The organism is Coriobacteriaceae bacterium (genome assembly GCA_025992705.1).
Lineage (GTDB): Bacteria > Actinomycetota > Coriobacteriia > Coriobacteriales > QAMH01 > QAMH01.
The window spans coordinates 2,012,844-2,068,887 of the sequence record DAJPGJ010000001.1; the positions used below are offsets into that span (position 1 = coordinate 2,012,844).

Below are 56,044 nucleotides of genomic sequence, written 5' to 3' on the forward strand. Positions count from 1 at the left end.
GCATACTTGGCGGGGCTTACCAATGGGTTCTGGAATGGCACCGAGGAGTTGCGCGCCATGCGCATGACGGACAGCGTCTTTGACCCGCAGATGCGGCCGGCCTACGCCAACGAGCTCCTCCGTGGCTGGCGCGAAGCGGTGAGGAGAACGTGCTGAGGAGGAGATTTCTCGACTACGGGGCTTCGCCCCTCCGCTCGAAATGACAGGGAGGGGTTCCGGCCCCTCGCTCGAGATGACAGGGGCAAAACAAAAGGGGCCGCGGCGTTATGCCACGGCCCCTCGCTTCGGGGAGGAAGCTAATACCTGCTACTTGTTCGCAGCAACAATACCATCCATGTAAGCATCGATGATGTCGTTAACCTTCTTGGTGCTGAACTGCCATCCACCATGGGATGCACCGACAATCGCGTAACGCTCGGAATCGGCACCCAGCTCCTTGGAGCGCTTGTAGAGCTCCATCGTGGAGATGGGCGAAACGAGCGTGTCAACGGTGCCATGGAAGCTCAGGATGGACGGATCATCCGCATCAAGATAGGTAAACGGGCTGAACTTGGCCGTCTTGTCGAGGTTGCTGAACACCGATCCGCCGGGGTTCTGACCGAAGGCCGTGCCGTTGATGAGCATGGCCTCGGTATTGGCCTCGGACTGGTGATCGCCAATCAGGCCCGTACCGGCTCCGATGAGCGTGAGGTCGGACACACCGTACATATCGACGACGCCCTGAACCGCGGAGCTATACTCGAGGTTGTCGCCAACATCGAACTGGATGTTGTCGTCAAACTTCGTGGTATTGCCCAAAACGCCCAGCATGGAGGCCATATAGCCACCTGCAGAGGTACCGGTTGCAATGATGCAATTCGGGTCGATGTTGTACGTATCCGCATGGGCACGCAGCCACCTGATACCAGCTTTGGCATCCTGGAGGGGACCAGGATTGGTCGTCGCAGGGATGACACGAATCTCAGCAACAGCAACGACGTAGCCACGCTCGGCATAACGCAGATACCTCATCGCATCTGCATTCGAGGAGCTGAAGCCACCACATGCAGCGATGTAGAGCACCGGACGGGGGCCGTCATCCCTGCCCTTGGAGGGCTGAAGGATGGTCATGCGCAGGTTCTTGTAGACACCCTTCTCGCTAATTGCCTTGTAGCCGATCTCAGTGGTCTCGTTAATAGTCCAATGATTGGGATCGGTAGCGATATTCTCGCCGCCAGCCGTAGCGTCCGCAAGCGTCGGAAGATCCTCGGCCTTGTAAGCCTCGGTGCCCTTGGCCAAATCAACAGTCGGCACGGCAGTGGTAACAGCCGTCGTACCATAGGTGTTCAGGAAGTTAACGGCACGCTCAATCGTGGCACCCTGCTCGAACTGCTTGCCGCCATGACCAGCGCCCTCCACGACATAGCGCTCGGTATGAACACCAGCATCGTTAAGACGATTCTGGAGCATCTTGGTGGCAACCGGCGACACGAGCGTGTCCGCAGTGCCATGGAACATGAGGAACGGAACTGTGTTCGCGTTGATGTAGCTGAAGGGACTCGCGGCGGCAACCTTGTCGTTCATCGAAGGATCAAACACGCCGGGCTTCGCCGCGCCAGCACCCGCGCCATTGAGCAGAAGCGCCTCGGTGGTGGCGGCAGACTTATGGCTGTCCTGCAGTTCCTGAGCCAGGCCCGCGCCGATGATGGTAAGGTCAGAGACACCATAGAAATCGATGACGGCATTGACTGCAGAAGACTCGTCGAGATTCGCACCCACATCGAGCGCAACATCTTGCATCTGGCCAGTCCGGCTATTGGGATACTGAATCTTATCCAGATTGCTCGTAACGCCAACCATCGTGGACCAATAGCCACCTGAAGAGTTACCGGCAACGGCAACCTTGGTCGAATCGAACTTGTACTTGTTCGGCTCGGTCTTGGAGCTGGCCTTCAGGAAGCGAATACCCGCCTTGATGTCCTGGAGCGGACCGGGGAAGGTCACGCTCGGACCAACGCGATGCTGCACAGACGCAACCACGTAGCCAGACTTGGCGAGCGTGAGACGCGTCTCGAAATTGCTCGCGGGATTGGAACTGGTGAAGCCACCGCCGTTGATCCACACGAGGAGCGGAGTCTCACCGTTCTTTGCCGTGGACGGCGTCAGCAGTTCGATCTTGAGGTCGACAGGGGCACCGTACTGGCTCGTGTGGAGATACGGAATGATCTCCTGGCTGACAGTCACATCCTTGTTCTCGTCAACTGCCCTATCGAGCTCGATCACGTTGTAGCTATTGGCATCCTCGAGCGAAACCAAACCGGGAGTGTCCTCGCCGATGGCTGCCTTCGAAGGATCTACCACGCCCGTATTGAACGGATCCACCGGCACGACGGGTGCCTCAGCACCGCTCACGCCATACCAACCGATACCCTCATCGTTCCAGCCGATGCTCACAAGGCGGGAATGCTCATCGAGGCTCGTGGTGTAGTTGTGGGATCCGGCATTATTCGTTGCTGCATTGGGATCTACGTTGGGGTTGAACTGCCTGTAAAGGGGCACACGCTCCTGGTCGTCGGAATAGAAGCTGGTGCCCTCATCCTTCCAGCCAAGCTGCACGAGAGCGTCGCGCTCGCCGGCATCCTTGGTGTAGTGATGATCGGTGCCCGAATATACCCTGTACACGGGTGTCTCGGAAGTGACCGGCGCATGCCAGCCGATGCCCTCGTAATTCCAGCCGGCAGCGACGGTGGCGTCCTTCTCCACATCGCTGGCGGTATAGAAGTGCTCGCCGGAGTTGGGGTTGTACAGACGATACATCGCCTGCGTCTCGGTGTCGGCGGCACCGTTGTCCGCGATGGCGACGCTAGCCGGCACGGTGACCAGCGTGAGCATTGACGCCGCCATGACGCAGGCCATGGTCTTTCTCGCGAAACCAAAGTGCTTTGGTTTACCCATTATGTCTCCCTCCCATGAAAAGTATTGACGTACGCACGATTTCTCCCTCCCCAAGGTGACAGCCGAAAGTCCATGCAGGCTCACGGCAGGCCGCGTACACGATGCACGCGACTTTCACGACACGGTATGAAGTGGGCGAATGATTGTCTCCCCACGAAAGGTGGGTAATGGGATGGAAGGTTGGATAAGGTGAGCTAGACCTGCTTCTTTGTCTCTTTGACTATCTCGATGAGCTCGTCTTTTCGGTGAATGCCCATCTTGCGGTAGATGCTCTTGCTGTATCCCTTGACAGTACTAACAGCTACCGTCAGCTCTTCCGCGACGTGCTTGGCGGTGTAGCCTCGCGCCATGAGAGAAGCCGTTTCACGCTCGCGCTCCGTCAAGTCATAGCGAACTGCAATCATATCCATGGCGTACTCATGACGCTCGTCAGAGGAAAGCTCGTATTTTGGCTGCACCGTTACGTCGTCATCTAACGCACTCTCGTTTTGGTCAAGCTTGTTCATGAAGAGTCTGCGATTAACGACAATCATCACAAAGAGCACAACGCACATACCTAAAGATATGACGAGTCCTGCCGCGGCGCCCACGGGAGCCAGGAAATCAGCAGGAGTAAGCTGGAGATAGGCAAGGATAGCCGGAATTATCGAAGAGGTAATACCCGCAGTTCCGCCAAACATCACAAGGAAAACCGCTGCACAAGAGATGAACGAGTGCTTGCCATCTATACCCCAGAGACTTATAAGCGCCATGGAGTACACAAGCAGCGCCGAGTACAACGCCGTGACAAACATCGAAAATGATTGTGGCGGAACGAGGGAGAACAAAACTACAAACACGATGAATCCAACAAGACCGATAGAACCTATGACCAAAGTACATCCCGAGGTCGTCTTCGAACGCCATGCGATGCAGAGAAACGCTAAGCCAACGCCAAGGGATACCAGGTACGAATAGATTGTCCTAGGATTCGGCGCATAGTTCACTCCCCCATGAGCCCAACGACTGCGCAGAAAGGCTCCACAAAGCAGTTCAGCAAAGATCAAGATCATGGTGCATATCTGAACTATGCGCAGATAATCACTCCGAAGAAGCGGTTCTGACCCGCGTTCAGGCTGGCAAGCAGGCACGTTTCTCAGCAGATACAGGCAAATCAATGCGAGTAGCGGATACGACAAGCTAAGCATCGATGCCCATCCGCGCGGAAACACATCAAACAGGCCAAATACATGACTCACCACAAAGGCACCCGTTATCATGGTGGTGATCTTGTCTTTGGATAATCTCACGAGCACGCGAAACCATCCAACCACAAGAGCCGCGAAGCCAATGCAAAGGACAACGATACTCACGACATAAAACGCGTCAGCCGTTATGCCAAGTGACCTTCCCGCACTGTTGGCAACGACACCCACAACGGCAAGAATACCGCCGACAGCATAAGTAACGAGCCTATCCTCCAATCGCTCGCCCTCGCGCAAGGCTTTGGTCCTCTGCAACGACACGAGCGCCAATATGCATCCAATTAAAATGAGTACAGCATCATATACAACACGCAGCCCTGAAAAATTCGAAGTGATTCCCATGGTCAGAGATCCGAAAAAGGGAGCCCTGAACATCGCGCAAAGCGAAGCCAGCCCAACAAGGCATATGACCGTCTTTTTTGGGCTATGTTTCAAAAAGTGTGTCCGGCGGGACATCACTGACGGTACCTCGTCGGCATGTGAAACTCGTTCCAGTCGATGGCCTTCCCATACCTCTCCGGGCTTCCATCCGAATGCCGGCCCTCGCCCGAGACGGTTGCGAAAAGCCCGTCGACGTCTTCGTCCCTCGGCATGCGGCGCAGGATCTCCGCCGGGCTCTCGGGCTCTTCGGTGTGCATGTAGCACCACCACATGAGGGCTATGTTTCAAAAAGTGTGTCCGGCGGGACATCACTGACGGTACCTCGTCGGCATGTGAAACTCGTTCCAGTCGATGGCCTTCCCATACCTCTCCGGGCTTCCATCCGAATGCCGGCCCTCGCCCGAGACGGTTGCGAAAAGCCCGTCGACGTCTTCGTCCCTCGGCATGCGGCGCAGGATCTCCGCCGGGCTCTCGGGCTCTTCGGTGTGCATGTAGCACCACCACATGACGGCCTTCACGCGGTGCAGCAGCGGCAATCCCCGATGCAGCCTGAGCATCTCCCTCAGTTGCGCGTTCAGGCTCTCGATCGGGTTGTTGGTGGAATCCCAGCGCCCGCCGCGCTCCCTTTGCATCTCGATGAATGTGAAAAGCGTCCCTTCCTTCACCAGGCGGTTGAGGCTTCCCCTGGCCCGCCGCAGCCTCTCGTGCGTGTAGACCCTCCTGCCGTCTTTCACCGTGAACTCCTTCAGGAACTCGCTCCAATCGGAGCACCACTGCGCGTAGTCGACGAGCCACTCCCTCATCGCGTCCTCGTCTTTGGCCCTCGTCAGGCGGTTCGCGATGCCCAGGAGCTCGCGGCCGCACTCGAGCTTGGGACTCTTGGTCGTGTAGCGCTTGACCTGGCGCGCGGCATGCACGACGCAGCGCTGTATCCTGGTGCCGGGCCATACGGTGCGCGCCGCCTTCGCGAGCCCGGTGGATCCGTCCGACACCACCAGCATCGGAGCGGGTATCCTCATCATCAGCGCCGCCCAGGAGCTCGAGCACTCCCTTTGCGCCAGGTGCCATGCGATCACGTGCTCCTTGGAGCGCGCGACGAGCACGACGGCGTCGTGGGAAAACCAGATGCCGTCGAGAAAGACCGTGTCGAAGACCTCGCCGGTGAAAGGGGCGATGGGCCAAAGCTCCCAGAACCCGGCGCACTTTCGCCAGAAGGTCGACCTGCTGTATCCGAGATCGGCGATCGACCTCTTGGAGAGGATCCAGGCAAGGAAGGCCCGGAGCAGCTTGGCGGCGTTGTCAATCCTTCTCGTCTTGGAGGCACCGCACGACTTGCACCGCCAGCGCTTGGTCCCTGCCTTCGTGTATCCGTTCCCCTTCATCTCGCTTCCGCAAACGTCGCATCTCGGGCTACTCAAGGCGTCATCCTGTCCACTAGGCAACTTTTCCCTTCGGAAAGCTTGCCTGAACAGGCACGTCAAGAGGAAAGCGGACACACTTTTTGAAACACCTTCGAGTTGGGCGATTCCAACTCAAGGACCTGATTTGCTTGTGTTCAACTGGGGTAACGGGTCTTATTCGGACACACTTTTTGAAACATAGCCCTCTTTTTTGTTTCCCCCGACAAATGTCAATCCTCGCGGCTTATACGCAAACTGATGGATTTGCGCCTTCCCTACGCGAGAACCCTCCCCAGCGCAAATATTACTCCAATCAAGGGCAAAGTCCATGCACGGCGATGATAGACGAAACCCAACGAAGCCGCCTCGTACGAGAGATGCTAATCCCTGTGAAGCGCCTCAGATGGATCAACGTTGCGGAGAAGACCAGGGTTTTCGAAGAGGGTCGGAGACACTTTTGCCTCCGGTCCTAATAAAGCGCTATCGGATCCAACCCTTACGGCAGCAAATCGTACTTCGCATCGCTGACCGGCTCGAGCCATTCGTTCGAGCAGCCCTCGCCCGGTGCCTCGAAGGCCACATGCGAAAACCAACTGTCCTTTGCCGCGCCATGCCAATGCTTGACGCCCGCAGGGATGAACACGACATCCCCCGGATGCAACTCCCGGGCATCCTCGTCCCAGAACTGGCACCAGCCACGGCCGTCCGTGCACAGCAGGATCTGGCCGCCACCCTTATCCGCATGGTGGATATGCCAGTTGTTGCGGCAGCCCGGCTCGAAGGTCACGTTGGCGAGGAAGATCGTTTGCTCGGGGTCCGTCAGCGGGTTGAGAAACGACTCACCAATGAAGTACTGGGCAAACGCATCGTTGGGATTGCCAAGGCCGAACAGGGGATCGGCCGCATTGCCTGCTTTAGTCATCGTAGACCTCCTTCGCCATGCGAAACGCCGCCCAGGCGTTGGGCCAGCCGGCATAGAACGCGAGCTGCGTCAGAATGGCCGCCATCTCCTCCTTCGTGACGCCGTTTGCCTTGGCGCTGGCGAGGTGATACTGGAACGACGTGTCGACGAGCCCCTTGCTCACGAGACAGGTCACGGTGATGATGGAGCGCGTCTTGAGGTCGAGCTCGTCCTCGCGCGACCAGACCTCGCCAAAGAGCACGTCGTCGTTGAGCTCGGCGAACTGCGGGGCAAAATCCCCCAACTGGTCTCTTCCTGCCGTCTGCTTTACCGTCATGATCCTTCCTTTCAACCTCTGGGCTTTTCCTAAGCATAATATGCACAACATGCAATAGCGCGATAAAGAATTCTATTTCATATCTTGATTGTCCGTAGGTGTACCCACGAAGTACAATTCACATCATGCAAATTGCTATGCATGATACGCAAGGTGACCTACATGGATATCGACCAGCTCAGACAACTCGAGGCATTCGCACATCATGGCACCATGTCGGCAGCCGCCAATGCATGTGGCCTTTCGCAATCGGCCTTCAGCCGATCGATCCAGCGGCTCGAGACAGAGCTCGGCGCCCAGCTTTTCGACCGGCAGAAGAACAGCGTCCACCTCAACGAAACGGGACGGGCAGCCGTCGCGCACGCCAGGAGCGTGCTGCGCGAGGTGCAGCTGCTCCAAGATGCCGTCGACGAGGCGCAGCGCCGTGCCCGCACCCTGCGCGTCGGTACCTGCGCACCCGCTCCCCTGTGGAACCTGACGGCACGCATCGTCGAGCGATTCCCCTCCGACGTGTTCAACTCGGAAATGCTGGGCGAGGAGGAAATCGAGCGCCGCGTCCTAGATGGCAGCATCGACTTCGGCATATCGCAGAAGCCCTTCCTGCTGCCCGTGATAGCGAACGCACGGCTCATGACCGAGACGCTCTCGATCGCCGTCGCGGCCGACCATCCGCTCGCTACGCGCAAGAGCGTCACCTTCGATGACATCGACGGCGTTGACTTTCTCCTGCTCGAGGACATTGGCATCTGGCATGACATGCACAGGCGTCTCATGCCGCATTCGCACTTCGTGATCCAGAAGGACCGCGAGGTCTTCACGCGCCTTGCCGAAGCCGGGACAATGCCGGTCTTCGTGACCGACATCCCCATGCAACGGGGCCTGCTACCCGACCGCGTGCGCATCCCCATCGACCATCCCGCCGCCACCAAGACGTTCTACCTGCTCGTGCGCAAGGACACCGCGCCGCGCGTGCGCGAGATATTCGACTGGATCGCGAACACGTAACGTCATTCGACAAGTTGCTTCCTTACATCCACGGAAGTTCTTACGCGCGCATGACATGCTGGCTATAATCACGTCCATGAATCACGACGTGAGCGACATCAGAAAGCGAACGCGCCAGGGCATAGCAGCTGGCATCGGTTGCTACCTACTCTGGGGCCTGTTTCCCCTGTATTGGAAGCTGCTCGACCATGTCGATCCGCTCGAGGTCACGGCACAGCGCGTCATCTGGTGCTTTGCGCTCACCGCCGTCATCTGTCTCATCGCGCGATGGAACTTCACCTCGCTGCTCAAGAACAAGCGCGCGCTGCGCTTCCTCATCCCAGCCGCCATCATCATCACGTCCAACTGGGGCATCTATGTCGTGGCGGTTCACATGAACCATATCGTAGAGGCGTCGCTCGGCTACTACATCAACCCGCTCGTCTCCATCTTGCTGGGACTCATCGTGTTCAAGGAACGCCTTTCACCGCTGCAATGGGTCGCTGTTGCACTTTGCTGCGTCGGCATTCTCTACTTCACGATCAGTTACGGGAGCTTTCCCTGGTTGGCCATCATGCTCGCCGTGACCTTTGGCGTCTACGGCGCCATCAAAAAGAAGGGCGGATACCCGGCTGTGGAGGCCATTGCCGTGGAAAGCGCCGTCATGACGCCCATCGCCATCGTCTTTGCCGTCGTGCTCGCGCTCGTGACGGGAAGTCACGGATTCCTCGGCGACATGACGAGCGTCTCGGGTTGGAACACGACGGGACTTCTCATCTTTGGCGGCGCGGTTACCGCGGTTCCGCTCATCTTGTTCGCGACAGCGGCCAACTCCATTCCCCTGACCGCCTTGGGCTTCATGCAGTACGTGAGTCCCACCATCGCCCTGCTGTGTGGCGTGTTCGTAAACGGCGAGGCTTTTACCACTGCCCACGGCATCTGCTTCGCGTGCATCTGGTGCGGGCTCGCGCTCGTCGCCATCGACATGATCTGGACGGCACGCAAGACGCCGGAAGGCGCGCTCACACCCCTGGAAGCCGAAGAAGCGGCCGAAATCGTGGAGTAGGCGTCGGGTGTATCGCCCCTACTTCTTCCCGGAGTTGTTATAGCGGTCGATCAGGCCCTGCATGGAGTCCATCTCCGCCTGAAGCTCGCCGTTCGATGTTTGGAGCTCGGTTAGCTGTGCTTGCTGCTCGTCAATTGCCGCCTTGGCAGCACCGTACTCGCTCGCGACTCCACCAAAGAGGATGAAGCGAACGATGATGACGACAGCCAGAACGACGGCGATGACGGCGGCCGCGAGGAGAGCTCGTGGATCAACCGGCTTGATGCGCCGGGCCTTGTCGTAGTTCTGCTGGCTCACGGAGCTGCCCCGCTGCTGGCCGGGCTGGCTCACATAACGGTCTCTGCTGTATTGCGTCGCCTGATTAACGCTGCGCTGCCCGGCACGTGGAACGGAATGCTGAGCGGGACGCGCATCTCGCTGACGCATATCCCGCTGGCGATTGTCGTGCGGTTCATATGCGCGATCGACACGAGCACCACTGCGGTTGCGCCTTTCGCCGCGCTGCTCTTCGTGCACAGCCGGGCGTCGGCTGGAGCGGCGATTGCCACTGCGAGAGGTATCGTAATCGACATCCTGTCTGCTGCGTTGACGCGAGCGAGAGGAATCCTCGGGACGCTGACGTTTCGGGCGGCTTTGCGGCCTGCCCTCGGAGTATCTTTCGTCTCGTTGCGCCGAGGCATGACGCGCGTAGCGTTCGGACGTACGCGAGTAGCGGCTCGATCCAGTGCCCGTACGACGCTCGGAGCGTCCCTCGGGGACATCACGACGGGAGCGTCTGCTGCGCTCGTAATCGTCATCGTATTGTCCACGCGAATACGTCATTCGGTAATCACCACCTGGTAAAAACCGGGGGCATCGTAATCGAGCGTCTTGAATTCGTAACCCAATGCGCGCAGGCCGTCGATAATCTCGGGAAGCGCTTCTGTGGTGGTGTTCTTGCCGGGGTTATCGTGCATGAGCACGCAGATGGGAGAATCCGTCTTTGCGAAATACTCCGCTTCGTTGAGTACGTTACTCACGATGCGATCTTTGGGCGTCGAGCCGTTCACGAACTGCGAGGGCTCACTGTCACCGGCAAGGACATTCCAATCGAAGTACTGATAGCCGCGCTCGAGCATCGCGCGGGGAAGCGCCTTGCCGATTTCGGGATTGTAATAGCCGATGGTGAGACTGCCACCGGCAAAACGCGTGATCTTGATTTCGTGGCCAACGGCAGCCTCGAGCTTGGCCTTGGCCTTGTCGAAGTCGCTCGTAAAGTAATTGTCGACGCCGCCCTTATAATAGCTGTACGAGTCGTCCTGGTCCCAGTCATGGATGCCCACGACCGATCCTTGTTCCTCGATCTTCTTGCACAAGTCGAGGTTGAGGTACGTGTAGAGCTCGTCGTTTGCCAGACAGAACCAGGTTGCGACGGCCCCTTTCTGCTTGAGAATCTCGAGATTCTTGGGAGTGAGGGCATCGCACGGGCCATCGTCGAAGGTAAGGTAGGCGACCTTTCCGCCCTTATCACCGAAAAGCGAGAGGCGTCCCTGGGCATTGCGCCAGGCGATGTACGTGTCCTCTTCTTGCTTCTTGAGCTGTTCGTTTTGTTGGGTCGCGGTGGCAACGCTCGCCTTTGCCTGCTCGAGCTCCTCGCCCGACTTGGCATAACTCGACTCGACATGCGAAATGTAGAACTGCTGGGCGATTGCTCCAATGAAGAGAACGACACACGCGATGATGAGTATGCGGAATATGTTATTGCTCGTTTGCATGGGGGTCATTATCGCATAAAGCCGGGGCATACCCCTTCCCGCTCGCGGGAAATGCGCTATAATCCTTACCCGCGCGCCGTTGCGCGCCATATTCTAGTGGGGATGTAGCTCAGCTGGGAGAGCATCACGTTCGCAACGTGGGGGCCGAGGGTTCGAATCCCTTCATCTCCACCACTCAAACCATCAGCCCGCATGAGCGGGCTTTTTTCGTTAACCCACGTTCGATTGGCAGCGACGGTTCTTGTCGCTGCCAATCAATCACCGAAGAGCTTGCTCTGGGAGATGAGCCCCTGGGGCTTCTCCACGGCCCAGTCCAGATGCTTCTTTGCCTCCGGAGAACCGGGAGCGGCAGCAAAGGCGAGACAACTCTCGTTGATCGACCTGAGCAATTCCTCGAGCGATATTGAATCGTGCCCTCCAAGATAAGCTTTGAACGCCTGGTAGAGCTCGCTACGCTTGGATGCTCGAATACCCGGGGCGTGTTTCTCGGCCCAGGCATGGAGTGCCGCATCAAGATACACGTCCTGCTCGGCGCCAAATTGATGAAACGCCTCGTCAATGGGCGCCCAATACATGTCGAACAACCTTCTTTGCTCGGTCGCGCCGTACTTTGCCATGATGACGTTGCGGAGCAAGTCGATTGTCGAAAGCGGCCTGCCCTTCGCATTGAGGCTCTCGAACACTTGCTGCGGTGCGTCATCTTCTTCGAGCTCGACCGCGACCACGCGCAAGCTGTCGAGACCCTTTATGACGGCATCGACGTCGGCGGATGGCTCCTCGACCTTTTCCCTGAAGAGTTCGTATCCCTCGATGAGGAGCTGGGAGAGGTCATCCTCCCCAGGAGCCGGAGCGCCATCGACGAGGTGCGCCATGGTAGGAGCATCGGCGTCCGAGAGCACGAGCTTGGACGTATCGGTAACGCAATGCAGATACGTCTCGTCGATCTGGTTTGCCCGGGCCGCATCGCCCGCATCGCGCATCGCGTCCCTGAGCGCCACGAGCATGAGCGTGAGCGTGGTGAGTCTCTGCTGGCCATCAATCAGGCTTACTTCTGCGCATTCAGTGGCAGCGTCGGATCCACCATGAGCTCTTTCAGTTTCCGGACGGTAGATGAACGTACCTGTAAAATGCCCGTCCGCACCGGAATCTGCCTTCATCATGTCATTCCACAGCTGCTCGCACTGCATCCGGTCCCATGAGTAGACGCGCTGGAACACGGGTATGAGATATCGTGTTCCCGGCTTTCCGAGTATCTCCGAAATCGACTTGAGCGATGCAATCATGTCGTATCTCCTAACGAATCGACAACGCTACCAGCGGGAATCCGCATTGCGTAGCTTCTCGCGAAACTCTCTTGCATATTCCTCGTTGTCCGCCTTCTTGAGCCTGTACCCTGACGTGAGCGCGGGTGCCCCCAACTTTGCCCAGTCGGAGCCGGACCTGTATTTCTTGACGCCGTGATAGCGATAATTCTCCGCCCACATCAGGCAAAAGCCGCGGAGCTCGCGCAGGATGGGCTCCTTGTCATCTTGGTAAACGTCCTCGACGTATCTTTTGAATGAGGCGTAGGTTTGCTCTGCGCTTTGAATGCGGGCGCCCTTGAGACGAATGGCGAGCCAGCTTTTGATTCCCGTATTGAGCTTGAGAGAACCAGGGTCAGGCGCGAACATCTCCTGACTCACTTTCCAATACTCCTCGAAAAGGCGCGTCTGCTCGTCGTGGCTTTCCGTCAGCAAAAGATAATTGCGCACCATATCCGCTACGTTAAGCGGCACGCCCTTGGAATTCACGCTCTCGAATATGGGCTGCGCATCGCGGTAGTCGTCCACCTCGACGAAGATGGTCGTGAGGCGATGCAGGCCTTCGAGCAATAACTCGTAGTCGAAATCGTCCTCCGCCATCTTCTCCTCAAAAAACGAAAGATTATTGGTGATGGAAGACATGGGATTGCCAGCTTCTCCCCTAATCACGGCATCATAGGAGCCCGCATCATGATGCGAGGGCAGGAGCTTGGTGATCGGTAGTCCATCATCAGTCTTGCCTATGAAGAGATAGCGCGAGATGAGCGTCTCCCCGTCGATCGCTTCGTCAGAAGAAAGTCGAGGATGAGATCCCAGGTATCTTGCCAGGGCAAGGATGATGAGAGATACACTGGTCAGGCGCTGCTGGCCATCGATAATCTCGATATGGTCAGGTACTTCCCCCTCGTAGACAACATTGTAGAGAACGGTGCCCAGAAAGTGATTGCGCTTGCCACGAGCCGCTCGCAATATGTCCAACCAGAGCTCTTCGCATTGCGTCTCGTTCCATGAATAGAGGCGCTGGTAGGCCGGGATGACAAAGCGCATATCGCCCTCATCCATAAACTCCAGCATGTTCTTCTGCATTACCTTCACGGGGCACCTCGCTCTCTGATATTCCGTTGCATTCATTTTGGAAGATAAGGTCTCTGCTTGCTTTACAATATCGTACATGTTGTACGATAACTTCAGGAAACCGGAGAAAGACCGTGACAAACACCGAAGATGCGAGATTCAGAAACTGCGAGCGGCGCATACGAGACGCGCTGGCAGACCTTCTGCAGACCAAGAGCCTCACGGACATAAGCGTAAGCGAGCTTTCCCGCAAGGCAAAGGTTAGCAGGGCAACCTTTTACGTCCATTACGACAATGTGGGCGACGTCTTCGACGAGCTCGTGGGCGAGGTCATGGACAACGTCCTTTCCTTTGGGGAGCGCTTTTCATGTGAGAACGCGGAATGCGCCATGCACGAAAAGCCCCGTTACTGCGAACGCGTGCGCTCCGAAAAAAAGCTTGCGGGTGTGGTGCGCGAGGCCCGCTTCTTTCCGTCCGTGATGGCGCTTGCCTGGGAGGATCCCGACGCGAGGACAGGTGCGGCGACGAGGGGCATCGATCCTGTGGTCATGCGTGCCGTCAGGCTCTTCCAAATGAGCGGATGCCACGCAATCGCCAGCTCCGAATTCGCGCAGCGAGATGACTGGCCACGCATTCGCCGCGCCATAGACGCCTTCATCGAGGGAGGCCTGCGCGCTCTCGAGAAAGCTTGACGGGACGATAGGGACGAAACTTATGCCAAGCGTCGCTTACTTCACTTATGGTACGGCTCGCCGTGCATGATCTTGAAGGCGCGGTATATCTGCTCAAGCAACACAACACGCGCAAGGTTGTGCGGTAGCGTGATCTGGCCGAACGAGAGCGTTTCGTCAGCACGTTTGTAGACTGATTCATTCACACCATCAGAACCACCTATGCAAAACACGATATCGCTCGTCCCATACGTCATGAGCTCATCGAGGCGATGCGCAATTCCCTCGCTCGAGCGCTGCTCGCCGTCAATGGCGAGCAGGATGAGGTGCGCGCCTTCTGCTACGCGGATGATCTCGTCACTCTCGAAGTCGATGCCACGATCGGGAATCTCGACGATGCGCAGCTTGGCATATCCACCCAGACGCTTGACGTACTCCGCCACCGCATCCTTCCAGAAACGCTCCTTGAGCTTGCCGACGGCTATGACCGTTATTCCCATCCGCACTCCTACTCTCGCTGTGTGCAATACAGTATAATCATGGGCTGTTATACATTTCGACATCACAGAGGATGCATCATGGCAAACCAGCGTTACACCCTGACTTCATACGATCCCGTCTACGTCGTGGCGGAGGAAATCAAGATTCCCGAGGAGGCCGTGCGCAAGACGGCCCTTCGCTGGCTCGAGCTCAATGTCTGCAAAGAAGGCGAGACGCCCAAACTCAACGACCAGTGGATTGCAAAACACGTTGAGGACCTCAATACCGTCGAGGAACTCCTCATCTTCATCCGCTACAACATGTACAAGGACAACGTCGAGGTCCAGCAGCTCGCCGACCAAAACGTCATCTGCCGCGAGCTCGCGACGCGTCTCGTCGAGGATCTGCCGCAAGACCTTGTAGAAGAGGCGCTTTACGCATCCGCCTATCGCCTGGAAGAGATGCTCCGCATGAACGGCCTGCAGAAGAAGGACTACTGCGAGCAGCGCGGCATCTCCGAAGAGCAGCTCGATGCCGAGGTGCGCGAGAACACCATCGAAAGTCTCAAGGAGGATTCGGCACTCGCCGCTTGGGCAGATCATGCAAACTATACGCTGTCGGCCGAGGACTTCTACGAGATCATCCCCGGCGACTCCGTACAAGACAAGGCCTATAAGCGCCGTCAAATCGAGCTTGAGGGCAGAATGCCCCAGATGGAAGAGTATGCGCTCAAGGCCAAGGCCCTGCGCGACGTCATGGAAAACGCCATGATCAAGCGCACGCCGGACGACAAGGAGTGGATGCGCTACGGCGATACGAGCAAGGACGTCCTCGACGCCAACAAACAGTTCCCCGACAACTTCATCTCGCTGTAGGCGCTCGCGTCTTCATACAGGTATGAAAGAGGCCCGCACAAGCGGGCCTCTTCTTTAGATGCTATGCGCAGTGAAGTAGCTGTCTATTCGACGACCGTGATGTCGGCCGTCTTGGCAAGCCAGCGGGCAGCCATAGACTGGCGGCACATCTTGCGCAGGTCCGCCATGCGATGAGCCTCCTTAAGCTCGGCAATCTGCGCCTCTGCGTCATCGACCCCGGAAAGCTCCCGGGCGATGTCCTCGTCGGTAACCTCCCAGCCCTTCTCCTTGAAGAGGGCCTCGAGCGCCATGTCACGCTTGGCGCGATCGATGGACTCCTGGTTCACCTCTTCCTGCATCTTCTCTGCCTCAACGTTGTTCTTGAGCATCCAGTCCTGCAGACCAGTGCCTTCCTTCTGGAGCCGCTGCATAAGCTCGCGACTCACGTTATCGCGCATGAAATCGACGTAGTACTCGGGGACCTCACCCTCAAAGCGCTCGATGAGGGCGTCTACGACCTTCTGTTCGAGTAGCTTGGGCAGCTCACGATCCTTTTGCATGTTGATGGTCATCTTCATCTGATCGTGCAGATCATCAAGGCTCGTGGCGCCAATCTTGGCGAGAAACTCCTCATCAAGCTCCGGCAGAACGCGTTTGCGAATCTGCTTGACCTCGACATTGGCATGTAGGTTGCCATCGCCAAGTTCTGGGCGCTCCTCTTGGCCCTTCGCATCAAAATCGAAGTCGAGCGTGTAGCCAATCTTGCTACCGATAACGTGCTCATCGAAGCTCTCGGGCATGGAGCCGCCGCCGATGCTGAGCATGCGCTCGACATCGTTGAGGCCCGGGATGACAGCGCCATCGTTCATGATGGTCATTCTGACTGTGACGTAGTCTCCGTCTTCGACCTCGTAGTCCGGGTCATCGATGACATCGTAGTTATAGTAGACGCTCAGCAGCTCGTCGATCTGAATTTCGATTTCTGCCTCGGTTGCCTCGTTGGGCGGCATTTCGATCGAGACCTCGTCATAACTCGAGAGCGTACCCTCTGGTGGAACCGGGCCCGATATCGTGAAGGTAAAGGGCTGGTTCTCAGCGGGAATCTTCTCGAGATTGAACTGCGGGTCACCGATGAAAAGTACGTCAGCGTCATCGAGCAAGGCGGGCGCCTCGCCGTTAACGATGTCCTCGGCAATGCGGGCGAATACCATATCGTGGCCGCCTGCTTCACGCTCGATGACCTCGCGCGGAGCCTTTCCCTTGCGAAATCCCGGGATTTCGTTCTTGGCAAGCTCCTTGAACGCCTTGTCGATGTAGGTGTTGACCTCGTCCGCACTTGCGGTCATGGTCACGACCATCTCCTGCACCGCATCATCGGACTCGCGTGTGATATCTGTGATTTCCAACTTGTCTCCCCAAACGTATATGGAACAGCGCGAGTTAGTCGCGGTAATTGCCCGCAGGATCGACCTTCCTGCGCAGGGAAAGCTCATCGGAATGAAGAATGACGTAGCGCATGCCCTTGAGCGTGACGATGAGGTTCACGACCTCATGCGAGCCGGCGCCGCCATGGTTATACAGCTGGTAGGTAAGAACCTCGCGATCGATCATGGGCTGGTAGATGGGAGAGCCGTCCACATTCTCGCGCAGCAAAATGGTTGGCTGACGACCAAGCTCCTCCTGGCGCAACGCGATGTTATACAGGATGTCCTCCTGCTCCTCGGTCAAACGACCAAGCTCCTCGATCTCTGCGATGATCTCTGCTTCAGTTGACATGTAAGCCCTCCTAGAATTGGCGCAATGCCGGTAGTATAACGCGGCACGCGTCCATTAAATACTGAAAGGGCCCGATACGGTTAGATATCGGGCCCTTACAGGTTTGATGGCGAAATGCTAGATGCCAGCGTAACCCTTGGAAGGATCGCTGCCGCCAACGCCTTCGATGCTGTCGCCAGCCTCATTGCCGGTGCGCTTCGTGGAAGTGTAGCCACCCCAAGCACGGGCGATGAACTTATCCTTTACCCAGAAGATCTGAGCCTTCATGAGATCAGCCTGCGAAACGCCCTCTTCGGCCATGGCCTCATCCTTGCTCTTGCCTTCGGCAACGAGCTTATTGAGGATTTCAGCGGCCTCAGGGGCATCGAGAGCCAAGAACTCTTCAGGTGTCATATGGGTTTCCTCCTAATCGTCTGCAATCTAATTCTAGGCCTGGCCAGCCGTAACCGGCCAGGCCTATTCTAGCTTATCCAGGCTCTAATTAGAGCTGGAACAGACACATCGGGCGGTCAAACTCCTTCATCTTGGCAATCATCTCATCGAGCGTGCCGTAATACATGGAGTGCGACTCTTCAACCTGGACTGCCAGGGGACGCTGGCCGGCCTTGTCGCCGCCGGTGCCCCAGTGCTGCGAGAAGATGCAGGTCGGAATGGGAAGGTAGATCCACTCCCAATCGTCACCGTCGTTGCCCTCGCCGACCTTGAACGGGCCGACTTCGACTTCCTTGATAGCAAACTGATCAAGGGGAAGACCGAGCTCTTCCTTGCAGGCGATTTCTGCGGCGTGGTTGCCAGAGAAGAAGGTGTAGTCAACCAGCAGTGCGTACTTCTGATCTGCCATTTAAGTAACTTCCTTTCTTATTAATCCTGGTTCAGGCCGCGGACACGCCTCATGTTGCACATAACGCCCTTGTAGGGAGCACCGAAGCCGAGCTTACCGATGTTCATGTGCGGAACGAGGCTGTTGAAGTTGGACTTCCAAACGCCGAACAGGTTGGGCTCCTCGCCGTCCTGCTCGGGGAACCACCAGCCATGAGCGCAGTTGATGATACCGGGCTTCATGCAGAAGGTGATCTCTGCCTTGAAGCGAGCAGAACCGAACATGTTGTAGACCTCGACCCAGTCGCCCTTGGTGATGCCGTACTCGGCAGCGGTCTCGGGGTTGATCTGGACCCACGGCCACGGATCGATCTGGCGCAGGGACGGAACCTGACGATGCTCCGAATGGAAGGAGCTGTAGCGACGCGAACCAGAGGTGGTGATCAGCGGATACTGACCAGCGAACTCAGGCTTGCTGATCTGCGAGTAGTTGGGCTCCTCGTAGTACGGCAGCGGATCCTCGCCCCAGGACTCGTACAGAATCGAGTAGGCCTCGATCTGACCAGTAATGGTGTTGAAGCCCGGCTCGCCGTCGAAGCGGAGCATGCCCTTGGCGTACTTCTCGTACTCGAAGCCATGGGCGCCCGGCTGATAGATGCCCTCCTCGCGGAACTCGTCGAAGGTCATGCCAAGCTCTGCCAGCTGATCGCTGTAGAACTGGACGACTGCCTTCTCCAGAGCGTCGCGGTCGAGCAGGCCACGATCCTTGCCAAGCAGCATAGGAGCGTACTCGCTGTGCTCGAGCGTGGAGACGTCGAGCGTGTCGCCGGCCGGCTTGTACCACGGCCACCACGTCGGGTTGAGGCGCTGGCCGAAGACGAGGCAGATCTCGACGTCGGACATGCACTCGCCAACCTGCAGGGCCTTGTTCATCGGGCCCATGAAGACGGTGTTGCGGCCATAGTGCGTGAGGCAGATACCATCATGCTCAGCCCAGGTGGACATCGGCAGGAAGTAATCGCCCACGGCCATAGCGGTCGGGGTCAGGAAGAGGTCCTGGATGACGCAGAACTCGATGCTCTCGCACAGAGCGTCATGCCAACGCTTGGGCTGAGCCGAGCAGGTGGGCGCCAGGAAGTTGGAGCTGTTGAACCAAGCCATGCGGAGCTGATACGGCTTGTGCGACTCCATGGTGTTCAGGGTCTCGTCCGGCTGAGTGGTAGCCATACCAGTGGACAGACCAGGCCACTCGGCAGCACCGATACGAAGCGACCAGACCTCGTCGGTCATAGCGCCGCGCTGCTCCATACGCCACTTGCCGAGGAGAGCGGACGGGGGACCGAGGGTCAGACCACCCGGGGTATCGATGGAACCGGTCATGGCAGCGAGAAGAATCATCGCCTGGGACAGCTGAACGCCGTTCTTGTTCTGGTCGAACGCCAGACCCCAAGCCCAGCCGATGGGACGCTCGGTGCCGAGGATGTGAGCGACGCGCTCAATCGTGGCGACATCGACCGTGGTGATCTCGGCGACCTTCTCGACGGGATACTCGGCAGCGCGAGCCTTGAGCTCGTCGAGGCCGTAGATCCACTGCTCCACGAACTCGTGATCATACTCGTCGTTCTGGAACATGAGGTTCATGACACCGAGTGCGAAGCAGGTGTCGGTCTGCGGACGGAGCTGGACGTTGATGTTGCCGTTGCGCGAACCCGGCCAGGTGATGCGGGGGTCAACGGAAATCAGGTGCGTGCCAAGCTTCATCATGTCGACGAGGACGTGACCGAAGAAACCGTCACCATTGGAGGGCAGCGGCTCCTTACCCCAAACGACAACCCACTTGGAGAGCTTGTACGCGGGATCCTCGAAACGACCAGGCAGGTGGCCTGCATAGTCGAGCTCGGGATAGCCAGCACCCAGGACGTAGTCAGCGATCGAGCAGCGCGGACCATAGCAGGACCAGCCAGACTGCGTGTAGCAGCAGTTGGGCGACTGCAGGACGGAGAACGTCAGAGCATAGTAGAAGATGCAAGCCTCACGACCGGTGCCACCAAAGCAGACGATGGACTCGGGACCATACGTGGTCTGGTAGTAGCGGACCTTCTCGCAAATCGTGTCGAGAGCCTCGTCCCACGTGGTGCGCTCCCACTTCATCTTGCCGCGATCCTCATAGGCGCGCTTCATGGGATAGATGACGCGGTCGGGGCTGTAGGTGTACTCGCGCAGAGCAAGGTTCATGGCGTTGACGCGACCCTGCGTAATGGGGTTGTCGTCGTCACCCTCGATGCGGATGAGACGGCCGCCATCGGTGATAACCTTAACGCCATATCCTACCGGGTGAGATCCCGGGGGAGACCAGGTGTTGCTGCGGGTAGCTACAGTGCCATCCTCGCGTGTAACTCGCCACTCTTTGCTGTAAGTTCCAGCCATAGTGTTACTCCTTTTCCTCAATTACCTTTTGGGAAAACTTGAAGCCCTCTTATGCGCCTGAAGCCAGATTTAAACTCTTGGCACATATATGTGGTGTGATTTGTAAAGAATCCCACTTCACATTCACTCCGCATAACCAACAACAGCAAGGCAACTACTTGCCTCCAAGAACACGGATGAGCTTAAACAGCTCAGGCGAACCTTGGGTTGGATTTTAGAGGGTAATGCCTCTAGTCAACCCTCCCTTCACGAATGTGATTGGGTAATGTGTGCCAGGACGCTCTTGTTTGCGATGGTGTCTGGGGCATCGAAAACGCAAATGACCTAGCGCTCCAAAATAATACCAGCTATCGTATAAAAAGCCTGAGTGAATAATGAGAATCTTTATCCTATTTAGAATATAATAATGAATCTGGTACGACCCCATACTAAACGCATTAGGTTTGCACGGTACCAGCGGTTCTCTGGCTATTTCAGGCTGATTTGCGTAGGGCACAGGTCAACGCAGGGACACTCGTCACAACGCGGCTTGCGCGCGATGCAATATTCCCTCCCGAAGCGTATCCATTGACTGTTTACGTTCTTCCACAGCTCGCTCGGCAAAAGAGACAGCAAGTCCTTTTCGACTTCGCCAGGCGTCTTCTTGTTTGAGAACTTGAGACGATGCGCGATGCGAAAAACATGTGTGTCGACGGCAATTCCCTCAACCTTGTCGAAGCATTCGTTCATGACGATGTTGGCGGTCTTGCGCCCCACGCCGGGAAGCTTCTGGAGCTCGTCCATTCCCTGCGGGACCTCGCCGTCGAAATCGGACATGATCATGCGGGCACAGTTAACGCAATTGCGCGCCTTGTTGTGATGAAAGCCAATGGTCCAGATAACCTTCTCGAGCTCGTCGACATCGGCCTGCGCCATCGCCTCGGGTGTTGACCAGCGTTCGAAAAGCTCGGGCGTAACCTTGTTGACGTTGGCATCGGTCGTCTGAGCGGAAAGCGCGACGGCTATCACGCACTGGAAGGGGTTGGCAAAATTGAGCGCGGGCGTGGGCTGCGGATAGAGCTCGTTCATGCGTGCGCAGAACTCGATGGCTCGCTCACGTTTCTTGGCTTTGGATTCGCGCGGCATTATGAGCCTCCCTAACGGCGAAATGAGAAATTTGCCCGAAGCAATTTCCTCATCATTTTAGTCAAGCGTGATGCCGGGCGGAAGCGTCGTGGGATCGATGGGCTCTGCGTCCTTCTTGGCAAAGGCGTCCGTTGCCGGCATGAAGATGAACTTGTAGAGCGATGGCCGCTGGTAAAAGCGCTCGAAAAGCTCGAGATCACGATAGAGACGCAGATACGGCAGGTAGGTGTTCCACTTCATCTTGACGACGCCGACCGGATTGAGCCCCTGGTGCACGAGGCTCCCGGCATTGTCCACATAGTAATAGAGCGCACGATCGAGCAGGGAAACGCGGTCGACCAGACGCACGTAATCGAGGATGAAGACGTGGTCCTCGCCAAACTGCATACGCGTATCGAAGCGCATGGAATGCTCCTCGATGATGGCACGCTTGAAGACCTTGTTCCACAACGAGGTGTAATAGAAATTTGACGGACGATGCGCCATGAAGGTCGCATACTTCTCGCGTGAGACCAACCCGACTGCCGGGCCGTGCTTGTACGACATCACATCGCCCTGCACGCGATAGAAATCGCAAACGACCAAGTCACACGAGGGGCTCGTCGCGGCTTGCATAAAGGCCTCGATGGCATCTGGCTCGATCCAATCGTCGGCATCGACGAAATACACCCAGTCGCCCGTGGCCACGTCGAGGCCGATGTTGCGTGAATCGGAGACGCCCGTATTGGGCTTGCAGATAAGATGGATGCGCGAATCGACGGCAACGTGCTCTTCGGCGATAGCGGCGGAACGGTCGGTGCTGCCATCGTCGATGAGGATGACCTCGATGTTGCGGTAGGTCTGCTCGAGAATGCCCCGAATCGCGCGCTCGAGCGTAGCCTGCGCGTTATAGAAGGACAGTATGACGCTGACCTTTGGGTTCACTTCTTCTCCCTTAGCCGCGCGAAGAAATCGCTCAACAGCGCGGCGCATTCGTTTTCGAGGACGCCTGATACTACCGCGAAGCGATGGTTCAGGCGAGTATCGTCATGTATTTGATACAAAGTGCCCAGTGCGCCTCCTTTGGAATCACACGCGCCGTACACACAACGATCAATACGCGACTGTTGCATGAGGCCGGCGCACATGAGGCAGGGCTCGAGCGTCACGTACACGGTGCAGCCGGAGAGTCGCCAGCGATCAAGCTCGCGTGCAGCCTGCTTGAGAGCGAGAAACTCCGCATGCCCTGCCGGGTCATGGTCGATCTCGCGCCGATTATGGGCCTGGGCGATGACCTCGCCCTCGTACGTGACAACGGCACCGATGGGCACCTCTCCAAGCTCCTGGGCCTTGAGCGCCTGCTCGATGGCAAGGCGCATGAAGCGGGTGTCATCTTGCTGCTGCGTCATGCGCGCGCTAGCCAAGCTCCGCTTCGCACAGGTCAAGCGCCGCGGCAATGCAAGGTGCCATGTCGTAGTACTTGTACGCGCCGAGACGGCCTGCGAAGACCACGCGGTCCTCCTTGCGCGCGAGCTCCGCATATTGCTCGTACAGGGCGTTGTTCTTCTCGTCGTTCATGGGATAGTACGGCTCGTCGCCCGGCTTCCAGTCGGCCGGATACTCGCGTGTGATGACCGTGTCGGGCAGGACATTGCCCTCCTCGTCCTTCATGAACTCGAAGTGCTTGTGCTCGATGATGCGCGTAAAGGGCTCGTCATGGCTCGTGTAGTTGATGACGGCATTACCCTGCCAGTTTTCCTCGCCCTCGAGCAGCTCGCTTTCGAAGCGCAGGCTGCGGTACTCGAGCGTGCCAAGCTCGTAGTCATAGAACTCGTCGATGGGACCGCAGTAGATGACGCGGTCGGCAATATCGGGCTCTTGCGCGATGAGATCCTTGTAGTCGCAGCTCAAGCGCACGTCGGTGCCCTCGAGCATGCGTTCGACCATCTTGGTGTAACCGCCGATGGGAATGCCCTGGTAGCGGTCGTTGAAGTAGTTGTTATCGAAGACGAGGCGCACCGGCAGGCGCTTGATGATGAAAGCGGGCAAATCCTTGCAATCGCGCCCCCACTGCTTCTCCGTGTACTCCTTCACGAGCTTCTCGAAGATATCGCGGCCTACGAGCGAGAGTGCCTGCTCCTCGAGGTTGGAGGGATCGGTGATGTGCTCGGCCGCGACTTGCTCGTCGATCTTGGCGCGCGCCTCGGCAGGCGTGGTCACGCCCCACATCTTGGAGAAGGTGTTCATGTTAAAGGGCAGGTTGTACAGCTCGCCATGATAGTTGGCTACGGGCGCATTGATGTAGTTGTTGAACTCCGCGAACTGGTTCACGTAATCCCAGACGCGTTTGTCGGAGGTGTGGAAAATATGCGCTCCGTACTCGTGAACGTTGATGCCATTGACCTTGCGCGTGTACACGTTGCCGGCGATATGGTCGCGCTTGTCGATGACGAGGCAGCTCTTGCCCGCCTTTTTCGCCTCATGCGCGAACACGGCACCCGTGAGGCCGGCGCCGACGATCAGATAATCATATTGAGCCATGAATAATCTCCTTCTCGAAAGTGCACGCGTTCAAGCATAGCGCAGATTATCCCCGACGCGAAACGCGATCCTCGAGGAATATCTTGCGCGTCACGAAGTTGAACACCATGACGAGGACGGTCGCCACGAGCTTGCCAGCCCATGCAGGCACGACAAAGACGCCCGAGCATAACCAGAGTATGAGTTGGTTGAGACCGAGGCCGACAACGCTGAGTACGAAAAAGATCACGAACTGCTGCGTGCGCGTCTGGCCCTGCTTGCCTGCAAACACATAGCGCATGCTCGCCATGTAGTTGAAGACGGTCGAAATGGTGAACGAAATGGCAGAGGCAACGAGATAATTGACCCCGAAGACATAGTCCATGAGCAGGAATAGCCCGTAGTCGATGCAAAAGGCAATGACACCGACAATGCCGAACTTGGCAAACTGGACGGTGAGCTCTCTTAGATAGGTATTCATGGATATATATTGTATCCAGTTTCAATAAAAGGGCGGCGTGTCATAGAATAGGCCTACAAGCGAACGGTAATCATAGGAGAGGTTCCGTGGCTTCACCCACCAAACAAATACACGAGACACGTGAGCTTAACGGCCGCATATGCGATGTGTACTACCAGGACTTCGACGCGAAGCTCTCGTTCGTGGTCCCCATCTACAACGCCGCCTACACCCTCGAGTGGGCACTCGGATCGCTCTTTGCGCAAAACTGCGATGGCAACGTCGAGATCGTCTGCGTGGACGATGGCTCGACTGATGACAGCCGCGAGATCGTCGAGCGCTTTGCCCGCGACCCCCGCGTCATGATCGTCTCGCATCGCGAGAACGCGGGCTACGGAGCCGCCATGAACGACGGCATCGCCGCCGCCCGCGGGGAGTGGATCGGCATTCTGGAACCAGACGATTACATCCTGCCCGGCATGGCCGCCAAGCTCATGGATGCGGCCGTGCACCATGATTGCGATATCGTGAAGACGCCCTATATCCGCGAGGTGCGCGAGCACGGTACGCTACGTGGGGATGCTCCCAAGGAGCACCTGCAGTGCAGCTATCGCCATCGCATCAACCCCCGGACCGAGGTGTTCACCATCACCGACCCGGGCGTGGTTCACATGCTGCGTCACCATCCCTCCATTTGGTCTGCCATCTATCGCAAGGGCTTCCTCGAGGAAAACGACATCAAGTTCCACGAGTATCCGGGGGCTGGCTGGGCCGATAACGAGTTCTTCTACGACACGCTCTTGCGCGGGCGCATCGTCTACATAGACGAGCCGTTCTACGTGTACCGCGAGGAGACGCGTCAGGAGGAGGACGCCTTCGCGCGCAAGAACAAGACGCTGCCCTTCGATCGTTGGCAATTGATGGCCGACATCATCGAGCGCCTCGGCATTACCGACGAGGGCGTGCTCAAAAGCCACATCAGCAAGGGCTTCACCTACTTCAACGGCCAGTACCGTTCCAATGGCGATGACCCCCAAGTCCTCGAAGCGGCCCATGCCATGTTCGACCGCATGGACCCCGCGCTCGTGGCAAGCGAGCCTAAAATCAATCCTGCCCTCAAAGCGCAATTCGCCGAGTATCGCGGTATACCAGTCAAGAACTCGCGTCTGCGCTTTGGCATGGGCCTTGCGAGCGAGTTCGCTTACCGCGTGCGCTCCAACGGCCTCGATTACGCCATCCGCTGCACTAAAGACTATCTGTAGACCCCAAGGAGACACGAGTGAGCAACGCAAAGATCGCCGTCGTGACGCAAGCCGTGAAGCTCGCCGACGAGACCGCCGGCCTCAACCGCACCTCCTATATCGCCGAGCTGCTTGCCAAGGAGGGCTACGAGGTCGACTTGCTCACCTCGACCTTCCAGCATTGGGAGAAGAAGCGCCGCAACATCGTTGACCCCAAGTACCATGAGCTGCCCTACGAGGTCATCTTCATCGAGGAGCCCGGCTATAGCTCCAACATCAATCCCGCACGCATATACAGCCAGGGCGTCTTCAGCAAGAATCTGCGCCGCTACCTCGAGCGCTACGGGACGGATTACGACCTTGTCTGGTGCCAGATCCCGCCCAACAACATCGCAGCCGATGCAGGCAGCTTTGCACGCGAGCACGACATCCCCTTCGTCGTCGATATCAATGACCTATGGCCCGAGGCCATGAAGATGGTTGCGGACATTCCGGTGTTGAGCGACTTCGCCTTCAGCGGATTCCAGCGCGATGCGGCCATCGCCTACGCCTCCGCTTCGGCCGCCGTCGGTACCTCGCACGAGTACACGCACCATTGTCTGCAGGATATCCCGCACCTCACCGTGTATGTGGGCGGCGATATCGCCTACTTCGACGAGGGCGTTGAGCGCCACACCCCCTCCATCACCAAAGGCGATGACGAGTTCTGGGTCATCTACGCCGGTTCGCTTGCCCGCAGCTATGACGTGGCGACGCTCATCCGCGCCTGCGAGCTTGCAGAGCCCGTCATTGCCGAGGAGCTCGGCAAGCGGCTCAGCCTCTACATCCTCGGTGACGGCCCCAACCGCCCGGGCCTCGAGAAGCTTGCCGAGGACATCGATGCACCCGCCGTGTTCACGGGCTACGTGGATTACCAGATCATGGCCGCACACCTCAAGGCAAGCGATGTCCTCGTCAACTCGCTCATCAAAGGCGCCCCCCAGTCGATCGTCTCCAAGATTGCCGACTATCTGTGTGCGGGACGTCCCATCATCAACACGGGCGAAAGCCAGGAATTCAAGGACAAGTGCACGCAGGACGGCTTTGGCGTGAACGTCGAGCCAGAGAACGCGGCCGAGCTTGCGGGCGCCATCATCGCGCTCGCGCAAGACGAAGACGCCTGTGATGAGATGGGCATGCGCGGCCGCAAGATTGCCGAGGAGCAATTCGATCGCCCCGTCGCCTATCGCGCAATTGTGGAGCTGGTCAACGACCTGCTGGGGTGAGCGGCCGCTAGATGCCCTGGCGGTAGGCCTCGCAGACTTCCATGACGTCGCCCTGCATGCGGCCAACGCCCTTCTCGATCCAAAGGGCGCGCTCGCACACGCGCTCGACCTGCTCGATGGAATGCGAGACGAAGAGCAGCGTCGTCCCATGCGAGACGAGCTCCTTGATACGGTTCTCGCACTTCTCCTGGAAGCGGAAATCGCCAACCGAAAGCGCCTCGTCGACGACGAGGATGTCGGGCGTGGTGACCGTGGCGATGGCGAAGGCGATGCGCGCGACCATACCCGACGAGTAGTTCTTGATGGGCATGTCCTGGAAATCGCGAATCTCGGCGAAGTCGATGATGCTCTCGTACTTCTCGTCCATGAACTTCTTGCTGTAGCCCAGCAGCGCACCGTTGAGGTAGACGTTCTCGCGAGCCGTGAGCTCGAAGTCGAAACCGGCACCCAGCTCGATGATGGGCGCGATGGTGCCATTGACGGTAACCGTGCCATTGGAAGGCTCGAGCACACCGGCAACAAGTTTGAGAAGCGTGGACTTGCCGGAACCGTTGCTGCCGACGACGCCGTAGACCTCACCGCGGTTGATGGTGAAGGAGATGTCCTTGAGGGCCTTGAACTCCTCGAAGAAGAGCTCGCGGCGCACGAGCTTGATGAAGTACTCCTTGAGGTTGTTGAGTTGCTCGCTCGCGATGTTGAAGATCATGTCGACATGGTCGAAGACGATGACCGGATCATCGCTCTTCGCACCCGGATCCTTCTCGACCCACGTCTCGGTCTTTTGCAGTTCCTCGGCCATGGACTCCCCTACACGTACAGGATGAACTTCTTCTCGGTCTTGCGGAAGACGAGAAGGCCGACGGCAAAGGTGATGACAGCCATACCCAGGCAAATGAGATGCTCCGTGCCGCTGGGGAGGACGCCGTACATCATGATGTCGCGGAAGTAGGTCACGTAATGGTACATGGGATTGAAGAGCATGACCTGCTGCATCCACGGCTCGAGCAGGTCCATGGGGTAAAACAGCGGAGTGGCGTAGGTCCAGGCCGTGATGAAGACCTCCCAGATATGGAAGACATCGCGAAAGAACACACCGAGGGCCGAGAGCAAGAGGCCCAATCCCATGCTGAAGAGCACGACGAACAGCAGGAGGACGGGCAGCAAGATGATCTGCCAGGAGGGAAAGACCTGGAGGTAGATCATGACGCAGACGGCCGCGATAAGCGAGAAGACGAAATTGACCAGGGCAAAGATGACCTTCTCGATGGGGAAGATCGCCTTCTCGATGCGGATCTTCTTGATGAGCGACGAGGAATCGACGATGGAGGTCATGGCCGTGCACGTGGCCGTGCTCATGAGGCCGAACAGGATGTTTCCCAGAATGAGGTACAGCGGGAAATGCTCGATGTTGAACTTGAACATGTAGGAGAACACCGCCGTCATGATGACCATCATGAGCAGCGGGTTGAGCACGGACCACAGGATGCCCAGGACGCTGCGGCGGTACTTGCGCTTGAAGTCCTTGGAGACGAGGGCAGAGAGCACGCCCCAGTTCTTCTTGAACTCGCTGCGCGTCATATCGCTTTGTACGCTCGTTGCCATACTTGAAACAACCTCTGCCCAGTTTCCACGCTAGACGTTGTACATGAACTCGAAGACGTCCTCGCGCTGGATGACGACCTGCAGGTTGAGCGCCTCGCCATCGCGGGCGAGCAGCTCCTGCACCTTGTTGAAGCTTGCAACGTCCTCGTCGAGCGTGACGAGCATGGTCATCGAGAAAATGTCGTTGAGGACATTCTGCTGGATGTCGTCGATGTTGGCGCCGCAATCGGCAAGCGTCGTGGCAATGGTCGCGACAATGCGGCTGCGATCCTTGCCCAGGACGGTCACGACGGTTCTCGTTGGAGTCATCTTGTTCCCTTCAGATTTTCGTAACGCACATGGTACCGCAAATGCTCGCATGCGCCACCCACGCATTCGCATATGGAGAGGGGTTTTCGCCCACGGAAGGCGCTACTCACCGACGTTGAGAATTGACTCCCGGAGCGACTCGCTCAGATGCGCGCAAGGCGCGGTGTCCTTCCAGTTCTCGGGAGGCAGGCTGGGAATGGCGACGATGAAGACCGCGCCGTGACCAGCCAGATTGGCCGCTTGCACGGTGCCGCCCATCGCCTCGGCAAGCGCCTTGACGATGGCAAGCCCCAGGCCACTGTTGCCGCTGCCCTTGAAGCGCGCGCGACTCTGGTCGGCACGATAGAAGCGATCGAAGAGATGCTCGGGTGACTCGTCGCCGAAGCCCGGCCCGTCATCCTTGACGGCGATGACCGAATGGCCCTCGTTGCAGGCAATCTCGACGCGCACGTGGCCACCCTCGCCCGCAAAGCGACTCGCGTTCTCGATGAGGTTCACGAGGATCTGGTTGAGCGCGTCTGCATTGCCCATGACGTCCGGAGCCTCGCCCACCACGGTGAGGTTCACGCCGCGCTCCTCGACAAGTCCTTGCATGAGCAGGGCGCAGTTATCGGCGATGGCGCGCAGATTGATGCGCGTGAGCTCCATGTTTTCGCCCTCGGCCCGTTGCAAGGTGAGCAGATCATTGGCCAGGCGCGTGAGGCGATCGCACTCCTTGATGATCTGGTCGAGGAAGCGCTGCTGCAGCTGCTCGGGAACGTCCCCCTCGAGCAAGGTCTCGGCCGCGCCGCGAATGGCGGTGAGCGGCGTACGGATTTCGTGACTCACGTCACTCACGAATTGCGCCTGGCGAGCCTCCTCGCTGCGCATCTCGTTGATGGTCTCGCGTATGAACGCGCGGACCTCGTGTGGCGGATCTGCCTGCTCGAAGAAGCGCAGGACCTCGGGCGGGACCTCCCCACCGAACATATCCTGCGAATCGATCCTGTTGCCCGTATCACCTGCAACCACGGCAGCCTCCTCGGCTCTATCGGTTCTTCTCGTAGATGAGCCGCAGGCCATGCAAGGTCAGACGCGACTCGCGACGTGTGATGGTCTGGGAAAGCTCGGTGATCATGCCCGAGAAGCCGCCCGTCGCAATGACGGGCGCCTCGTAACCGAGCTCGTCGAAGATGGCGCGAACAAGGCCGTCGATGCGTGCGACCTCGCCGAAGATGATACCCGAGCGCATGGCGTCTATCGTGTTGGTGCCAATCGCATGGGCGGGCTCGACGATGTCGACCTGCGGCAGGCGAGCTGCATGGGTGAACATGGCATCTGCACCCGTGCCCATGCCAGGCGCGATGATGCCGCCCATGAAGCGACCCTTCTCGTCGATAACCTCGATGTTGGTCGTGGTTCCCAGGTCGACGACCACGACAGGCGCGCCCTCGAGCTTGATGGCGGCAATGGCATCGGCCACGCGGTCGGCGCCGATCTCGGCCGGGTTGTCGTAGCGCATCGCGAGTCCCGTCTTGATGCCGGGCCCCACGATGATGGGCTCGCGCCCGGTGATGCTTCGTGCGACGCTCGCCCAGCACTCGGTAAGCGCCGGCACGACCGAGGCGATGACCACGTCATCGCAAGACGAGATGTCGATATCGTTGAGCCCGAATTGCCCGACGAGCGAAAGCCTCACCTCATCGGCGGTATCTTGCGCGCGCGTCGTGAAGACCCAGTGGGCCACGAGCTCCTCGCCCTCGAAGAGGCCCATGGCGGTTTGCGTGTTTCCGATGTCCACGGTCAGAAGCATGCATTCTCCATCTCTCAAAACAGTTTCATTACAGCGTAGCGCGAACTCTCCTTCAGCGCATACAATAGAATGTAATCGTAACAGGTAATGGTTGAGTGGAGCTTACCATGGATGAAAAAAGCGAACAGAGAATACTCGTCGTTGACGACGAGCAGGCAATAACCGATTTCGTCAGCTTTAACCTTTCGAAGGAGAACTACAAGGTCGATGTCGCCCATAATGGCAACGAGGCCGTCGATATGGCCAACGCCAACGATTATGACCTCGTGATTCTCGACGTCATGCTGCCCGGTATCGACGGCTACGAGGTGTGCCGCCGCATCCGCACGAAGAGCAACGTGCCCGTGCTGTTTCTATCGGCACGTGATACGGAGCTCGACAAGGTCGTCGGGCTCGAGCTCGGCGGCGATGATTACCTAGCCAAGCCCTTTGGCATCCGCGAGCTGCTTGCCCGCGTACACGCGCTGCTGCGCCGTGCTCCGCAAGAAGCCGACACAAGCGCTGACGGCGTGCGCGTCCTCGACATTAGCGGCATCCATCTGGATGAGGCAGGGCATCATGCCACCTTCGAGGGCAAGGACATCGAGCTCACGCCGCGTGAGTTCGAGCTGCTGGTCACGCTCATGAGCCATGCGGGTACCGTGCTGGGCCGCGAGCAGCTGCTGCGCGAGGCGTGGGACTGGCAGTACGTCGTCGAGACCAAGACGGTGGACACGCACATCAAGCGCCTGCGCGACAAGCTGGCGAGCGTCGGGCTGGATCCCAACGTCATCGAGACCGTGCGCGGCTATGGCTATAGGTTCGTGAAGGACTTCAAGAACAAGTAGCGGTGCGGAAGATACGCTACGGCGAGAGCGGGTGGGCGCAATGCGCCTGCCCGCTTTTTTTCATGTGGGGAGAATTCGTTTTTTCGGTGTCGCTGCATTCGTTTTTTTCGGAAACACCCTGTCACCCCGCATCATTCGATGACGAAAGCATGCAGATCGATGCCGTTGTCCTCGGCCGTCTTGCAGAGCTCCTCGCCGGACATTTAATGTGTGGATGCAAATAGCGAACATCTGTTCGTTTTAATGATACAATTCATGTGCTGGCGAGATGAGTTCTCGCCTGTAGCCAAATGTAATGTATAAGCATTTTAGTTATACAAAAACATTTTATAAAAATGTATAATACTAAGGGGCAAAATGGAAGATGATGTGATAGTTCATTCTCGGGTTCATGATCGTCATCCAGAGATTTCAGATGAAGATGCTGTCTCAGCCTGGCGCAATGCCTTTGCCATACAGGTGAGAGAGTACGGTTCGCCGGAATTCTACATTGCCGCAGGTGCAGACAAGAAGGGACGCATTCTGGAGCTGGCGGCAACAGAGCTTGATTGTGGATCAATATTGATCTATCACGCCATGAAGATAACGGCGAAGATGCGTGAGGAACTCGGGTTGTAGAGGAAGGTCCAAGATGGAATACAGGACAAAGAGCGGTCGCGTTCTTACCGATGCCATGATCGAGGAGCTCGCAGCCCAGGCAGAGCGCGGAGACTACCCCGGCAAGGCCGGCAAGATGCTCGTAGCGCCCCAGGGCAGGCCTCCCCTATGTGATGAGGAGCTAGTGACCGTTGCGTTCAAGATTCCGCGATCCTTTCGGGACAAACTCGACAAGGCCGCACACGGGAAGAACGAGTCACGATCCCAATTCCTGCGAGAGGCGCTCGAGGCGGCACTGGGCTGAAGAAGATCCAGAAATAAGGCGTCACTCGATGACGAAGGCGCGCAGGTCGATACCGTTGTCCTCGGCCGTCTTGCAGAGCTCCTCGCCGGACATCGAGTCGACGTCGGCAAGGTCGAGGATGGCCGCGGGAAAGCCACCCGTCATGGCGGTACCGTTTCGTCAAACGCGATGGGACGCATGCCGGGCGGGATATATGCGAAGAATCAACCATCTATTCGCGCCCGCAAAAAAAAGGACCGGCCCCTGAGGACCGGTCCTTGCATGCCGTCGGTTATGTAGTTGGCGTCTAGCGTCCGAACGGATTGAAGTTGAACCCGAAACCGTTGCCACTGTTCCCGCCGTTGCCGCTATTGTTCTGCACCGGAGCGCCGCCATCGGCATACTCGCTGGGATTCATGTCGTCGGCACCCAGCGTTGCCGTGGTGGTCGCCTCCTGGCCGTTGCGCACGTAGGTGATCTGGATCGTATCGCCGGCGTTTTTGGAGCTCACGGCGATGCTCACGTCATTGGGGCTTGCCATGTCCTCGCCGTCGATCCTCGTGATCACGTCACCGGTGCGAAGACCCGCAGTCGCGGCAGCCGTGTCCTTGTAGACGCTCGTCACGGCCACACCCGCGGGCTCGGTCGAGGCTGCCATGGTGATGCCCAGGAAGGCATGGGTGACCGGCTGGCCGGCGATGATCTGCTCGGCGACACGCTTCACGGTGTTGGACGGGATGGCAAAGCCCAGGCCCGCGCTCGACTGCGAGGTCGAGGAGATATAGGTGTTGATGCCGATAAGCTCGCCCCTGTCGTTGACGAGCGCGCCACCGGAGTTGCCCGGGTTGATGGCCGCATCGGTCTGGATCATGTCGGTGTAGACGGAGCTCGAGCCCGTGCCGCTTTGCAGCACGTCGGAGCGGTACATCGCCGAGACGATGCCGGTGGTGACCGTCTGCTCGTAGCCATAGGGTGCACCGATGGCCATAACCCACTCGCCAACGCTGAGGTCGGCCGAGTCGCCCCACTCCATGGGGACCAGGCCCGTGGCCTTGATGCTGACAACCGCCAGATCGCTCTTGGCGTCCTGACCGATGACCTGCGCCTCGTAGCTGGCATCGCCAATCGTGACCGTCACACGCGAGGCGCCGTTGACGACGTGGCTGTTGGTGACGATGTAGTAGGTGTCGCCCTGGCTCGAGATGACAACGCCGCTGCCGAGGGAGGAAGGCTGGTTGGAGGAACTGCTCGTCCCGAAGAACGGGTTGGACGAGCCGCTATCGGAGTACACGTAGATGGTCGCCACGGAACCAAGGCACTTGGCCGCCACGGCCTCGGCAAGGGTCACATCGTCCTCGTCGGGGCTGATGACGACGTTGCCGTTGCTGGAGGTCACCGTCGCACCCTTGAAGGCGTCGAGCACGGGGGTGAAGCTACCCAGGCACAGGACGAGCGCGACGGAGACGACGCCGCCGAGCAATCCGTAGAGGAACGACCTGAGGCCGCCCTTGGAGTCCTTGGACTTGGGCTGCTTTGTCTTGGGGGCACTCTGATTGGTGACAGGGGGTGTGGATGGCGGTGTGACGGGAGGTGCGCTTTGCGCGCCCTCGGGGGGAACCGGCCTATCGGAGCCGCTTTGATTCATGTTAAGCCCTCACTTTCGAGCGAATAAACCTGCGTGTTGTCATAGTAGCCTTTGTGGAGAAGAATCGCCCCGCGCAGTGGTGCATTAACACGAAACCGTAACAAAGGGGCGCGTCGTCTCCGCGCACGATGATACGACCCGAAGCTTGAACAAAGATTGAAAGGCGGACTAGGCGAAGAGGGGCACCTCACCGCGAAGAAACGACTCAACAGGGCAATCGGCAGAGCCAACGACCAGCGTACGTGCCTCGGGAAACCTGTTCACGAAAGCCGTCAGTCCCTTGAGCGATTTAATACGTCCGCTCTTCACCTCTATGGCCATCGTCGACCCGCCTTGCGAAAGCACGAAGTCCACCTCGTTTGCGCCATCCCTCCACCAATGGACCTCGAAATGCTCGGCCTTCGAGCGCGCGAGAAGAAACGCCCCGACGGCGCTTTCCACCAGATGGCCGCGGCGCTCGGCATCGCTCAGGAGGAAGTCCCGGTACATGCCATAAGATGCCGTCATCAAAGACGTGTCGTAGACCATGAAGCGAGGTGAGCTCGCCTTTTCGCGGATGAGCTTGGGGTCGAACTTGCTCAGGCCGCAGAGCAGCCCCGCATCATTGAGTAGGTCCAGATAACGGGCTAGCGTGGTGGTGTTTCCCGCATCGTCGAGCTGTCCCATGATCTTTCTGTAGGAAAGCTCCTGGGCCGAGCTTGCTGCCCCGAGCCTGAACAGGCGCTGCATGAGAGCCGGCTTGCGCACTTCCTCCAACGCGACGACGTCCTTCGATATGCTCGGCTCTATGACGGAGTCGTTCATGTAATCAAGCCAACGCTCCCTGTCGTCCTTTAGCGGAGCGCTGCCGGGATAGCCGCCAAAGAACAGATACTCATCTAAGGTATAGCCAAAGGCGACCTCGCATTCGGAAAAGCTCCAGTGCGTGCTTCGGATGATCTCGAAACGTCCCGTAAGTCCCTCTTTGAGACCATGTTGGATCAACAGCGAGGATGACCCGCTCAGCACCACGCGCAGGTCCACCCCGCTCCAGGCATCCTCGTCCCATAGCTCCTTGACGACGGACGACCACTGGTCGACGATTTGGATCTCGTCTATGACGAGCAGGGCCGATGGATTCCTCTCGTTGATCAGGGTCCGAGCCTGCTGCCACTGCGCACGGAGCCAATCGCGGCTCGAGAAGTCAACGCTTGCAAGCGCCGTGTGCACCGGAATGTCGATGTGCGCGAGGGCCTGCCGAATCGCGGTGCTCTTGCCCGTCTGACGGGGTCCGATGAGCATCTGAATGAACCTGCGTGGTTCCCCCATACGTTTGACGAGCGTCTTCACGATGGGCCGTTGATAGGATGGCAGAGTCATTGGACCTCCTATTGAGCAATTTTGCTCAATAGTAGCGCAAATTTGCTCAATAGGACAGTGAGAGATTTCTCGACTCCGCTGCGCTTCGCTCGAAATGACAGTTGTAGGGACGAGACACATTGGACAGGTACATCTGTCTCACTGCATGCAGTGAGACAGATGTACCTGTCCAATGTGTCTCGTCCCTACTCGAACTCTTCGCGCTCGGCTATCTTGCCTGAGAGAATGCGCTCCTGGGCATCGGCAAGCTCCTCGGGTGTGTTCACGTTGATGAAGCATCCGCCACGCGGCTCGGCTTCGGCAACGCGCTGCCCGTCGAACTCCACGACGTCGATCTTGTCGAGCCAGGCATTTGCTTTGGCCTCGCCCGCCTCCGTCGCCTCGTGGATGACGGGCAGGCAGCTCGAGCGCCGGTAAACGCCATGGAAGGGCTCGTAGCCATGCTTCGTCTTGGGGACGGCCGCATCGGCACCCTCCTCCATCAGGGCCTCGAGCTCGGCACTTATGAGATTGCGCGAGGGGAAGATCATGTCGCATGCGACAAGCGCCACGTACTCGTTGGATGCCGCGTTGACAGCCGTGTAGACGCCGCGCAGGGCACCTCGCTGGTCGTACTCATCGGTGACGAGGCGAATCTTTCCGAGTTCGACCAGATCGTCGAGGAAATCGAGGTTTTCGGGCTCGTTGGTGGTGATGATGAATTCGTCTGCCAGCGGAAGCAGACGATTGATGCCGCGCCAGATGAGCGGCTCTCCCAAGAAGGGAACAGTGGCCTTGCTGCGGCCCATGCGCCGTGATTCGCCGCCTGCCTGCAAGACGATGGTCAGGTTACCGCTTTTGCTCATGAGCCCTCCGCTCAACTTGCCACGCGTAGGCCGCGTCGAGACGTGTTTGCATAATGTAACACTAACGCCCGCTCGAAAGAAGCCGTCGATACGCTTCAAGACGTTCCGGTGCAACGGCGTCGCGTACGGCACAGCCCGGCTCGTCGCCATGTGTGCAGTCGCGAAAACGGCAACCCAGCGCAGCCTGCGCGATGTCGTCGAAGGCGAGCTTGAGACTCGTCTCCATGTCGAGAATCTGCAACGTGCGCAAACCAGGCGCATCGATGATGAGACCGCCCTGCGGCAACGGTATCATGCGCCGTGCCACCGTAGTGTGGCGCCCCTTGTCGTCCGATGCACGCACATCGCCTGTCGCCAGAGCCTCCTCGCCCAAAAGTGCATTGACGAGCGAGGATTTACCGACACCGCTTTCCCCGAGCAAAAGCCCCGTCGTGTAGTCGGAGAAAATCCCGCGCAGCTCGTCAATGGAATCCTCGTCTTCGACGGAGACAACGAAGAGGGATGCCTCCGGGGCGATGAGGCGAATACGCTCGCGGATGGCCTCGATGGCGGCCTCGTCTGCCATATCCCCCTTCGTAAGCACGAACACTGGCGTCGCCTTGCACCCCGCGACAGCCACCATCTGCCGCACGAGCAGTCCCTCGTCGATTCCCTCGCCCGTAAGGGACTGGCAGATGAGCACGATGTCGACATTGGCGGCCAACACCTGACGACGCGGCTGTCGCTCACGTCCGATGCGTTTGACGCGCGCGATTTCGTTGCGACGGGGCAGCACGCACTCGATGACGGCTTTCTCGTGGCCATGCGGGCGATGCAACGCCACCCAATCCCCCACCGCCACGATGCTGTCGTCGCTCTTCTTGATGGAGGTCGCCAGCTCGGCACGTTCGGTCGCATACGGCGTGCACACGAGCGGATAGCCTCGGTCAAGCGATATGACGCAACCCGGCTCGCAGGGCTTGCCCTCGCGCGTGAGCTTGGCGTTTGCCTCCTCGAATGCCTCGCGCGCTGACTTGCGATAGGCGAGGCGGTCAAAGGACATCATGTCTGCGCCTTTCTCTGGAAATACCGCCGTGCGAGCAAGTAGAGCATGAGGAACAGGCCCGCCACCGCGCAGAGCGCCAGCGCCGCCTCAAGGCGCCCCGGCACGACCATGTGCGTCACCGGGCCGCCGTTGTCTGTGACCTCGGCGGCAGATGCATGCACGTCGAGCTCGCCCTCGTGCTCCGGACAGGCGATGTGATAGGTGCCCGTAATCTTGAGCGTGGTGCCCGTCGTATGGTAATCGCCGACGTTTTGGATGAGCTTGGCAAGGTCATCGGACAGGTAGACGCTGATGACGGCATTTGAGGTACCTCTGATATTGGCCCACTTGTAGCCTTCGCCCGCATTGACGACGCCTCCCACAGCCTCGCCCGTGAAGCTCACCTCGCTGTTGTTGAGGGCGCGATTCGTCGAGACCAGGACGCCTACGCGCGTCTCGATGACGACGTTTTCCTCGTCGGTCAGGGAGTTCCCGAGCTTGTCGAGAGACTCGAAGCGATCCGAGAGAGAGCCGATCTCGAGGTTGCCACCACCGGCATTTTGGATATCCGACGGCGCGGCAAACGCGGGCAGCATCATGCCCGCGAGCGCCAGGACGCATGCAAGAACGAAACCGCATGTCACGCGACTTTTCATTTCTTCCTCCGCACCCACTTCGAACGCCGATGCGGGACGAGGAAGGCAAGCATCTCGACGACCATCGCCAGAATCGCGATGAACTCGAGACGACCGAGCCACATCTCGAAAATGTAGATGATCTCGAGACCATTGGGCATGCCGGGTGCGGCGACGCCCAGCGAAAGCCCCGTGTTCGATGCCGCCGAGACGGAGTCGAAAATCGCGGGCAGCGCTTCGTAGCCATAGGCAATGCCGGCGATGGCGCCAACGGCGTAGGTGACCATGTAGAGCAGGAAAATGATCATAGCCGAGGACACGAGCTCTGGCGTGAGGCGATGTCGGCCCTTCTGGAAATAGAAGGTGCGGGGACGCGCGCGGTCGGGAGCGAGCGCCTCACGGATGGCCTGCACGACGGAGCGCGCGATAATGCCGATGCGCAGCGCCTTGATGCCACCCGATGCCGAGGACGAGGAGCCGCAGATCGTCATCGACAGGATGATGACGAAGAGCGCTCCCGAACCCATGGCAAAGAGAATCTGGCCACCCTGGAGCGTCGAGAAGCCGAGGTTGAAGCCGCCCGAGAGCACCTCGAACAAGCCACGCCGCACGACTCCCCCCGTCGTGGTGAAATACGAGCCCGCCAGGGCAAAGGCCATGAGCACCGCGAGCAGCGTAACCCAGACGAAGATCGTGCGAATCTCGATGTCCTTGAAGAAGTTGCGGAATATGCCCTTCCATATGTCACCGTAGAGCACGAAGTTAATGCACCCAAAGGCGGCAAGCACGAGAGCGCAAACCTCGAGCGGCCAGCTATGGAACGCGATGATGCCCGAAGCGCTGCTCGTCATGCCTCCCGTCGAGAAGGCGGCCGCCGTCACGAGAAAGCCGTTAATCACCGCGCGCAGGGGCTCCGTGCCAACAGCGAGCAACGGAATGATGCAGACGAGAGTACCTGCCACGACGACGACCGCGGCTAGCTTCAAAATGAACTGCGAGGTTTGCTTGATGCCGGGCATGACTTGCCCCATGCGCGCCTCGGCATGGTACAACGACGCAGCCGCCGACCCCGTGCCAAAGACACCGAGCGCAAGCGCGATGACGACAACGCCAATGCCGCCGATGAGATGCATGAGGCAGCGCCAAACGGAAAGCGACAGGGCCATGTGATCCACATCGACACAAAGCGACATGCCCGTCGTGGTGAATGCCGAGACCGACTCGAAGAACGCGTCAAGATACCCATCATAATGGCCCGACATCCAAAGCGGCAAAGCGCCGAACACGGAAAGAACCACCCAGCACAAGCCGGTGATGACGAGGGACTGACGCCAATCGAGCGTGGCAAGCTCGACCTTCGAGAAAAGCAAGACGCTTCCCACGATGCCCGTGATGCCGATGGAGAGCAGGAAGTCGACTGCCGTCGAGAACTCGGAGAGGCAAAGGGACATGATGAAGGGCGGTATCATGGCAATCGCGACAAGCAGGATCAGCACGCCAAGGTAATGGCCGATGATACGCCAGTCCTCCAGATGAAGCCGAGTAATCAAGATGGCCGCCTACATCACGATAAGATGCACGATAACCGTGACAACGGCGAGGAAGGCGAGGAAGGCGCATATCGAGGCGAGCACGACAAGCATGCCGATGACCGGACTGCCTTTTTTTTGCACGTGCCTCTGAAATACCGCTTTCATGCCTCTCCTCCTTGCCGTGCCTATTATAGCCATGAACGAATCGCCTATCGGCGCTTCGTCAGTTTCTCTCCCACTTGAACAGATTCCTGAGCCGCATCCTTCCGTGCAAGGTCTGACGCAAAAGCGTCAGGGCAAATCCAAGCACGATGAAAATGATGCCGAAGACATACATCGCGGGACTGACGGTACTAGTCCAGCTCTCACCTTGGGCATTGACCTCGATGCTCTCGGCATGCACTTCGAGCTCACCGTTATGGTCGGCGCAAGCCAGGTGATACACGCCCTGTACGGTAATCATGTCACCCGTATGCTCGTAGCGTGCGTAATGCGTGATCTGCTCGGCAAGCTGCGCGTCCATGTAGACACCGACCATCGCGCCGCCATTCTTCACGTTTACCCACACATGATTGGCATCGGCAATGATGGGAGATCCCGTTGCCTCGCCCGTGAAGACGACCTCCCTGTCGTTCTGGCGCGTGCCCGCGGAAAGCAGCGCATGAATGTCCACCGAGCTGTAGGCCGACGGGTTGCTCAGCGACTCCACCTCGTGCACGGGAACCTGCGCACCGTTCGAGACGGCGCTTGCCGCCGGTGCGCCCACGCCAAGGCAACCGAGACTGAGGACGAGCATCCCCGCCACGACAAGCGTCTTTCCACGCTGTTTTGATTCCTGGCGCTTGCGACTACGCCAGGCCAATCCACCGCTATTCTTACGCTTGAATATGCGCAGGTCACGTGACCTGTCGTTACTGAAGAGGTTGTCGGGATGCAACGAAATGAGGATACCGACAATGGCGCCGATGAGCGCGATGAACTCGACGCGCCCGGCCCACATGAGGAGCAAGGCGACGATCTTGAGTCCAAAGGGTAGGCCGGCCTGCGTGATTTCGGTCGTCATACCGCAGTTGGTCACGTAGCTGATGGCCTCGAAAACCGAGTTGAGAGCATCGTTGCCAAAGGCGATGAAGGCCATGGAGCCAAGTGCCGCCGTACCCAGATACAGGATGAAGACCGTCATCGCGATCATCGCGTCCTCGGAGCTCAACGCCTGCGATCCGAAGTGCTCGTACTTGATACGCACGCGTGCGTTGTCGGGAGCCAGGCGCACGAGAATCGAGTACTTGATCCAGCGCAGCACCTGCAAGATGCGCACGAACTTGATGCCGCCGCCCGATGAATACGCGCAGCCGCCAAAGAGGATCGCGACGATGATGAGGATGACTACGCCGTCTGTGATGGTGCCGCCGATTTGCTCGGGATAGACCGCTTGCATGCCGCAGGTGGTCGCAGCGGAGATAACCGTGGAGAGGCCGTTTTGCATGAGGCCACCCAAGCTCGTGAAGATGTCCTCGCGCGTCATGATCCATGTCACGAAGGCGACGAGCACCACGATCCACAGGGCATATACGCGTAGCTCTGCGTTGCGCTTGATGTGCTTGAAACGTCCAGCGCGTGCGTATGCGTACACGGCAAAGCTGATCGCCCCGGCAATCATGAGGGCACTCAGCACAAACTGCAGGGGAAGCGAATGGTAATAGATGAGGTCGGAGGTATGGGGCACGAAACCACCCGTGCCGATGGCGGTCAGGGCAAGCCAGAAGCCGTTCATGATCGCATCGACGGGATGCAGCCCCAAAAACAGGCAGATCACCGTCGCGGCAAGTGCCCCGACAAGGGCAAAGCTCCCGTATACGCGCAGGACCGAAAGGCAGGTCTCGCTGATGCGCGCCCGCGTGCGCTCCCCGTCGCGGCGTTCGTTCATCATGAAGACGCGCGAACCTTCGCCAAAGAATCCGGAGTACATGGCGATGACGACGACCGTCAACGCGCCACAAAACGACATGATCACGCGCCAGGTGATCTGCGAGTAGCTCAGGGAATCCACGTCGTTCACGAGCGTCACACCCGTCGTGGTAAGCGCCGAAACGGAATCGAAGAGCGCATCGAACCACGAGCTGAACGAACCAGACAGAAGCAGCGGAACCGCGCAGACGATGCCGATGACAATCCAGCCAAAACCCACGAGAAGCAGCGCCCGACGTCGGTCAAGTCCGCGCGCCTTGAAGAAGCGTAGCGCTGACCCGACGGTCAGGCATACGCCGATGCCGGCGATAAAAGACCCGAGCTGGCGGAACTCCCCGAAGACAAGAGCGATGACGGCAGGCACGCACATAGCCGCGCCCGTCATCAGAATGAGCACGCCAAGGTAGTGACCGACGGTCGTGATATCGGACCAGTGAAATCGGGGCAACATAATACGCGGATTATAGCCGTTCAGGTGGCATATGGCACGGACGGGGCAGAACGGGAATGAGACAGTTGCTCTGAGCAACTGTCTCATTTTCTCAGGGGATGCCTACTCGCCCGCAAGCGAATCGAGATAGGCGCGCTCCCGATCGAGTGCAACGTTAAAGAGGACGTTGAAGAGAACCGTGATGAACAGCGCGGCGACGAGGGTGGCAATGGCCATCTCGCCCGTGAGCGGCACGAGCATGAAGACGGGGCCAAAGACGAATATGCCGAGCACCAGTCCTGCGAGAATGACGATGAGTAGCGCCGTACGTATGTAATTGAAGGGAATCGAAAGACGAATGACGAGGTTGACGCCCGAGACGCAGGTCAAGACAACGCACATCGTCGAGAACTGATCCTGAGAGTGACCAGTCACGAAGCAGAATATGACGGCGATGACAACCGAGGTTATGACGCAGATGGCTCCCGGTATGGCGCGCGTGATGACGTTGCGTAGAAACTCGCCGCGAATGAGGTCACGATTGGGTTCAAGTGCGAGGACAAAGGACGGGATGCCCACAGTGAAGGCATCGATGAGCGTGAGCTGGATGGTCACGAAGGGATAGTTATAGCTCACGATAAAGATGAACATGAGTGACATGACAACGGAGAAGATCGTCTTGACGAGAAACAGCGAGCCCGACCGCTGCAGGTTGTTGATGGAGCGACGACCTTCGGCGACGACGGGCGGCATCGAGGCGAAGTCATCGTCGAGCAGTATGAGCTGGGCGATGCTGCGCGCGGCATCCGATCCCGTGCCCATGGCGACCGAGCAATCTGCCGCATGCAGAGCGAGGACGTCGTTCACGCCATCGCCGGTCATGGCGACGGTATGGCCCTGATCCTGCAGCGCCACGACGAGCTGCTTCTTCTGCGCGGGACTCACGCGCCCGAAGACGCGACAGGTGCGCGCCACCTCGCGTAGCTCTTCCTCGGTAGTCACGGTGCTCATGTCGATGCACTTGTCGGCATCGGGCACGCCCACGGAGGCGGCGATGTTCGATACCGTCTCGACCGCATCACCGCTGATGATGTTGATGCGTACGCCCTGCTGCTTGAAGTAGTCGAGCGTCTGGGCTGCCGTGGGACGCACGCGATCGCGGATGAAGATGAGCGCGAGCGGCTCGACCGGCCCGACGATCTCGTCTTCCTTGTCGAAGTCGGCGACCTTGGCGAGCACGAGCACGCGACGCACGCCCGCAAGCCGCTCGATCTTCTCGAGTACCTCGGGTAACTCGTCAGACCCTTTCAAGACGAATTCGGCCGCACCCATGGCATAGTTGCCAGCATCGCTGCCGTAGCAAACACCCGAATACTTGCGCTCGGAGGAAAACGGCACGTAACGCGTCTCACCCTGCACGGCCTTGGGCGCATCGGGGCGCTCTTCGAGTCCGGTGATGTAGGCCTTGATGGCCTTGGCGGTCTCGTTATCGTCCTTCGAGAGCGCATCAAGCGCGACGAGCGCGTGCAGGGCCTCGTCATAAGGCACGCCGTCGAAGGGAATGACCTCGTCGACATCCATCTCGCCCGTGGTGATGGTGCCTGTCTTGTCGAGGCACACAACATCGACGCGAGCGAGCGTCTCGACGCAGTACAGCTCCTGAACGAGCACCTTGTGCTGCGCGAGACGAATGACGCTCACGGCGAGCACAGCCGAGGTCAGCAGGATGAGCCCCTGCGGAATCATCCCGACGAGCGCTGCCGAGGTATGCAGAATCGCGGAGTCGATCGTGCCGCCGCCGAGCCAACACTCCTTGATGACGAGCGCGGCACCGAGGGGCACGATGAGCACGGTGACGAACTTGATGATCTTGCGCAGCGATTCCATGATGTCGGAGCGCACCTTGCGATAGACCTTGGCCTCGTTGTTGATCTTTGTCGCATAGTTGTCTGCGCCCACGGCCGTGACGCGTGCCACACAGGAGCCAGAGCTGATGAAGCTTCCAGAATACAGCTCGTCGCCCACCTTTTTTGGCACGAGGTCCGCCTCGCCCGTGAGCAGGCTTTCGTTAGCGCTGCACGAGCCTTCGATGACCTCGCAGTCCGAAGGCACCTGGTCGCCACAATCGAGCATGATGACGTCGTCGAGAACGATCTGGTCGAGCATGATGTTCATTTGCTTGCCGTCACGAATGACGTGCGCCTTGGATGAGGTGATGACCGAGAGGCGATCGATGGTGAGCTTGGAGCGCACCTCCTGGTAGATGCCGATGACGATGTTGCAGATGATGATCGCCATGAACAGGAGGTTGCGATACGAACCCGTCCAGAAGATGGCAATGGCAAGGATGATGTTGACGAGGTTGAAGAGCGTGCAGATGTTGTCACGCACGATGCGCGGGATGCTGCGTGTATGCACATCGGCGTTCTCGTTGACTTTGCCGGCGGCGATACGCTCGTTGACTTCTGCCGTGCTCAGACCCTGTATAGGCTGCATGTGTTGCTGCGTCTCTTCCATACGCTCGATAATAACAGTAAAGATTGCCCCCGCATGAAAAAGGGAGCCAGCTTCAAAAACTGACTCCCTTTCTACATAGTTTGCTCACATCTTCGAGCCGTCGTTACTCCCCGATCGTCACGGTGTAATCGCCGTCCTCGTCGAGGTCGATGGTAATCGTATCGCCCTCCTGCAGATGGCCGGAGACCATCTCGTTGGCGACGCGATCGACGACCTCGTGCTGGATGAGGCGCTTGAGTGGACGCGCACCGAAGAGCGGATCGAATCCGTCAAGCGACAGGCGCTCCAGCACGGCAGGCGTGAGCTCGAGCGTGATGCGACGCTCGGCCAGACGCTCGCGCACCTTCTCGAGCTGCAGTTCGACGATCTTCTCGAGGTGCTCCATATCGAGCGAGGTGAACGTGATGATCTCGTCGATACGATTGAGGAACTCCGGCCTGAAGGACTGACGCAGGGCGTTCTGGATGGCGGCATCCATCGCGTCCTTGTCACCCGTCTCCATGAACTCCTGGATGAACTGCGAGCCAAGGTTACTCGTCATGATGATGATCGAGTTCTTGAAGCTCACGACACGACCCTGGCCATCGGTCAGACGACCGTCGTCGAGTACCTGCAGCAGCACGTTGAAGACATCCGGATGCGCCTTCTCGATCTCGTCGAGCAGGATGACCGAATACGGGTGCCTGCGCACGGCCTCGGTGAGCTGGCCGCCTTCCTCGTAGCCGACATATCCCGGGGGCGCGCCGATAAGACGCTGCACGCTGAACTTCTCCATGTACTCGGACATGTCGATACGCACCATCGCACGCTCGTCATCGAAGAGTGCCTCCGCAAGCGCCTTGGTGAGCTCGGTCTTGCCCACGCCCGTGGGGCCGAGGAACAGGAAGCTGCCGATGGGCCTGTCCGGATCGGAAAGACCGCTGCGGCTGCGCCTGATGGCGCCGGCAACCGCATGCACGGCCTCCTCCTGGCCGATGACGCGCCCATGCAGGGTGTCCTCGAGGCCAACGAGCTTGGCCATCTCGCCTTCCATCATCTTGCTCACGGGCACGCCCGTCCAGCTGCTCACGACATCGGCGATATCCTCGGCGGTAACCTCCTCCTTGAGGATGCTGTCATCGTCCTGAGACGCCTCGAGCACGGCCGTTGCCTCCTCGAGCTCTGCCTTGAGTTGCGGAATCCTGCCAAAGCGGATCTCGGATGCCGCCACGAGGTCGCCCTCGCGCGTGCAACGGTCTTCGTCATTTTGCGCCTGGTCTATCTCCGCCTTGATCTCGCGCACGCGGTTGATGGCGTCTTTCTGGTTGGACCACTCGGCACGCAGCTTGTCGAGCTCTTGCTGTTGCTCGGCAATCTGGCCACGCAGCTCCTCAAGCCTCTGCTTGGAAAGCTCGTCATCCTCCTTCATGAGCGCCTGCTCCTCAATCTGCATCTGCGTGAGCATGCGATCGAGCAGGTCAATCTCCATCGGGGACGAGTCGATCTCCATGCGCAGGCGGCTACCAGCCTCATCTACGAGGTCGATGGCCTTGTCTGGCAGGAAGCGATCCGTGATGTAGCGGTTGGACAGCTGGGCTGCGGCCACGATGGCCGAATCCTGGATGCGTACGCCGTGATGGATCTCGTACTTCTCCTTAATGCCGCGCAGAATCGAGACCGTCTCCTCGACGGAGGGCTCGCTTACCATGACGGGCTGGAACCTACGCTCGAGTGCGGAGTCCTTCTCGATGTACTTGCGATATTCGTTGAGCGTGGTCGCACCGATGGCATGCAGCTCGCCACGGGCCAGGGCGGGCTTGAGCATGTTGCCCGCGTCGAGCGAACCCTCGCTCGCGCCAGCGCCCACGATGGTATGCAGCTCGTCGATGAACAGGATGATGTTGCCATCGGACTGCTCGACCTCGCGCAGCACCGCCTTGAGACGGTCCTCGAACTCGCCACGATACTTGGCACCCGCGACCATGGAGCCCAGGTCGAGCGCCACGATCTCCTTGTTGAGCAGCGTCGAAGGGACATCACCCGCAACGATGCGCTGGGCGAGACCCTCGACGATGGCCGTCTTGCCGACGCCCGGCTCGCCAATGAGGCACGGATTGTTCTTGGTACGACGCGCCAGAACCTGAATGGTGTGACGAATCTCGTCGTTACGACCGATGACAGGGTCGAGCTTGCCGTCACGAGCCTCTTGCGTAAGGTTTTTGCCATATTGCTCGAGTGCCTCGAACTGCGTCTTCGAGTCGCGATCGGTCACGCGCGTATCGCCGCGCAGCTCCTCATAGACCTGCTCGACGCGACTGCGCGTCACACCGGCAAGCGAAAGCTCCTTGCCCGCCTCGCCTTTGTCCTCGGTCAGGGCTATGAGCAAATGCTCGGTAGTCGCAAAGGCATCGCCCATCTTGCCTGCGATTTTGACAGCGTCGTCGACGACGGCTGCCAAACGCTGGCTCACATTGGGCATCGTGCCCGAAACCTTGGGCTGTTTCTCCAAATCTTCAGTTATTGCCATGTCGATCGCACGCGGGTCTGCGCCGATCCTTTCAATGATTGCGGTCAGGTTTCCCTCGTTGGAGTCGAGCAGCGCCTTGAGCAAGTGCTCCGGCTCGACTGCCGCTGCCTCCATGTCTGCCGCTATGGAGATTGCGTTTTGCAAAGCCTCCTGCGCGGTGACCGCCAATTTGTCTATTCTCATTTTTATTCCTCCACTATTCAGTTATATATGCACGCCGCGAAGTTCCTCGAAGGAAACAACGCGACCACTTCTTTCAATTTACGTAATGCAGTAATGCAAACGATGTGCATTACAAGCCGGAGAATCCCTCGCTCAGGAGCCTGGAATGGTCTGGCTTGTTCATGAGCGTCGCGATTGTCTGGCGCATCTCGAGCTCGTGCATGGCATCATGCAGGCGCTCGACCTCCTCGCGCAGCTTGTCGGCCTCCGCCTGGATCTCGCGCATGCGCTCCCTCTGGTCGAGGATGCGCATGACGCCGGCCAGATTGATGCCTTCGTCCGTAAGCCTGCCGATGAGCTCCAGGCGATCAACGTCGGCTTGCGAGTACATGCGTGTGTTGCCACTCGTGCGCTGGGGCGACACGAGACCCTTTGCCTCGTAGATGCGCAGGGTCTGCGGATGAAGCCCGGCAAGATCGGCTGCGACGCTAATCATGTAGAGCGGCTTGTTCCTATCTGTCTGTGCCATAACGCGCTCCTTGTCCTATGCCTTGACGGCCTTCATCTGATCGTTCAAAGCGCTTCGCAGCGTATCCGGCGAGGGAGATGCAGCACGAAACTCCTCGATAGCCTTCTTCTGCTCGGCGTTGAGGTTCTTGGGTGTCTCGACCTTCACCTTGATGCGCAGGTCGCCCGTGCCCTTCTTGCCCTTCACGTCCTTGGCGCCCTTGCCCTTGACGCGCAGGACCTTGCCGTCTTGCGTGCCCGCGGGGACGCGCAGCTTGACGCGCGTGCCGTCTGGGGCGGGAATGACGATGCTCGCGCCGAGTATCGCCTCGTCGATGCTGACGGGGAGCTCCATCACGACATCCGCCTTCTCGCGCTTGTACACGGGATGCTCGGCAATCTTCGTGACGATGAGCAAGTCACCTCGCTCGCCGCCGTTGGTGCCGTGCTCGCCCTTGCCACGGAACCGCAACCTGCCACCGTCAACGGCGCCCTCCGGCACCTTGACCGTGACCGTCTCGGTATCGCCCGTGCTCGGAATCCTGATCGAGACCTTCTTCGTCGTGCCCTTGAACGCCTCGTCAAACGTGAGCTCGATGGAGGTCTGGAGGTCCTGGCCCTTATGCGCCCGATTGACGTTGAAATCCCAATCGCTGCCGAACGCCCCATCGCCACCGCGAATGTTGCTGAAGATATCGGCCCAGTCAAAGCCCGCACCATCACCGCTAGAAGTGTAGGTGTAGGTACGACCGCCACCGCCGGGCCATCCCTGGCCCGCACCGCCCCAGGCGCCAGCCTGGTCGGCGAAGTTGCCCACGGTTCCGTAGGTGTCGTACTGCTCCTTCTTCTCGGGATCGGAGAGGACTTCGTACGCCTCGTTAATCTCCTTGAAGGTCTCCTCATCGCCACCCGCATCGGGATGATGCTTCTGGGCAAGCTTGCGAAATGCCTTCTTTATCTCATCGGCGGAAGCGGACTTCTTCACGCCGAGTATGTCGTAGTAGTTCTTTGACATGCGTCTTCCACCTTTCTATCTACAAGAAGAAACGCGCTCTTACGAACGCGTTTCCCCGACTATTACTCGTTAGCTCCTTGCGGCTCCCGTGCGGGGCCTCCGGTGCTCGTCACGACCATTGCGGGGCGTATGACACGCTCGCCCATCTTGTAGCCTTGCTGGAACACATTGACGACCGTCTCCTCGGGGACACTTGCGTCCTCCTCGGTGCCAACTGCCTGATGCTGCATCGCATCAAACGGCTCGCCCAGCGCGGCGATTTGCGTGACCTTATGTTTCTCCAGAATCTGCAGGAACTTGTTCTGGATTGCCTCGACGCCATCCGTCAGGGTGCCGCCTTCGCCCGTCTCCCTCGCGTGCTTGATGGCGCGCTCGAGATCATCGAGCAGGGGGAGCAAATCCATGACGAGATTCTCCGAGGCACGCACACGCTCGGACTCACGCTCTGCCTGCGTGCGCTTGCGGTAGTTGTCCCACTCTGCTTGCAGCCTCGCGTAGCGATCGCGTAGCTCGGTCACCTCGGCAGTGATGGCCTCGAAGAGATTGGGAGTGTCCTCCTGGACCTCGTCTTGCTCCTCGATGACCTCGGCCTCGATGGCCTCTTCGACGTTCTCGTCTACGGGGCTAGCGCCCTCGGGGCTGCCAGTGGCAGCCCCTTTGAGCGTATCGTCTTTCTGCGCGGCGGACATGATTAGTTGTCCTTCTCGTCATCAACGACCTCGTAGTCGGCATCGACGACCTCGTCGCCACCGGCGTTGGTGTCGTACGAACCGCTTGCGGTGTTGCCCGGCTGACCGTCAGCCTGCTGACCATTGCCGTACGCGATCTCGGCAAGCTTGTAGCTTGCCTGCTGCAGGGCCTCGGTCTTGGCCTTGATGTCGTCGACATCGCTGCCCTCGAGAGCCGTCTTGACGGCTGCGATAGCTGCCTCGACCTCGTCCTTGGACGCCTGTGGAACCTTGTCGCCCAGATCCTTGAGGGTCTTCTCGGTCGCGTAGACGATCGAGTCGGCCTGGTTGCGGGTCTCGACCTCGGCCTTGCGGGCCTCGTCCTCGGCCGCGTGATCCTGGGCGTCGGCCACCATGCGGTCGACTTCCTCGTCGGACAGAGCCGTGGAACCGGAGATCGTGATCTTCTGCTCCTGACCCGTGCCCAAATCCTTGGCGGACACGTTGACGATGCCGTTGGCGTCGATGTCGAACGTGACCTCGATCTGCGGGATGCCACGCGGTGCCGCCGGGATACCCGTCAGCTGGAAGCGACCCAGCGTCTTGTTGTCGCGTGCGAACTCGCGCTCGCCCTGCAGGACGTGAATCTCGACGGAGGTCTGGTTATCGGCCGCCGTGGAGTACACCTCGGTCTTGCGCGTCGGGATCGTCGTGTTGCGATCGATCATCTTGGTCATGACGCCACCCATGGTCTCGACGCCCAGCGAAAGCGGGGTCACATCGAGCAGGAGGATGCCCTCGACGTCACCGCCGAGCACGCCGCCCTGGATAGCCGCGCCGATGGCAACGACCTCGTCCGGGTTGACACCCATGTGCGGATCCTTGCCCGTGATCTTCTTGACTTCCTCTTGGACAGCCGGCATACGGGTGGAGCCACCAACGAGGATGACCTCGTCAATCTCTCCGCTGGAAAGGCCAGCGTCCTTCATCGCGGTCTCGACCGGCGTCTTGCAACGCTCGAGCAGGTCTGCGGTGATGCGCTCGAACTCGGCACGCGTCAGCGAGTAGTCCAGGTGGACCGGGTTGCCATCGACAGCCGTGATGAACGGCAGATTGATAGCCGCCTGCTGCGTGTTGGAGAGCTCCATCTTGGCCTTCTCGGCAGCTTCCTTGAGGCGCTGCAGAGCCATCTTGTCCTTGCGCAGGTCAATACCATGATCTGCCTGGAACTTGTCGGCCAGCCAATCGATGATGCGCTGATCCCAGTCATCGCCACCCAGGTGGTTGTCGCCTGCGGTCGCGAGGACCTCGAAAACGCCATCGCCCATCTCGAGGATGGAAACGTCAAAGGTGCCGCCGCCGAGGTCGAAGACGAGGATCTTCTCGTCGACGCCCTTCTTGTCGAGGCCGTAAGCCAGCGCTGCTGCGGTAGGCTCGTTGATGATACGCTTGACCTCGAGGCCGGCGATCTTGCCAGCATCCTTGGTTGCCTGACGCTGTGCGTCGTTGAAGTAAGCCGGAACGGTGATGACAGCCTCGGTCACCGGCTCGCCCAGGTACTTCTCGGCGTCAGCCTTGAGCTTCTGGAGCACCATGGCCGAAATCTCCTCGGGCGTGTAGTCATGCCCGTCGATCTGCACCATGTTACGGCCGTCCTTGCCCTTGACGACGTTGTAGGCGACAGTCGCACGCTCGGACTCGGTCTCATCATAATTGCGACCGATGAAGCGCTTGATAGACGCAACGGTGTTCTCGGGGTTGGTAACAGCCTGGTTCTTTGCTGCCTTGCCGACGACGCGCTCGCCATCCTTGCGGAAACCGACAACGGACGGAGTGGTGCGGTCACCTTCCGCGTTGACGATAATCGTGGGCTCGCCGCCCTCGAGAACCGCCATGGCCGAGTTGGTCGTGCCAAGGTCAATACCAATAATCTTGCTCATATCTATGCCTTCCTTCATGTGGAATTACGTATATATTTACATTGAGCATTATGAAATCTAAGTGACCTATTGTCAAGTTTTATAAGCTATTTATAACACCTGTTACCAATATGTAACACTTAGATATTCTTAGTTTGACCTTGGCGTACGTCTTCGATTTCTAAGCCGCCCTCGCCAGCAATGTGTTCATGTCTTTTCTTGTCAAAGATGCGAGGTCGCTGACCGCAAGGTGCCAAGAGCTGCGGGGCAATGGCCGCCAAACATGGCAAAGTGCCCCTGATATAGCCATTTGAGGAGTCATGAACCCTTGTTTCTTGGCATCATTCACGAACAAGCGGTCACCAACCGCCTTCTTGGAATCGAAGAAAAAACATGTTGCCTTATGGAGGGGTTACCGCTATTTTGCATACGTGATGTTACCGAGACGAAAGGCTTGCACATGCCCCAGCCCACGATAGACATCGACGAATGTTCAGGATGTGGTATCTGCGTTGATACCTGCCCCAATGGTGTGCTCGACATTGTCGGAAGCGTCGCTTCTGTTGTAAACGAGGATAGCTGCGACGGTTGCGGCGAGTGCATGGAAGAGTGCCCGCTCGGCGCCATCGAGGTTGACGAGGACTAGGAAGCGTCCTCGAGCGTGTACTCCATCAGGTAGTCGTTCATCTCAAAGCCGCCGCCAACGTCATTGTTGACGCAGGCGATTCTCTTGAACCCCATGTGATCGTAGCGATCGAGGCTCGCGATGTTGTCGCGTGCGCACGTGAGCCTGATGCGTCCGAGACCGTGCTCTCGCGCACGTTGTTTCACGAACTCGAACTCGGCGCGACCAAGACCTTTGCCGCGCGCGCCCTTGATGAGATAGAGCTTGCTGAGGTAAAGGAAGCCGTCGTCGGGTCTGATGCCGACGAAACCGAGATGCTCCCCCGTCTGCGCGTCATCGACGAAGTAGTACTCATAGCCTTCATCGGCGATGGCGGTGGTAAGCGTTTCGAGCGACAAGGTGTGATTTACCAGGTAATCGACCTTCGCAGGCTCGTGAAGTGTCGAGAAATACTCCCTGAAAATGCCCTCTGCGAAAATCGCAAGTTCGGCAATGTGTTCCGGATCCTTGACCCGGATGAAATCCAGTTGAGACACGGGGTCCTACCCTCTCTATGGGAATGGACGCATTTGGCATGCGTTTCGTTCCAAATGAAACGATACCCCAACAAAGGCCCCCTTCACAAAAAATTAAAGAAAAGAAGATGGGAGAGATTGTGGCAGCGCTGATGATGCTGGCGACGGCATCGGCGACAGCAGCAGTGACGTTCATGCACGAGCACCGTGGCCATACCGGCACATTTCATGGCAAGAGGAGGACTCCACACCAAGTGCTGCGCTCTGATGATTGCGAACGGGGCGAATAACGACGTCATCCGCCCCGTTTGCGTTATAGCCCCAGTGTCAGAGGATGGAGGCCAGTTTCTGATTCGTTCTGTTAACCACCTCGAGATAATAAGCGCTGTCCGCTGCAGAAAGCGAATTCGAATCCACGGCTTGAATCTTTGCCATCATGGTCGAGTACTGGTTCATCCATTTGGAATAATCGCTCATCATCGAGGCGCTATAGCCTGAATCTATATATTTGTGCATGAAGTCGCAGTACCCCTCTATGAACGATTCGTATTCATCCATAGCCTCCTTGAAGGAAGGGGTGATTCCACTAGCTGACGACTGCTGAGCTGAAGCTGATTCACTCGTGGTTGTAGAACTCGAGGAGAATGATCCTGCGCTGGTCGACTCCGAGCTTTGTACGGAAGCCGTGGGAGAACTTGTAGGGCTGCTCGTCGTTTCCGAACACGCAACGAGAGATCCCGTTGCGGCCATGGACAGGATAATCAGTAGTGCAATGCCGCAATTGACCATGGGTTTCATGATTGCCCCCTATCATCAACCTGAATCGAGGACTCCACCATGGAACCTTTCTCGGTTACCTCTATGTCTGAGGTCTCCTCCTTTTGTGACTTTTTGCCTACACTCACGTCATTTGACACCTGAACGGACACCTCCGTATCTATAGTGCTAGCCACGGAAGTCACAGCACCTTCAGCTGCGAACTTAAAGAAAACAGTGATGGCTGTCCACATGAGAACGTTAGATAGGAACTCCCCAACGAAATAGGACGCGTAACTTGGAACCGTATATCCCAGAATTGTATAGCCCCGCACGGAGTAAGCGTAAGGCTGCATACCTGCAATCATGAGCACGAGGCCAACAAGCGCAACAATCGAAAAACCAATTATTGCGATTTTGAACTGATTTCCCTTTGTGTTCATAGCAATGAGAAATACAGCAAGCGAGCCACCATAGACGAGAAGCTGCAAGATGATGCTGACAGCATTTGATTGCGCGGCAATTGTCACCATCTCAAGAAGACTGAAGTATCTCAAGACATTCATTCCTGATGTGGACATAATCACGCCGAACACTATATTCAACACCATGATCACAAGTCCCAGAGACATTGATGTGATGAGCATCTTTTTTGCGGCTTGACCACGGGTGCACAAGGCGATTAACACGAGCACTGGCGCGAGAAGAAAGAGCAGGTCCCACAATAGCGAATAGATCGTAAACATCGTTCCTGTGCCCATGGCAAGCGCCGAAACTACGCTGATGCCGATGTCTAGGCCTCCAACAGTCGTATACGACACGTTAATCACCGCTAAAACAACGGCCAGGGCAGCAAGAACAATGGCGGTCGTGGGACGATCGCCCTTTAAAGCTGCATCCTCCCCATTTGGGAAGCGTGATGCCCCTTGCAAATTATTTTCTCCCATGGCAGCTCCTCTCTTATCTGTTCTAGGTTTTCTGTTATGGCTTCATATATGAAGCCATCTTTGAAAGTCTAGCACATAGGCTTAGGCTATGGACACTCTGGATAAAAGGCTAACTCTCGGACTATGCATCAGGGCACGACGTGAAGAGCAGGGGCTTTCTCAGGCACGTTTAGCCCTCATGATAGGCAGCAGTAAGTCCCACATCTGGCGCATCGAAACCGGCCGCGTCAGCGTTGGAATCGATGACCTTGGACGTATCGCCGATGCCCTTGGCGTCAGCGTGAAATCGCTCGTCGAGTTCTAGTCAGGCGTAGTCATCTTTCCCTCTGACACCATCCGCTGCGCGAAATCGCGCGCCCTCTTCTCCACCGTGCAATCCTCTTCCTCGCTTGACCAACGAGCTTCGGGTGGGTCGGCGAAAGTGCATGCATAATGTTCCTCGACCCATGCGGAAAAGCGCTCAACCTGTTCTTCTTCGTCCAAAGATCCAGGGCAGTCCACCTGAGAACCGCCATGCGTCACGCGCTCCCATTGCAGCCGCAATGCGTCAATCCACTCATCGATTCTCTGCTCAATCTCTGACGCGCCGCCATCCGAAAACCATGACTCGAGATAGCCCTCGACCCAAGCTTCGGTTATATGTCGAGCAGTCTCAAGACCGGGACCATCCACGGCATAGAACTCATCGAGATGTAAGTAACGTTCGAGTCTCTCGTCAAGGGCCACTTCCTCCAAAAGCTCGAATATCGCCCGAGTAATCTCAACGAATTCCGTCATCTGCTCCGGCGACAGCTCGCCATCTGACATATGGGGACGGTATGAGAATTCCGCTACGGCAGCCTGTAGCACTTTTGCCGTCTCACGCACCTGGCCTAGCGACACACCCCCGCAGGCATTCCAATACAAGACCGCGAGAACGTCCTCCATGCATTTGAGGGCACTTGATGCCCATGCAAGACGAAAGGCCTCGGCGAGGGACTCGCACGCTTCGGCATCAAAAAGACCGTCTGCGTTCTCCCCATTTTCTGCCATTTCGGCAAATGTAAAGTGGAATGCAAGCATCTGTCCCACAGTGGGCCATCCAAATGGTTTGCTCCACGCATCACAGAAGCGGGCAATATGAGCTTTGACTAGCTCCCATGTCGCATCATCTGGTATCTGGACAAGATTATCCAATGCATCTTGGAGCCCAGCATTGATTTTTTCGATATCGCGATCGGTATGGCTACGAGACCAACGAATCCACTGTCTCAGATTCTTGTCCCTCTCGTAAGCATCAATGAGTCTGTCAGGGCCCTCAATGCCAACGAGCTCGTCCATCAGCGAATCGGGACCCACAACTTCGAGGGCCGAGCTCAGTTCTATCTTCCTTTGGATGTGGGCATAGTCTTCCTTGAGCTCGTTTGTGCGCATTGCCACGAGCGAAGCACGTTCCGTCTCGGGAGCAGCAAGAACTTCCTTGATTCGGTCAAGACTAAAGCCCAGCTTGCGATATAGGAGGATCTCCTGGGCCCTACGAACGTCATCCATGGTATAGAGCTTACGATTATTCGCGATTCCTTCGCCCGAGCGCCGTGCGACAAGAACGCCCTCCTTATCCCAGTTCTTTAACTGAGCAGCGGTGATTCCAGTGAGCTCGTGTACCTGCGCTACCGTGAGCAGCTTGTCATTGCTTTCGTCCATGCTTCACCTCCTCGCAGGGCACTTTAAACCCAGACACTATATCCAGGTCAAGGTGAAAACACGATTGGATGGTGAGATTTCTCGACTTCGCTCGAAATGACAGAGGGGCCGCTTCGCACCTGCGCACGAAATGACAAAGGGGAGGCACAGGCCTCCCCTTTGATGGTGGGATTTCTCGACTTCGCTCGAAATGACAGAAGAATCGCTCGGCTTCGGTCGAAATGACAAGCAGCGCTTATGCAGCAGCCTTCTGGGCAATCTTGCACAGCTCGGCGAAGCCCTGTGGGTCATTGACGGCCATATCGGCAAGCACCTTGCGGTCGAGCTCGATGCCAGCCGTCTTGAGACCATGCATGAAGACCGAGTAGGACAGGCCGTTGATG

The 56,044-nt window shown here is 58.2% G+C and carries 59 protein-coding genes and 1 tRNA gene (2 of these 60 only partly in view); 14 read left to right on the forward strand and 46 right to left on the reverse strand.

The annotated features are described in order from the left end of the window. A protein-coding gene (gene glpK / locus OIM11_08665) for a glycerol kinase GlpK (protein ID HJJ01191.1) crosses the window boundary here: on the forward strand, positions 1 to 156 show its 3' portion. 1,335 nt of this gene lie to the left of the window's left edge; 156 of the gene's 1,491 nt are visible here — the last part of the coding sequence; its start codon lies beyond the left edge, outside the window; its stop codon occupies positions 154 to 156. A gap of 150 nt (positions 157 to 306) precedes the next feature. Here glpK and OIM11_08670 read toward each other — a convergent pair whose 3' ends face one another. The 6 genes from OIM11_08670 to OIM11_08695 all read right to left on the reverse strand — a co-directional run bounded on the left by OIM11_08670 (position 307) and on the right by OIM11_08695 (position 7,197). Continuing rightward, positions 307 to 2,934 carry an alpha/beta hydrolase fold domain-containing protein gene (locus OIM11_08670; GenBank protein HJJ01192.1) on the reverse strand — a complete coding sequence of 876 codons (2,628 nt, stop codon included), beginning with the start codon at positions 2,932 to 2,934 and terminating at the stop codon, positions 307 to 309. Positions 2,935 to 3,128: 194 nt separating this feature from the next. Further along, positions 3,129 to 4,520 carry a helix-turn-helix transcriptional regulator gene (locus tag OIM11_08675; protein ID HJJ01193.1) on the reverse strand — a complete coding sequence of 464 codons (1,392 nt, stop codon included), beginning with the start codon at positions 4,518 to 4,520 and terminating at the stop codon, positions 3,129 to 3,131. A 113-nt stretch (positions 4,521 to 4,633) separates the two neighbouring features. Then, positions 4,634 to 4,816 carry a hypothetical protein gene (locus OIM11_08680; protein HJJ01194.1) on the reverse strand — a complete coding sequence of 61 codons (183 nt, stop codon included), beginning with the start codon at positions 4,814 to 4,816 and terminating at the stop codon, positions 4,634 to 4,636. 51 nt (positions 4,817 to 4,867) lie between these two features. Then, positions 4,868 to 6,055 (reverse strand): IS1249 family transposase, encoded by a 1,188-nt coding sequence (locus OIM11_08685; GenBank protein HJJ01195.1) that lies wholly within the window; start codon positions 6,053 to 6,055, stop codon positions 4,868 to 4,870. A gap of 400 nt (positions 6,056 to 6,455) precedes the next feature. Continuing rightward, entirely contained in the window at positions 6,456 to 6,881 is a 426-nt protein-coding gene (locus OIM11_08690; GenBank protein ID HJJ01196.1) for a cupin domain-containing protein, read from the reverse strand. Continuing rightward, positions 6,874 to 7,197 (reverse strand): carboxymuconolactone decarboxylase family protein, encoded by a 324-nt coding sequence (locus OIM11_08695; protein ID HJJ01197.1) that lies wholly within the window; start codon positions 7,195 to 7,197, stop codon positions 6,874 to 6,876. Before OIM11_08695 ends, OIM11_08690 begins: the two co-directional genes overlap by 8 nt. Positions 7,198 to 7,359: 162 nt before the next feature. On the opposite strand from OIM11_08695, the gene OIM11_08700 reads away from it, so the two are divergent. Both OIM11_08700 and rarD read left to right on the forward strand, forming a co-directional pair. Continuing rightward, complete coding sequence (locus tag OIM11_08700; protein ID HJJ01198.1) at positions 7,360 to 8,202, forward strand: LysR family transcriptional regulator; 843 nt, start codon at positions 7,360 to 7,362, stop codon at positions 8,200 to 8,202. Positions 8,203 to 8,290: 88 nt separating this feature from the next. Then, positions 8,291 to 9,247 (forward strand): EamA family transporter RarD, encoded by a 957-nt coding sequence (gene rarD, locus OIM11_08705; protein ID HJJ01199.1) that lies wholly within the window; start codon positions 8,291 to 8,293, stop codon positions 9,245 to 9,247. 18 nt (positions 9,248 to 9,265) lie between these two features. Here rarD and OIM11_08710 read toward each other — a convergent pair whose 3' ends face one another. Continuing rightward, positions 9,266 to 10,069, reverse strand: coding sequence for a hypothetical protein (locus tag OIM11_08710; GenBank protein HJJ01200.1), 804 nt, complete (start codon positions 10,067 to 10,069; stop codon positions 9,266 to 9,268). Next, positions 10,066 to 11,001 carry a polysaccharide deacetylase family protein gene (locus OIM11_08715; protein ID HJJ01201.1) on the reverse strand — a complete coding sequence of 312 codons (936 nt, stop codon included), beginning with the start codon at positions 10,999 to 11,001 and terminating at the stop codon, positions 10,066 to 10,068. Before OIM11_08715 ends, OIM11_08710 begins: the two co-directional genes overlap by 4 nt. A gap of 98 nt (positions 11,002 to 11,099) precedes the next feature. Here OIM11_08715 and OIM11_08720 point away from each other — a divergent pair. Beyond that, positions 11,100 to 11,175 (forward strand) — tRNA-Ala (locus OIM11_08720). 80 nt (positions 11,176 to 11,255) lie between these two features. Here OIM11_08720 and OIM11_08725 read toward each other — a convergent pair. Together OIM11_08725 and OIM11_08730 are read right to left on the reverse strand one after the other, a co-directional pair. Further along, positions 11,256 to 12,284: a DUF262 domain-containing protein gene (locus tag OIM11_08725; GenBank protein ID HJJ01202.1), complete on the reverse strand. Its 1,029-nt coding sequence runs from the start codon at positions 12,282 to 12,284 to the stop codon at positions 11,256 to 11,258. 27 nt (positions 12,285 to 12,311) lie between these two features. Further along, a complete protein-coding gene (locus tag OIM11_08730; GenBank protein ID HJJ01203.1) occupies positions 12,312 to 13,388 on the reverse strand; it encodes a DUF262 domain-containing protein in 1,077 nt (358 codons plus the stop codon). Between the two features lie 122 nt (positions 13,389 to 13,510). Between OIM11_08730 and OIM11_08735 the strand changes: the two genes are divergently transcribed. After that, positions 13,511 to 14,068, forward strand: a complete 558-nt coding sequence (locus tag OIM11_08735; GenBank protein ID HJJ01204.1) for a TetR/AcrR family transcriptional regulator — start codon at positions 13,511 to 13,513, stop codon at positions 14,066 to 14,068. Between the two features lie 41 nt (positions 14,069 to 14,109). Here OIM11_08735 and OIM11_08740 read toward each other — a convergent pair whose 3' ends face one another. Further along, the gene (locus OIM11_08740; GenBank protein HJJ01205.1) at positions 14,110 to 14,547 is read right to left on the reverse strand and encodes a 23S rRNA (pseudouridine(1915)-N(3))-methyltransferase RlmH; all 438 of its coding nucleotides are present in this window, start codon (positions 14,545 to 14,547) and stop codon (positions 14,110 to 14,112) included. A 78-nt stretch (positions 14,548 to 14,625) separates the two neighbouring features. Between OIM11_08740 and OIM11_08745 the strand changes: the two genes are divergently transcribed. After that, positions 14,626 to 15,402: a hypothetical protein gene (locus tag OIM11_08745; protein HJJ01206.1), complete on the forward strand. Its 777-nt coding sequence runs from the start codon at positions 14,626 to 14,628 to the stop codon at positions 15,400 to 15,402. Positions 15,403 to 15,485: 83 nt separating this feature from the next. On the opposite strand, the gene tig is transcribed toward OIM11_08745, so the two are convergent. The 10 genes from tig to OIM11_08795 all read right to left on the reverse strand — a co-directional run bounded on the left by tig (position 15,486) and on the right by OIM11_08795 (position 24,508). Next, positions 15,486 to 16,787: a trigger factor gene (gene tig, locus OIM11_08750; protein HJJ01207.1), complete on the reverse strand. Its 1,302-nt coding sequence runs from the start codon at positions 16,785 to 16,787 to the stop codon at positions 15,486 to 15,488. A 34-nt stretch (positions 16,788 to 16,821) separates the two neighbouring features. Continuing rightward, on the reverse strand, positions 16,822 to 17,157 hold the full coding sequence (locus tag OIM11_08755) for a hypothetical protein (GenBank protein HJJ01208.1): 336 nt from the start codon (positions 17,155 to 17,157) through the stop codon (positions 16,822 to 16,824). A 117-nt stretch (positions 17,158 to 17,274) separates the two neighbouring features. Further along, the gene (locus tag OIM11_08760; GenBank protein HJJ01209.1) at positions 17,275 to 17,550 is read right to left on the reverse strand and encodes a hypothetical protein; all 276 of its coding nucleotides are present in this window, start codon (positions 17,548 to 17,550) and stop codon (positions 17,275 to 17,277) included. An 88-nt stretch (positions 17,551 to 17,638) separates the two neighbouring features. Then, positions 17,639 to 17,998: a hypothetical protein gene (locus tag OIM11_08765; GenBank protein ID HJJ01210.1), complete on the reverse strand. Its 360-nt coding sequence runs from the start codon at positions 17,996 to 17,998 to the stop codon at positions 17,639 to 17,641. A 20-nt stretch (positions 17,999 to 18,018) separates the two neighbouring features. Then, a complete protein-coding gene (locus OIM11_08770) occupies positions 18,019 to 20,403 on the reverse strand; it encodes a molybdopterin-dependent oxidoreductase (GenBank protein ID HJJ01211.1) in 2,385 nt (794 codons plus the stop codon). Positions 20,404 to 20,871: 468 nt separating this feature from the next. Further along, positions 20,872 to 21,528, reverse strand: coding sequence for an endonuclease III (nth, locus tag OIM11_08775; protein ID HJJ01212.1), 657 nt, complete (start codon positions 21,526 to 21,528; stop codon positions 20,872 to 20,874). Between the two features lie 57 nt (positions 21,529 to 21,585). Beyond that, positions 21,586 to 22,452, reverse strand: coding sequence for a glycosyltransferase family 2 protein (locus OIM11_08780; protein HJJ01213.1), 867 nt, complete (start codon positions 22,450 to 22,452; stop codon positions 21,586 to 21,588). Beyond that, entirely contained in the window at positions 22,449 to 22,916 is a 468-nt protein-coding gene (gene tadA / locus OIM11_08785) for a tRNA adenosine(34) deaminase TadA (GenBank protein HJJ01214.1), read from the reverse strand. Before tadA ends, OIM11_08780 begins: the two co-directional genes overlap by 4 nt. A 7-nt stretch (positions 22,917 to 22,923) precedes the next feature. Further along, positions 22,924 to 24,048 carry a UDP-galactopyranose mutase gene (gene glf, locus OIM11_08790; protein ID HJJ01215.1) on the reverse strand — a complete coding sequence of 375 codons (1,125 nt, stop codon included), beginning with the start codon at positions 24,046 to 24,048 and terminating at the stop codon, positions 22,924 to 22,926. Positions 24,049 to 24,094: 46 nt separating this feature from the next. Beyond that, positions 24,095 to 24,508: a GtrA family protein gene (locus OIM11_08795; protein ID HJJ01216.1), complete on the reverse strand. Its 414-nt coding sequence runs from the start codon at positions 24,506 to 24,508 to the stop codon at positions 24,095 to 24,097. Positions 24,509 to 24,594: 86 nt separating this feature from the next. Here OIM11_08795 and OIM11_08800 point away from each other — a divergent pair, with 86 nt between their 5' ends. Together OIM11_08800 and OIM11_08805 are read left to right on the forward strand one after the other, a co-directional pair. After that, a complete protein-coding gene (locus tag OIM11_08800) occupies positions 24,595 to 25,749 on the forward strand; it encodes a glycosyltransferase (protein HJJ01217.1) in 1,155 nt (384 codons plus the stop codon). A gap of 17 nt (positions 25,750 to 25,766) precedes the next feature. Further along, positions 25,767 to 26,993 (forward strand): glycosyltransferase, encoded by a 1,227-nt coding sequence (locus tag OIM11_08805; protein ID HJJ01218.1) that lies wholly within the window; start codon positions 25,767 to 25,769, stop codon positions 26,991 to 26,993. Positions 26,994 to 27,000: 7 nt separating this feature from the next. On the opposite strand, the gene OIM11_08810 is transcribed toward OIM11_08805, so the two are convergent. The 5 genes from OIM11_08810 to OIM11_08830 all read right to left on the reverse strand — a co-directional run bounded on the left by OIM11_08810 (position 27,001) and on the right by OIM11_08830 (position 30,696). Next, complete coding sequence (locus tag OIM11_08810) at positions 27,001 to 27,699, reverse strand: ABC transporter ATP-binding protein (protein HJJ01219.1); 699 nt, start codon at positions 27,697 to 27,699, stop codon at positions 27,001 to 27,003. Between the two features lie 101 nt (positions 27,700 to 27,800). Continuing rightward, positions 27,801 to 28,595, reverse strand: coding sequence for an ABC transporter permease (locus OIM11_08815; protein ID HJJ01220.1), 795 nt, complete (start codon positions 28,593 to 28,595; stop codon positions 27,801 to 27,803). 30 nt (positions 28,596 to 28,625) lie between these two features. After that, positions 28,626 to 28,904, reverse strand: coding sequence for an ACT domain-containing protein (locus OIM11_08820; protein HJJ01221.1), 279 nt, complete (start codon positions 28,902 to 28,904; stop codon positions 28,626 to 28,628). A gap of 102 nt (positions 28,905 to 29,006) precedes the next feature. After that, positions 29,007 to 29,915: a HAMP domain-containing histidine kinase gene (locus OIM11_08825; GenBank protein HJJ01222.1), complete on the reverse strand. Its 909-nt coding sequence runs from the start codon at positions 29,913 to 29,915 to the stop codon at positions 29,007 to 29,009. 16 nt (positions 29,916 to 29,931) lie between these two features. Beyond that, entirely contained in the window at positions 29,932 to 30,696 is a 765-nt protein-coding gene (locus OIM11_08830; GenBank protein HJJ01223.1) for a type III pantothenate kinase, read from the reverse strand. A 107-nt stretch (positions 30,697 to 30,803) separates the two neighbouring features. Between OIM11_08830 and OIM11_08835 the strand changes: the two genes are divergently transcribed. The 3 genes from OIM11_08835 to OIM11_08845 all read left to right on the forward strand — a co-directional run bounded on the left by OIM11_08835 (position 30,804) and on the right by OIM11_08845 (position 32,424). Beyond that, positions 30,804 to 31,523 carry a response regulator transcription factor gene (locus tag OIM11_08835; GenBank protein ID HJJ01224.1) on the forward strand — a complete coding sequence of 240 codons (720 nt, stop codon included), beginning with the start codon at positions 30,804 to 30,806 and terminating at the stop codon, positions 31,521 to 31,523. Positions 31,524 to 31,880: 357 nt separating this feature from the next. Then, positions 31,881 to 32,141, forward strand: a complete 261-nt coding sequence (locus OIM11_08840; GenBank protein ID HJJ01225.1) for a hypothetical protein — start codon at positions 31,881 to 31,883, stop codon at positions 32,139 to 32,141. Positions 32,142 to 32,154: 13 nt separating this feature from the next. Next, the gene (locus OIM11_08845) at positions 32,155 to 32,424 is read left to right on the forward strand and encodes a ribbon-helix-helix domain-containing protein (protein HJJ01226.1); all 270 of its coding nucleotides are present in this window, start codon (positions 32,155 to 32,157) and stop codon (positions 32,422 to 32,424) included. A gap of 21 nt (positions 32,425 to 32,445) precedes the next feature. Here the strand turns inward: OIM11_08845 and OIM11_08850 are convergent, their stop codons facing one another. From OIM11_08850 to dnaK, 15 genes are all read right to left on the reverse strand, one after another. Further along, positions 32,446 to 32,568, reverse strand: a complete 123-nt coding sequence (locus tag OIM11_08850; GenBank protein ID HJJ01227.1) for a hypothetical protein — start codon at positions 32,566 to 32,568, stop codon at positions 32,446 to 32,448. A 142-nt stretch (positions 32,569 to 32,710) separates the two neighbouring features. Further along, positions 32,711 to 34,048, reverse strand: coding sequence for a trypsin-like peptidase domain-containing protein (locus tag OIM11_08855; protein HJJ01228.1), 1,338 nt, complete (start codon positions 34,046 to 34,048; stop codon positions 32,711 to 32,713). 168 nt (positions 34,049 to 34,216) lie between these two features. Next, positions 34,217 to 35,407: an ATP-binding protein gene (locus tag OIM11_08860; GenBank protein ID HJJ01229.1), complete on the reverse strand. Its 1,191-nt coding sequence runs from the start codon at positions 35,405 to 35,407 to the stop codon at positions 34,217 to 34,219. Positions 35,408 to 35,592: 185 nt separating this feature from the next. Next, a complete protein-coding gene (locus tag OIM11_08865) occupies positions 35,593 to 36,252 on the reverse strand; it encodes a molybdenum cofactor guanylyltransferase (protein HJJ01230.1) in 660 nt (219 codons plus the stop codon). A 61-nt stretch (positions 36,253 to 36,313) separates the two neighbouring features. After that, complete coding sequence (gene rsgA / locus OIM11_08870; protein HJJ01231.1) at positions 36,314 to 37,297, reverse strand: ribosome small subunit-dependent GTPase A; 984 nt, start codon at positions 37,295 to 37,297, stop codon at positions 36,314 to 36,316. Next, complete coding sequence (locus OIM11_08875) at positions 37,294 to 37,932, reverse strand: hypothetical protein (protein ID HJJ01232.1); 639 nt, start codon at positions 37,930 to 37,932, stop codon at positions 37,294 to 37,296. Before OIM11_08875 ends, rsgA begins: the two co-directional genes overlap by 4 nt. Further along, positions 37,929 to 39,461 (reverse strand): TrkH family potassium uptake protein, encoded by a 1,533-nt coding sequence (locus OIM11_08880; protein ID HJJ01233.1) that lies wholly within the window; start codon positions 39,459 to 39,461, stop codon positions 37,929 to 37,931. The genes OIM11_08875 and OIM11_08880 overlap by 4 nt, the downstream gene beginning before the upstream one ends. 9 nt (positions 39,462 to 39,470) lie before the next feature. After that, complete coding sequence (locus OIM11_08885; protein HJJ01234.1) at positions 39,471 to 39,608, reverse strand: hypothetical protein; 138 nt, start codon at positions 39,606 to 39,608, stop codon at positions 39,471 to 39,473. Between the two features lie 58 nt (positions 39,609 to 39,666). Then, positions 39,667 to 41,862 (reverse strand): hypothetical protein, encoded by a 2,196-nt coding sequence (locus OIM11_08890; protein ID HJJ01235.1) that lies wholly within the window; start codon positions 41,860 to 41,862, stop codon positions 39,667 to 39,669. Between the two features lie 102 nt (positions 41,863 to 41,964). Continuing rightward, positions 41,965 to 44,337, reverse strand: a complete 2,373-nt coding sequence (locus tag OIM11_08895; protein ID HJJ01236.1) for an HAD-IC family P-type ATPase — start codon at positions 44,335 to 44,337, stop codon at positions 41,965 to 41,967. 124 nt (positions 44,338 to 44,461) lie between these two features. Beyond that, positions 44,462 to 47,047 carry an ATP-dependent chaperone ClpB gene (gene clpB / locus OIM11_08900; GenBank protein HJJ01237.1) on the reverse strand — a complete coding sequence of 862 codons (2,586 nt, stop codon included), beginning with the start codon at positions 47,045 to 47,047 and terminating at the stop codon, positions 44,462 to 44,464. A gap of 109 nt (positions 47,048 to 47,156) precedes the next feature. Further along, entirely contained in the window at positions 47,157 to 47,555 is a 399-nt protein-coding gene (locus OIM11_08905; GenBank protein ID HJJ01238.1) for a helix-turn-helix transcriptional regulator, read from the reverse strand. Positions 47,556 to 47,570: 15 nt separating this feature from the next. After that, the gene (locus tag OIM11_08910; protein ID HJJ01239.1) at positions 47,571 to 48,548 is read right to left on the reverse strand and encodes a DnaJ domain-containing protein; all 978 of its coding nucleotides are present in this window, start codon (positions 48,546 to 48,548) and stop codon (positions 47,571 to 47,573) included. Between the two features lie 62 nt (positions 48,549 to 48,610). Next, on the reverse strand, positions 48,611 to 49,237 hold the full coding sequence (gene grpE, locus OIM11_08915; protein HJJ01240.1) for a nucleotide exchange factor GrpE: 627 nt from the start codon (positions 49,235 to 49,237) through the stop codon (positions 48,611 to 48,613). A 2-nt stretch (positions 49,238 to 49,239) separates the two neighbouring features. Continuing rightward, positions 49,240 to 51,156 carry a molecular chaperone DnaK gene (gene dnaK, locus OIM11_08920; protein ID HJJ01241.1) on the reverse strand — a complete coding sequence of 639 codons (1,917 nt, stop codon included), beginning with the start codon at positions 51,154 to 51,156 and terminating at the stop codon, positions 49,240 to 49,242. A gap of 439 nt (positions 51,157 to 51,595) precedes the next feature. Here dnaK and OIM11_08925 point away from each other — a divergent pair, with 439 nt between their 5' ends. Next, positions 51,596 to 51,781, forward strand: coding sequence for a 4Fe-4S binding protein (locus OIM11_08925; GenBank protein ID HJJ01242.1), 186 nt, complete (start codon positions 51,596 to 51,598; stop codon positions 51,779 to 51,781). Here OIM11_08925 and OIM11_08930 read toward each other — a convergent pair. Continuing rightward, positions 51,778 to 52,296, reverse strand: a complete 519-nt coding sequence (locus OIM11_08930) for a GNAT family N-acetyltransferase (protein ID HJJ01243.1) — start codon at positions 52,294 to 52,296, stop codon at positions 51,778 to 51,780. The two genes, OIM11_08925 and OIM11_08930, sit on opposite strands and share 4 nt — an antisense overlap. A 17-nt stretch (positions 52,297 to 52,313) precedes the next feature. On the opposite strand from OIM11_08930, the gene OIM11_08935 reads away from it, so the two are divergent. Then, positions 52,314 to 52,565: a hypothetical protein gene (locus OIM11_08935; GenBank protein ID HJJ01244.1), complete on the forward strand. Its 252-nt coding sequence runs from the start codon at positions 52,314 to 52,316 to the stop codon at positions 52,563 to 52,565. Between the two features lie 37 nt (positions 52,566 to 52,602). On the opposite strand, the gene OIM11_08940 is transcribed toward OIM11_08935, so the two are convergent. Both OIM11_08940 and OIM11_08945 read right to left on the reverse strand, forming a co-directional pair. Next, entirely contained in the window at positions 52,603 to 52,833 is a 231-nt protein-coding gene (locus tag OIM11_08940) for a hypothetical protein (GenBank protein ID HJJ01245.1), read from the reverse strand. A 236-nt stretch (positions 52,834 to 53,069) separates the two neighbouring features. Continuing rightward, positions 53,070 to 53,978 carry a hypothetical protein gene (locus OIM11_08945; protein HJJ01246.1) on the reverse strand — a complete coding sequence of 303 codons (909 nt, stop codon included), beginning with the start codon at positions 53,976 to 53,978 and terminating at the stop codon, positions 53,070 to 53,072. 88 nt (positions 53,979 to 54,066) lie between these two features. Between OIM11_08945 and OIM11_08950 the strand changes: the two genes are divergently transcribed. Continuing rightward, on the forward strand, positions 54,067 to 54,282 hold the full coding sequence (locus tag OIM11_08950) for a helix-turn-helix domain-containing protein (protein HJJ01247.1): 216 nt from the start codon (positions 54,067 to 54,069) through the stop codon (positions 54,280 to 54,282). Here OIM11_08950 and OIM11_08955 read toward each other — a convergent pair. Next, the gene (locus OIM11_08955; protein HJJ01248.1) at positions 54,279 to 55,661 is read right to left on the reverse strand and encodes a MerR family transcriptional regulator; all 1,383 of its coding nucleotides are present in this window, start codon (positions 55,659 to 55,661) and stop codon (positions 54,279 to 54,281) included. The two genes, OIM11_08950 and OIM11_08955, sit on opposite strands and share 4 nt — an antisense overlap. A gap of 235 nt (positions 55,662 to 55,896) precedes the next feature. Continuing rightward, on the reverse strand, positions 55,897 to 56,044 hold the 3' portion of the coding sequence (gene rplT / locus OIM11_08960) for a 50S ribosomal protein L20 (GenBank protein HJJ01249.1). It continues 209 nt past the right edge of the window; 148 of the gene's 357 nt are visible here — the last part of the coding sequence; its start codon lies beyond the right edge, outside the window; the stop codon is at positions 55,897 to 55,899.

What these genes read in the sequence shown, in the direction of transcription:
- clpB (HJJ01237.1), bottom strand. Translation starts at nt 47,047, where the DNA reads ATGAGAATAGACAAATTGGCGGTCACCGCGCAGGAGGCTTTGCAAAAC.
- OIM11_08690 (HJJ01196.1), bottom strand. Translation starts at nt 6,881, where the DNA reads ATGACTAAAGCAGGCAATGCGGCCGATCCCCTGTTCGGCCTTGGCAAT.
- nth (HJJ01212.1), bottom strand. Translation starts at nt 21,528, where the DNA reads ATGCCGCGCGAATCCAAAGCCAAGAAACGTGAGCGAGCCATCGAGTTC.
- OIM11_08670 (HJJ01192.1), bottom strand. Translation starts at nt 2,934, where the DNA reads ATGGGTAAACCAAAGCACTTTGGTTTCGCGAGAAAGACCATGGCCTGC.
- OIM11_08770 (HJJ01211.1), bottom strand. Translation starts at nt 20,403, where the DNA reads ATGGCTGGAACTTACAGCAAAGAGTGGCGAGTTACACGCGAGGATGGC.
- OIM11_08695 (HJJ01197.1), bottom strand. Translation starts at nt 7,197, where the DNA reads ATGACGGTAAAGCAGACGGCAGGAAGAGACCAGTTGGGGGATTTTGCC.
- OIM11_08935 (HJJ01244.1), top strand. Translation starts at nt 52,314, where the DNA reads ATGGGAATGGACGCATTTGGCATGCGTTTCGTTCCAAATGAAACGATA.
- OIM11_08810 (HJJ01219.1), bottom strand. Translation starts at nt 27,699, where the DNA reads ATGATCTTCAACATCGCGAGCGAGCAACTCAACAACCTCAAGGAGTAC.
- OIM11_08740 (HJJ01205.1), bottom strand. Translation starts at nt 14,547, where the DNA reads ATGGGAATAACGGTCATAGCCGTCGGCAAGCTCAAGGAGCGTTTCTGG.
- OIM11_08755 (HJJ01208.1), bottom strand. Translation starts at nt 17,157, where the DNA reads ATGTCAACTGAAGCAGAGATCATCGCAGAGATCGAGGAGCTTGGTCGT.
- dnaK (HJJ01241.1), bottom strand. Translation starts at nt 51,156, where the DNA reads ATGAGCAAGATTATTGGTATTGACCTTGGCACGACCAACTCGGCCATG.
- OIM11_08945 (HJJ01246.1), bottom strand. Translation starts at nt 53,978, where the DNA reads ATGGGAGAAAATAATTTGCAAGGGGCATCACGCTTCCCAAATGGGGAG.
- OIM11_08860 (HJJ01229.1), bottom strand. Translation starts at nt 35,407, where the DNA reads ATGACTCTGCCATCCTATCAACGGCCCATCGTGAAGACGCTCGTCAAA.
- OIM11_08820 (HJJ01221.1), bottom strand. Translation starts at nt 28,904, where the DNA reads ATGACTCCAACGAGAACCGTCGTGACCGTCCTGGGCAAGGATCGCAGC.
- OIM11_08710 (HJJ01200.1), bottom strand. Translation starts at nt 10,069, where the DNA reads ATGACGTATTCGCGTGGACAATACGATGACGATTACGAGCGCAGCAGA.
- OIM11_08955 (HJJ01248.1), bottom strand. Translation starts at nt 55,661, where the DNA reads ATGGACGAAAGCAATGACAAGCTGCTCACGGTAGCGCAGGTACACGAG.
- OIM11_08855 (HJJ01228.1), bottom strand. Translation starts at nt 34,048, where the DNA reads ATGAATCAAAGCGGCTCCGATAGGCCGGTTCCCCCCGAGGGCGCGCAA.
- OIM11_08885 (HJJ01234.1), bottom strand. Translation starts at nt 39,608, where the DNA reads ATGAAAGCGGTATTTCAGAGGCACGTGCAAAAAAAAGGCAGTCCGGTC.
- OIM11_08745 (HJJ01206.1), top strand. Translation starts at nt 14,626, where the DNA reads ATGGCAAACCAGCGTTACACCCTGACTTCATACGATCCCGTCTACGTC.
- OIM11_08845 (HJJ01226.1), top strand. Translation starts at nt 32,155, where the DNA reads ATGGAATACAGGACAAAGAGCGGTCGCGTTCTTACCGATGCCATGATC.
- rsgA (HJJ01231.1), bottom strand. Translation starts at nt 37,297, where the DNA reads ATGATGTCCTTTGACCGCCTCGCCTATCGCAAGTCAGCGCGCGAGGCA.
- OIM11_08840 (HJJ01225.1), top strand. Translation starts at nt 31,881, where the DNA reads ATGGAAGATGATGTGATAGTTCATTCTCGGGTTCATGATCGTCATCCA.
- OIM11_08865 (HJJ01230.1), bottom strand. Translation starts at nt 36,252, where the DNA reads ATGAGCAAAAGCGGTAACCTGACCATCGTCTTGCAGGCAGGCGGCGAA.
- OIM11_08940 (HJJ01245.1), bottom strand. Translation starts at nt 52,833, where the DNA reads ATGGATGAATACGAATCGTTCATAGAGGGGTACTGCGACTTCATGCAC.
- OIM11_08850 (HJJ01227.1), bottom strand. Translation starts at nt 32,568, where the DNA reads ATGACGGGTGGCTTTCCCGCGGCCATCCTCGACCTTGCCGACGTCGAC.
- OIM11_08725 (HJJ01202.1), bottom strand. Translation starts at nt 12,284, where the DNA reads ATGATTGCATCGCTCAAGTCGATTTCGGAGATACTCGGAAAGCCGGGA.
- OIM11_08730 (HJJ01203.1), bottom strand. Translation starts at nt 13,388, where the DNA reads ATGCAGAAGAACATGCTGGAGTTTATGGATGAGGGCGATATGCGCTTT.
- OIM11_08700 (HJJ01198.1), top strand. Translation starts at nt 7,360, where the DNA reads ATGGATATCGACCAGCTCAGACAACTCGAGGCATTCGCACATCATGGC.
- OIM11_08950 (HJJ01247.1), top strand. Translation starts at nt 54,067, where the DNA reads ATGGACACTCTGGATAAAAGGCTAACTCTCGGACTATGCATCAGGGCA.
- OIM11_08835 (HJJ01224.1), top strand. Translation starts at nt 30,804, where the DNA reads ATGGATGAAAAAAGCGAACAGAGAATACTCGTCGTTGACGACGAGCAG.
- OIM11_08925 (HJJ01242.1), top strand. Translation starts at nt 51,596, where the DNA reads ATGCCCCAGCCCACGATAGACATCGACGAATGTTCAGGATGTGGTATC.
- OIM11_08760 (HJJ01209.1), bottom strand. Translation starts at nt 17,550, where the DNA reads ATGACACCTGAAGAGTTCTTGGCTCTCGATGCCCCTGAGGCCGCTGAA.
- tadA (HJJ01214.1), bottom strand. Translation starts at nt 22,916, where the DNA reads ATGACGCAGCAGCAAGATGACACCCGCTTCATGCGCCTTGCCATCGAG.
- OIM11_08895 (HJJ01236.1), bottom strand. Translation starts at nt 44,337, where the DNA reads ATGCAGCCTATACAGGGTCTGAGCACGGCAGAAGTCAACGAGCGTATC.
- OIM11_08675 (HJJ01193.1), bottom strand. Translation starts at nt 4,520, where the DNA reads ATGGGAATCACTTCGAATTTTTCAGGGCTGCGTGTTGTATATGATGCT.
- OIM11_08910 (HJJ01239.1), bottom strand. Translation starts at nt 48,548, where the DNA reads ATGTCAAAGAACTACTACGACATACTCGGCGTGAAGAAGTCCGCTTCC.
- OIM11_08890 (HJJ01235.1), bottom strand. Translation starts at nt 41,862, where the DNA reads ATGTTGCCCCGATTTCACTGGTCCGATATCACGACCGTCGGTCACTAC.
- OIM11_08830 (HJJ01223.1), bottom strand. Translation starts at nt 30,696, where the DNA reads ATGCTTCTGACCGTGGACATCGGAAACACGCAAACCGCCATGGGCCTC.
- OIM11_08795 (HJJ01216.1), bottom strand. Translation starts at nt 24,508, where the DNA reads ATGAATACCTATCTAAGAGAGCTCACCGTCCAGTTTGCCAAGTTCGGC.
- OIM11_08715 (HJJ01201.1), bottom strand. Translation starts at nt 11,001, where the DNA reads ATGCAAACGAGCAATAACATATTCCGCATACTCATCATCGCGTGTGTC.
- glf (HJJ01215.1), bottom strand. Translation starts at nt 24,048, where the DNA reads ATGGCTCAATATGATTATCTGATCGTCGGCGCCGGCCTCACGGGTGCC.
- grpE (HJJ01240.1), bottom strand. Translation starts at nt 49,237, where the DNA reads ATGTCCGCCGCGCAGAAAGACGATACGCTCAAAGGGGCTGCCACTGGC.
- OIM11_08875 (HJJ01232.1), bottom strand. Translation starts at nt 37,932, where the DNA reads ATGAAAAGTCGCGTGACATGCGGTTTCGTTCTTGCATGCGTCCTGGCG.
- OIM11_08765 (HJJ01210.1), bottom strand. Translation starts at nt 17,998, where the DNA reads ATGGCAGATCAGAAGTACGCACTGCTGGTTGACTACACCTTCTTCTCT.
- OIM11_08815 (HJJ01220.1), bottom strand. Translation starts at nt 28,595, where the DNA reads ATGGCAACGAGCGTACAAAGCGATATGACGCGCAGCGAGTTCAAGAAG.
- OIM11_08680 (HJJ01194.1), bottom strand. Translation starts at nt 4,816, where the DNA reads ATGCACACCGAAGAGCCCGAGAGCCCGGCGGAGATCCTGCGCCGCATG.
- OIM11_08905 (HJJ01238.1), bottom strand. Translation starts at nt 47,555, where the DNA reads ATGGCACAGACAGATAGGAACAAGCCGCTCTACATGATTAGCGTCGCA.